This window comes from Neisseria shayeganii 871, assembly GCF_000226875.1.
Lineage (GTDB): Bacteria > Pseudomonadota > Gammaproteobacteria > Burkholderiales > Neisseriaceae > Eikenella > Eikenella shayeganii.
The window spans coordinates 15,173-69,908 of sequence record NZ_JH164926.1; the positions used below are offsets into that span (position 1 = coordinate 15,173).

Consider the following 54,736-nt stretch of genomic DNA (forward strand, 5'->3'; position numbering starts at 1 on the left):
AATCAGCTGGGTGTGTAATGAATTAAATCGAAATTGCTCTAAGCTGGCGGTTATCTCAATATTTTGCATCAGAAAACCGCACCTGATTCGATTGGGCGGAGTGTCCAACTCAATCAGGTGCGGTGCGGTTTTGGCTGATGAATTAAATAGCTATTGGATAGAAAGAAAGTTTACAGATTAGGTGGCTTAAGGCTGCCGCATCCGGTTGTGGTTGGGGCTTAAATCTCTAAAGCCAGTTCGGTGCCGGCGCGGATGGCGCGTTTGGCATCCAACTCGCCGGCTTTATCCGCGCCGCCGATGATGTGTAGCGGCTTGCCCAAGGCGCGCAGGGATTGTTCCAGCTCGCGTTGCGGTTCTTGGCCGGCGCAGATCACCACATGGTCTACCGGCAGCACGCTGTCTTCGCCGTCGCGCGTGATGTGTAGGCCTTCGTCGTCGATTTTGCGGTATTGCACGCCGCCCCACAAATGCACGCCTTGGCTGGCGAGGCTGAGGCGGTGGATCCAGCCGGTGGTTTTGCCGAGGTTTTTGCCCGGGGTGCCGTCTTTGCGTTGCAGCAGCCAGATTTCGCGGGCGGCTTGGGGCAGGGCGGGGCGGGACGAGAGCAGGGCGCCGCGTTGCTCGAGGCTGGTGTCGATTTGCCAGTCGCGGTGGAACTGCACGGTGTGGAGTGCGCTGTCTTCGCCGCTGTGGGCGAGGAATTCGGCGGTGTCGAAACCGATGCCGCCGGCGCCGATGATGGCCACTTTTTTGCCCACCGGCAGGCGGTCGCGCAACACGTTCAGGTAGCCCAACACTTTGGGGTGGTCGATGCCTTCAATCGGCGGGCGGCGCGGCACGATGCCGCTGGCGAGCACGATTTCGTCGAAGCCCGCCAGGTCTTGTGCTTGTACTTCGGTGTTCAGGCGCAGGGTAATGCCGTCGCGCTTGAGGGCGTGGCGGAAGTAGCGGATGGTTTCGTGGAACTCGGGTTTGCCGGGAATGGTTTTGGCGATGTTGAGCTGGCCGCCGATGCTGTCTTGGCGGTCGAACAGGGTCACGCGGTGGCCGCGCTTGGCCGCGGTTTCCGCAAAGGCCATGCCGGCGGGGCCGGCACCGATGACGGCGATGTTTTTCGGCTGCCCGGCGGGGGTGAGCGGCATCTGCAATTCGTGGCAGGCAAAGGGGTTGACCAAGCAGGAGGTGAGCTTGCCGGCGAAGATGTGGTCGAGGCAGGCTTGGTTGCAGGCGATGCAGGTGTTGATGGCTTCGTCTTGGCCGGCGGCGGCTTTGTTCACCCAATCGGCATCGGCCAGGAAGGGGCGGGCGAGGCAGACGGCGTCGGCCAGCCCTTGGCCCAGAATCTCTTCGGCGGTTTGCGGCATATTGATGCGGTTGGTGGCGATCACGGGGATGTTGGCCACGGCTTTCAGTTTGCCGGTGAATTCGGCGAAGGCGGCGCGGGGCACGCAGGTGGCGATGGTGGGAATGCGCGCTTCGTGCCAGCCGATGCCGGTGTTGAAGAGATCGGCGCCGGCGGTCTCCAGCTTGGCGGCCAAGACTTGGTTTTCTTCCCAAGTGCTGCCGTCGCGCACCAAATCGAGCAGGGAGAGGCGGAAGATGATCAGGAAGTCTTCGCCGCAGGCCCGGCGGATGCCTTCGACGATTTCGACGGCGAAGCGGTGGCGGTTGTCGAGGCTGCCGCCGTATTCGTCGCTGCGCTGGTTGGTGGCGGGGGCGATGAATTGATTGATCAGGTAGCCTTCGCTGCCCATCACTTCCACACCGTCGTAACCGGCCTGCTTGGCCAGCTCGGCGCAGCGGATGTAGTCGCGCACGGTTTGGCGCACTTCTTCGGTGCTCAGGGCGCGCGGCTTGGCCGGGTTGATGGGGGTGGGCAGGGCGCTGGGGGCAACGGGCTGGCGGCTGACGGCGTAACGGCCGGTGTGCAGAATCTGCATGCAGATTTTGGCGCCGTGGCGGTGCACGGCATCGGTAACCGTGCGGTGCCAGGCCACTTCGCTCTCGTCGCTGAGTTTGGCGCCGCCTTCGAATACCGCACCTTCGGCATTCGGGCCGATGCCGCCGGTGATGATGAGGGCGGCGCCGCCTTTGGCGCGTTCGGCATAAAAGGCGGCCAAGTGTTCGGCGCCTTCGGCGTGTTCTTCAAAACCGGTGTGCATGGAACCCATGATGACGCGGTTGCGCAGGGTGTGGTGGGCGTTGACGCGCAGCGGGGTGGCGAGAGAGCGTGGGCTCATGTGGGTGCTCCTTTGGTAGGGGTGGGATCGGGCTACCTGAAACCCTTGGCCGCGCGGCTGGCTCAATGGCGACACAACCCAGGCCGTTTGATGCCGGCTCTTCAATCAGGGCTTAGTGTTCAGGTGGCCTGTTATGGTCTGCTTTGGCTGCCAGGGTCCGCAGAGCTTCGGCCAAGTCGGGATGCTGCTGCGACAGGCGTTCGGCGGCGGCCAGGCAATGTCCGGCGGCGGCGGGGCTCAGGCGGGCCTGTTTGGTTTTCTCCGCCACCGTTTCCGGGGGGCGGATTTTAACGTGAACGCTTTGGATAGCGGAATCAATACTTTGGAGCTTCGGCACCAATGCCGGGGCAATCATGCGCAGGCGGGAGGCCGCCAGATTGTCGGCCGCGTGCAGCACCAGGGTGCCGTCGTCGCGGATGCGCACGGCGCGGCAGCGCTGTTGTAGATTGAGCGGCAAGACGGCCAGCAGACGCGGCTCGATGCGCTGCCAGCGGCGGGCTTGGTCAATCAGGTTGTGGAGCAGGTGGTTTTCGCGACTGAGGCGGTCGAGGTCGGTCATGGGGCTACCTGAAAAGGGCAGGTGGGAAAACGGCTTGAGGCTACCTGAAAGCAGCGGCTTGAAAAGGCGGCGTGCGGCACCATATTGGCGCGCATTGTACCCGCGAAACGGCGCTTCTATGCTAAAATCGCGCGTTGATTTTTTGACTGCCGCCACCACGCAGCACAGGCGGCGGCCGCTCCCCAAGATTGGATTTTTCTATGATTACTGCACTGGCCAAGAAAGTATTCGGCAGCCGCAACGACCGCCTGTTGAAACAATACCGCAAAGCGGTGAAACGCATCGGCGATATGGAGCCCGCCCTGCAGGCGCTCAGCGATGCCGAACTGCAAGCCAAAACCGCCGAATTCAAACAAAAGCTGGCCGAAGGCGCCTCGCTCGACCACATTCTCGAAGAAGCGTTTGCCGTCTGCCGCGAAGCTTCGCGCCGCGTATTGAATATGCGCCATTTCGATGTGCAGCTCATCGGCGGCATGGTGCTGCATCAGGGCAAAATCGCCGAAATGCGCACCGGCGAAGGCAAAACCTTGGTGGCTACCTTGGCGGTGTACCTCAATGCCCTGGCCGGTAAAGGCGTGCACGTGGTCACCGTCAACGATTATCTGGCCGCCCGCGACGCGGCGATTATGGAGCCGCTGTACAACTTCCTCGGCTTGAGCGTGGGCGTGGTGGTGGCCGATATGGACCATGCCGCCAAACAGGCCGCCTATCAGGCCGACATCACTTACGGTACCAACAACGAATTCGGGTTCGACTACCTGCGCGACAATATGGTGCACCATGTGCAGGAGCGTGTGCAGCGCGAGCTGAACTTCGCCGTGGTGGACGAAGTGGATTCCATTCTGATCGACGAAGCGCGTACGCCGCTGATTATTTCCGGTCAGGCCGACGACAACACCGACCTCTATCTGGTGATGAACAAAGTGCCCGGCCAGCTGGTGCGCCAGCAGGAAGAAGAGGGCGAAGGCGATTACTGGGTGGACGAGAAAAACAACACCGTGCTGCTCAGCGAAGCCGGCCACGAACACGCCGAAGAAATCCTCACCGGCATGGGCTTGCTGCAGGAAGGCGATTCGCTCTATTCGGTGGGCAACATCACCCTTATGCACCACTTGATGGCCGCTTTGCGCGCCCACAGCCTGTTTCACCTCGACCAGCATTATGTGGTGCAAAACGGCGAAATCGTGATTGTGGACGAATTCACCGGCCGTTTGATGTCGGGCCGCCGTTGGTCGGACGGCCTGCATCAGGCGGTGGAAGCCAAAGAAGGCGTGGAAATCCGCCGCGAAAACCAAACCCTGGCTTCCATTACCTTCCAAAACTATTTCCGCCTCTACCACAAGCTGTCCGGCATGACCGGCACTGCCGACACCGAGGCTTACGAGTTCCAAAGCATTTATGGCTTGGAGACCGTAATCATCCCCACCAACCGCCCAATGGTGCGCAAAGACCACAACGACCAAGTGTTCCGCACCGCCGAAGAAAAATACGAAGCCGTGGTGGCCGATATCCGTGCGCGCCACGAAAAAGGCCAGCCGATTTTGGTGGGCACCACCAGCATCGAAAACTCCGAGTTGGTGTCCGAACTGCTTAACCGCGCCGGCTTGCGCCACAGCGTGCTCAATGCCAAAGAGCACGCCCGCGAGGCCGATATTGTGGCGCAGGCGGGCAAACCGGGCATGATTACCGTGGCCACCAATATGGCCGGCCGCGGTACCGACATCGTGCTGGGCGGCAACGTGAAGCACCAAAGCCAAATCATCCAGGCCGATCCTTCCTTGGACGAAGCCGAAAAAGCCCGCCGCATCGCCGCTTTGGAAGCCGAATGGCCGGCCGAACACGAAAAAGTGCTGGCTGCCGGCGGCCTGCACATTGTGGGCACCGAGCGCCACGAAAGCCGCCGCATCGACAACCAGCTGCGCGGCCGTGCCGGCCGTCAGGGCGATGCCGGCTCCAGCCGTTTTTATCTGTCGTTCGAAGACCCGCTGCTGCGCTTGTTCGCTCTCGACCGCCATGCCGCCCTGCTCGACAAACTGGCGCCCGAGCGCGGCATCCCGATTGAGGCCGGCCTGCTCACCCGCCAAATCGAAGGCGCGCAACGCAAAGTGGAAGGCCGCAACTTCGATATGCGCAAACAGGTATTGGAATATGACGACGTGGCCAACGACCAGCGCAAAGTCATCTACCAACACCGCAACGACGTGCTGGAAAGCCAGGATACCGGCGAGATGATGCGCGAAATCCGCCAGGAAGCCATCGACGGCGTGATCGATGTCTATATGCCGGCAGACAGCCTGGAAGAGCAATGGGACCTGCCGGCAATGGAAATGCAGCTCTTGTCCGATTACGGCATCCACGCGCCGGTGTCCGAATGGCTGAAAGCCGACGCTCAGTTGGACAACGCCGATGTCAAAGAGCGCGTGTGGGCGCTGGCCGAAACCGATTATGCCGCCAAAACCGATTTGGTCGGCCGCGAGACCATGACCCAGTTCGAGCGTAACATCTTCCTGCAAATGATGGACAACCAATGGCGCGAACACTTGGCCGCCATGGATTATCTGCGCCAAGGCATCCACCTGCGCGGCTATGCGCAGAAAAATCCCAAACAGGAATACAAGCGCGAGTCGTTCGAAATGTTCCAACACCTGTGGCAGAACATCCGCACCGAGACCGCCAAGCTCTTGTCGCGCATTCAATTCCAGCTCAACGAGCCGGTGGCCGAAGAAACCGAGGCCGCGCCTTTGAGCCAATACCGCGAAAGCCATTCCCCCGCGCCCGCGATGGCGGACTTGGCCCAAGGCTCCAGCCAGAGCGCCGCATTGGCGGCCATGAGCCCGGAAGACCTCAGCCCCGATGCCTTGGCCGCCCGCGGCATTGCCATCCACCGCAACGATCCCTGCCCGTGCGGCAGCGGTTTGAAATACAAACAATGCCACGGCAAGCTGGCCTGAGCTTTCAGGTAGCCAGAACCTGCCTGCCATACGCCGGTGCAAATGCGCCGGCGTATTTCTTTGCCGGCCGATTCGCCCTACAATGCCTGCTCTGTTTTGTTTTCAGGTAGCCCGATGACCGCCACCACCTTAGTTTGGTTCCGTCGCGATTTGCGCTTGGATGATCACAGCGCGCTGATGGCCGCCGTGCGTGCCGGCCGGCCGCTGGTGGGCGTGTTTGTGTTCGACCGCCGCATTCTCGACCCGCTGCCGCCTGACGACCGCCGCCTCACCTTTATCTGCCAGTGCCTCGACGATTTGGCCGCGCAGCTGGCCGAACTGGGTATGCCGCTGCACACCGTGCACGGCCTGCCGGAGGAAGTGCTGCCCGAGTTGGCCGCCCGCTGCGGAGCGGCGGAAGTGGTGTGTGCCGAAGATTACGAGCCGGCGGCGATCGATCGCGACAACCGCGTCGGCGCCCGTCTGATGGCGCAAAACTGCCGTCTGCTCAGCGTGTGTGACCAAGTGTTGCTGCCCAAAAGCACGGTGATGAACAAACAGGGCCGCCCCTATACCGTGTTCACGCCGTATAAAAAAGCCTGGCTGGCGCTGTATGCCGATATTTATGCCGGCTGGCAGCCCGTGGATATCCACGCTGATGTGGCCGCCCTGCAGCGCGGGCTACCTGAACACCTGCGCCAAGCCGCCGCACCCCTGCGGCCGGCCGATTTGGGTTTTGCCGACAGCGTGCTGATTCAAGCGGGCGGCGAACGGGCCGCCCAAGCCGCTTGGCAGCGCTTTTTGCCGCGTTTGGGCGATTATGCGGTGTTGCGCGATTTCCCCGCGCGCAAGGGCACCTCCGGGCTGTCGCCGCATTTGCGTTTCGGCACGCTTTCCGTGCGGCGGCTGGCGGCTGCTGCGTATGCGGACGGCAGCGAAGGAGCATCGGTTTGGTTGAGCGAATTGATTTGGCGCGAATTTTTCCAGCAGTTTCTGTATCACCACCCCGAAGCGGCGGAGCAGGGCTTCCGGCCGGAATACCGCGCACTGGCTTGGGAAAACCGTGCCGATGACATCGAAGCCTGGCAGGCCGGTCAAACCGGCTATCCGCTGATTGATGCCGCCATGCGCCATCTGCGGCGCAGCGGGCAGATGCACAACCGCCTGCGCATGGTGTGCGCTTCGTTTTTCTGCAAAGACCTGCTGTGCGACTGGCGCATCGGCGAAGCCTGGTTTGCCCGCCAGCTGCTGGATTTCGACCTCGCGGCCAACAACGGAGGCTGGCAGTGGGCGGCCGGCACCGGTTGCGATGCCCAGCCGTATTTCCGCCATTTCAACCCGCTCACCCAATCGCAGAAATTCGACCCCCAAGGCCAGTTTATCCGCCGCCATGTGCCCGAATTGGCCCATCTCGACGCCCGCAGCATCCACGCCCCTTGGCTGTGGGCCGACAACATCGACACCCACGGCTATCCGCCGCCGATTGTGCAGCATGCCCGCCAGCGCGAACGGGCTTTGGCGCTGTATGCCCGCGCGCAGGAAGCATGGAAAAAAGGGGCGGGAAAAGATTGAGGCGCCGGTAGGAAGGCCGTTTGGCAACCGGCAAAACAGAGGCGGGTACGGGGGCAGGCTGAGACCTTTGCAAAACCCCCATCTGCGGCGCATTTCTGCGTTGTGCGCTGCTCGCTCGCTTGCCTATCTATATGATATGTCTTCGCTCGCTGCGCTGCTACGCCTTGAACTGCATCCACATCTGGGGGTTTTGCAAAGGTCTCAGGCTACCTGAAACAAAAAGCCGAGGGCCGTTTCGCAAACCAAGAAAAAAAGCAGGTTGGGCAACCTGCTTTTTTTGTTTGCCGGGCGGGCTCAGCGTTCGGCCAGCCAGCGGCGGATGCGCTCCACGCCTTCCTGCATATGGGCGGTTTCGCGGGTGTAGGCGAAGCGCAGGTAGTGGCCGGTGCGGTGGCGGCCGAAGTCGATGCCGGGGGTGCAGGCTACCTGAATGTCGGCCAGCATTTGTTTGGCGAAGGCGTAGCTGTCGTCGGTGTAGCGGGAAACGTCGGCCCACAGGTAAAACGCGCCCTGCGGTTTGGCGTCGATGGGAAATAGGGGGTTGAGCGCCTGATAGAGGAAGTCGCGGCGGGCTTTGAACTGCTCGCGGATGCTGTTCAGGTAGCCTGCATCGAAGGCGGCCAGGGCGCCGTATTGGCTGAGGGTGGGCGCGCAGATAAACAGGTTTTGCGCTACGATTTCGGCGGCGCGCACTTTGTGCTCGGGCACGATGACCCAGCCCAAGCGGGCGCCGGGCATGCAGAAGTATTTGGAAAAGCCGTTGATGACATAGGCGTCGGGGTTGAACTGCAGGGCGGTGGCGGCTTGGCCGTCGTACACCAGGCCGTGGTAGAGCTCGTCGGAAATAAAGGCGGTGCCGTGCGTGCGGCAGTGTTCGTTTAGGGCCTGCAGCCGTTTGGGGGTGTAGAGGTTGCCGGTGGGGTTGGCGGGCGAGGAAATCTGCAGGGCGGCCAGTTGGCGGCCGTGCAGTTGGTCGGGATGGAGTTGGTAGTTGTCTTCGGCGCCGACGGGGAAAAATTCGGGTGTCACGTCGAGCAGGTGGGCGAAGTTTTTGTAGCAGGGGTAGGAGGGGTCGGTGAGGCCGAGGCGGCTGCCGGGCGGCAGGGTGAGGGCGTAGGCGATAAGGAAGGCGCCGCTGGTGCCGGGAGTGAGCAGGATGCGCTCGGGGGCAACGTGTACGCCGTATTCGTTTTGGTAGTGGGCGCTGATTGTTTCGCGCAGCTCGGGTAGGCCGAGGCTTTCGGTGTAGCTGAAGCGGTTGTCGGCCACGGCCTGCTGCAGGGCGGCTTTGATGGCGGGGGCGGGCGGCAGGTCGGGCTGGCCGATTTCGAAGTGGACGGCGTGGGGATAACGTGCGGCTTCGCGCACGATGTCCATCACGATAAAGGCGTTCATTTTTTGGTCGCGCATAGGGGGCTTTCGGACGGGGTAATCATATTGGAGGCTACCTGAAAAGCGGCAGGGCTTTTCAGGTAGCCTGAATTGGGGATTTATTTCTGCCAGTAGCTTTTTACGTTCACAAATTCGTAGAGGCCGAATTCGGAGAGTTCGCGGCCGTAGCCGGAGTCTTTCACGCCGCCGAAGGGCAGACGCAAATCGCTGCTGGTGTGGCGGTTGATGAACACGCTGCCGGCTTCGATTTGCTGCGCCAGCGCCCAGGCCTGTTCGTGGTCGGCGGAATAGATGCTGGCGCCGAGGCCGAAGCGGTTGTCGTTGGCGATGCGCACGGCATCGGCGGCATCGCGGGCACGGAAAATGCCTACCGCGGGGCCGAACACTTCTTCACGGTACATGCGGCAGGCGGGCGTGATGCCGCTGAGCACGGTGGCGGGATAGAAGGTGCTGCCGTCGTCGGGCAGTTTGCCGCCGAGTAAGAGTTCGGCGCCGTGGGCCACGGCATCCTGCACTTGGGCGTGGACCTTGAGCTGGAGGTCACGGCGGTGCAGCGGGGCGAGGGTGGTGTCGGCGTGCATGGGGTCGCCGCGTTTCAGGTAGCCGCATTCGTGCAGAAACAGGCGGGTGAATTCATCGGCGGCGTTTTCGGTCACGATGATGCGTTTGGCGGCATTGCAGGATTGGCCGGCGTCGCGGAAGCGCGAATAGCAGGCGTCGGCGGCGGCTTGGGTCAGGTCGGCGTCGTCGAGCACGATGAAGGCGTTGCTGCCGCCCAGTTCGAGCACCGATTTTTTCAGGCTGGCGCCGGCCAGGGCGGCCAGTTTGGCGCCGGTGTCGGTGGAGCCGGTGAAGGCCAGGGCGTCGCAACGGGCGATGGCCTCGGCCACATCGGCTTCGGCCAGCCACAGCGGGCGGAAAGGCAACTCGCTGCCGGCCAAGTCGAACAGCGCTTGGGTAACCCGCAGCACGCTGGGCGCGGGTTTGACCACGCAGGCATTGCCGGAGCAAAGCGCGGGCACAGCGAAACGGATGATTTGCCACACGGGGTAGTTCCACGGCATCACGGCCAGTACCACGCCCAAAGGCTCGAAGCGCACTTGGCTGAGGCTGGCTTGGGTGGCGATGGTTTGGTGCTGCAAGAGCTGCGGAGCCAAACGGGCGTAGTAGCGCACCAGTTCCACCGATTTGTCGAGTTCGGCTTCGCATTCGCGCAGGCAGCGGCCCACTTCTTCGCACACCATGCGCGCCAGTTCGTGTTTGGCATCGGCGAGGCGTTCGGCAAAACGGAGCAGGGCGGCAATCCGCGCCTGCACGCCGGCGGCCGCCCAATCGGGCTGGCGGGCACGGACGGCATCCAGTGCGGCGATCCAAACAGGGGTTTCTTCGGGCGGGCGCTGTTCGAGCAGGCGGCCGGAGGCAACGTGGCGGCTGTAAAACATGGTGCTTTTTCTTTATGGTGGCGGTTTTCAGGTAGCCTTTTGGGCGTGTTCAGGCAGCCTTTTCGGCCACGGCAAACGCCATGATCAGCTTGCCTTCGTCGCTCAGACTGAGATGGACTTTGCGGATGCCGCGTTCGTCCAGCCATGCCTGCAGCGGCGGCTCCACAATAAACTCCGGCCGGCCGAGCGAGTCGTGGCCGACCGAAATGTGGTGGAGGGTGACCGGAGAGCGCAGGCCGGTGTGCACCGCTTTGGCAAACGCTTCTTTGGCGGCGAAGCGCTTGGCCAGATAGTTCACCGGATTGCCCGCCGAGGGCAGCTCCAACAGCTCGATGCGGCTGAGGATTTTTTCCGCCAGCGCCTGGCCGAATTTGGCGTGCATCCGCTCGATGCGCGTGCTGTCGAGCATGTCTGTGCCGATACCGTAAATCATGGCCGCAGCCTTTCTCTTGCGTGAAACCGAAGCGGGCATTGTACCCGAACGGCGGGGGATTTAGGCTATAATCCGGCCTTTTGATATTCTGTGGCACACCCCACCATGACCCAACGCAAAATTCTCGTTACCTCCGCTCTGCCGTATGCCAACGGCAGCATCCATTTAGGCCACATGGTCGAGCACATCCAAACCGACATCTGGGTGCGCTTCCAAAAACTGCGCGGCCACGAATGCCATTACTGCTGCGCCGACGACACCCACGGCACGCCCGTGATGCTGGCCGCCCAAAAACAAGGCATCAAGCCCGAAGACATGATTGCCAAAGTGCGCGAAGAGCATTTGGCCGACTTTACCGGCTTCCACATCGGCTACGACAATTATTACAGCACCCATTCGCCTGAAAACAAACAGCTTTCCGAGCAAATCTACCTTGCCCTAAAAGCCAACGGCAAAATCGAAAGCCGCGTTATCGAGCAGCTGTTCGACCCCGAAAAAAACATGTTCCTGCCCGACCGCTTCGTGAAAGGCGAATGCCCCAAATGCCACGCCAAAGACCAATACGGCGACAACTGCGAATCGTGCGGCACCACCTACTCGCCCACCGAGCTGATCAACCCCTATTCCGCCGTATCCGGTGCCACCCCCGTGCTGAAAGAATCCGAACACTTCTTCTTCAAGCTGGGCGAGTGCGCCGACTACCTGAAAGAATGGACTTCCGGCAGCACCACGCTTTCAGACGGCCGCATCCAGCCGCACCTGCAAGCCGAAGCCCTCAACAAAATGAACGAATGGCTGGGCGGCGGAGAAAACGGCGAAACCACCCTTTCCGATTGGGACATCAGCCGTGACGCACCTTATTTCGGCTTCGAAATCCCCGGCGCACCCGGCAAATATTTCTACGTTTGGCTCGACGCGCCCGTCGGCTACATGGCCTCGTTCAAAAACCTGTGCGACCGCACCGGCCTGAATTACGACGAATATTTCCAAGCAGGCAGCCAAACCGAGATGTACCACTTCATCGGCAAAGACATTCTCTACTTCCACGCCCTGTTTTGGCCCGCCATGCTCAAATTCAGCGGCCACCGCGCCCCCACCGGCGTGTTCGCCCACGGCTTTTTAACCGTCGACGGCCAAAAAATGTCCAAATCGCGCGGCACCTTCATCACCGCCAAATCCTACCTCGACGGCGGCCTCAATCCCGAATGGATGCGCTACTACATCGCCGCCAAACTCAACAGCAAAATCGAAGACATCGACTTAAACCTGAACGACTTCATCGCCCGCGTCAACAGCGATTTGGTCGGCAAATACGTCAACATCGCCGCCCGCGCCTCAGGCTTTATCGCCAAACGCTTTGAAGGCCGTCTGAAAGACGTTTCAGGTAGCCCTTTGCTGCAAAAACTCGCCGCCGAGCGCGACAGCATCGCCGCCGATTTCGAACAGCGCGAATACGCCAAAGCCCTACGCGAAATCATGGCGCTGGCCGACGCAGTAAACGAATACGTCGATGCCAACAAACCGTGGGAATTGGCCAAACAAGAAGGCCAAGACGCGCGCCTGCACGAAGTATGCAGCGAGCTGATCAACGCCTTCAAAATCCTCAGCATCTACCTCGCGCCCGTACTGCCCAAAGTCGCCGAGCGCGCGGCCGCCTTCCTCAATCTCGACGGCCTGCGCTGGGCCGATGCCGCAACCGTGCTGCCCGAAGGCCACACCATCAACCCATACTCACATTTAATGCAACGAGTGGAGCAAAAACAAGTGGACGATTTAATCGAAGCCAACAAACAAAGCATTCAGAGTACGCAGCCTGCCAGTGGTACGGCCTCAACCGAAGCCGCCCCCGCTGAGAAATCCCCATACACGCCCGTCGCCGAACAAGCGAGCTTCGACGACTTCATGAAAATCGACATGCGCGTCGCCAAAGTGCTGAACTGCGAAGCCGTCGAAGGCAGCACCAAACTGCTCAAATTCGACCTTGATTTCGGCTTTGAACAACGCATCATCTTCTCAGGCATCGCCGCCAGCTACCCCAACCCCGCCGAACTCAACGGCCGCATGGTCATCGCCGTCGCCAATTTCGCCCCGCGCAAAATGGCCAAATTCGGCGTATCCGAAGGCATGATTCTTTCTGCCGCCACGGCGGACGGCAAATTGAAGCTGCTGGACGTGGATGCAGGCGCACAGCCGGGGGATAAGGTGGGTTGATGCTTGTTTAAAAGCCCAACATTCAAGGAAAAAAAGGCTGCCTGAAATACTTTCAGGCAGCCTGCTTAATTAACTATGGCGATATCACACATCAAATCCATGTAGGAAATAAGTTTGGGCACCATTCCATTTAACCAAGTGATCACCCTTGCCCAGCAGTTTTTCCGCACCAGTTTCATCCAGAATAATTTTGGATTCGGTAGATTTCTGCACACTAAGGGCAATGCGAGAAGGCAGGTTACTCCGCAATTTGCCGTCCAGAATTTTGGCATCAGGACGCTGGGTACTGACAATTAGATAAATACCCGATGCTCGGGCTTTTTCTGCCAATTTGTTCAGTGGTTCGCTAATATCCGGGCAATTGCTGATCAGGTTGGCGAGCTCATCAATAACAATCACGCGGTAATGCGGGCGCACGTCTGTGGGCAATTGCCCCAGTTTCTGTACACCATGTTGTTTCATTAAGTTATAACGCCGCTCAGACTCATCCACGCAATCTAGCAGGAAATGGTGCATTTCGTCGTAATCTTCCAAGATGCGCTCTTCCCATAAATCTTCTTCGTTTTCAAATACCAGATAATCGACTTTCTTGGGATCGAGAATGGCCACTTCCAGCTTATCTTGTCCGTTACACAAATCAAACAGGCTACGCAAAACAGTGCGCACAAATACAGATTTCCCCGAACCAGTTGTGCCGCCAATCAGCAAATGCGGTGCTGTTGCTAAATCTTCAAAATGGGCCTGGCCGTATTCATCCACACCCACACATAAAGGCAACACAAAATCCTGTTGGTAACTTTGTAGAGCTTGGGTGAATTTCTGCGCCCCCAATTTGTGCCACTGCTTTTCGTCACGCAGCAGTTTGACATCATAGGCATGGCTCTCACCGTTATGGCAGGGCACCATGTGCAGCGCCACTTCTTTAATGCCCAATTCCGAACATAAACTCTGATGCTCACGTTCTAAATCGACAAATTTTTCCAGACGCAATCGGTAAATATCGTAACGTGCACCTTGATTGAAAAACTTAAGCTCGCGCACGGGAATCTTGGACTGGTGAAATGCATGCAACAAGCGCTGTTCCTGATTTTCAGAAACTTCGATGGCTTCACCTTGGGTATCTGTGCCGGAAATACCTGGCAAAATGCCTATACCTGCATTTTTCACGGCCAAGTCTGCCAACTCATTGAGAAATGCCTGTCGGGCAGCCAAATCTGAATCGGGTTTGAAGCGTTTGCAGCCTTCCCAAAACTGATCCAACTCCACTGCGCCTGTGTGCCAAAGGCTTTGAATCAGTGTATACAAATCATCTTTACTCACAGCTTTGCCGGGGTTTAGATGAAACAGCGTATCGCTTAACAGTACCAGCCATAAGCGTGAATAGTCTTGAAAACACGTTTGAAAAGACGGAATTTCCGTCCCCTTGGCATTGGGTGCAGCAATCAGCTTTTTCGGGCTATCCGCAAATCCCTTGACAAAACAATAGCCGATACAAAGCATAGCCCAGTCAAAATGATTGTCCAGATACGGCAAGGCGCCTGCATGAGAAAGCTTTTCACGAATGTCTTTGGCTTCTTTACTGGAAATAATCCGCTTTTCACTCATCAGAGTATGAAAAAAATCGGTATCCCACAGTGCTTGATTATCCAGTTGGTACATGATGATTTCCCCATCAATCAGTTTGTCAGACAGCCTTATTCAAAATAAAAATCAGCAGTCACACGGGAGCATGCGCCGGCACTATCTAACGAATCGGCCTCGACCAGATAGGTGCGGCTGATATGCGGCTCCAGCTGATTGCGGACTTGGGGCGTGATTTCGGTATCTTGCGACAATAGAATCACTTGTTGCTGCAAACTGCTCCAGTGCCTGAACAAGCCTTGACGATGCGCTTCGTCTAAGCGTGCTAGTGGCGTATCGATCACAAAAGGAGCGTTATAGCGCGTGACTTCGGCCAAAGCAGACACCAACGACATGATCAGAATCTGCATCTGCCCGGCAGACAAATCCACCCGAGTTTCACAACCGTCTCGACCAAACAAAGCCATTCTGCCGCCCGCATCGATGCGGATTTTATCGATACGCTCGTCATGAGCTATAGCACGGTTGATCCGTGTTGCTACCTCACCTACCTCACCGACCTTTTGTTTCATTAACGCTTCGGTCAAATGTATAATCACTTTGTCCACTTCTCCTGCCCGGCGTGATTTCAGCAGTCGCGGATTACTGTCGCTGATACTGTCTTGCAGCCGGGTCACTTCGGTTCTGTATTTTTGACGATTTCTTTCTTGGTGCATCAACTGGTTTTTAACAAGTCCTTTCGTACCGGACAATCTTTCTACCTCGGCATTGGCTTCTTTCAATTGTTCAACTAGACCGTCTTTATTGGTACCTTTGAGTTTGTCGATTTCTTCCTGTACCTGTTTGCGTTCTTGCTCGCGCCGATCCGCTTCTTCCAACAAGCCACCGATTTTGTCCTGCGGCATACTCCCTAGCCTGCCGATTTCATTCTGAATTTCGGCATGCGCATTAACCGATAGATAATTGTGTTGAATGTCTTGCGCACACTCTTCCGGTAGCGGATAAAACAGTTTTTCCCAGCAGTCCTTAACTGCAGCTTTCATCATAGGGTCGTCCAAAATGATACTGGCCGAACGCCCCAAAACCTCTTTCACTTTGTCGTTGGAAACGAATGCACTCCAAAAATCATCTACTTTTTCGGCAATCTGGTCTTTGCCCGCTTCGTGATTCAAGCGGTTTTTTTCCTGATTAAGCTGGATTTGTAGCATTTTGAGGCGGTTTCTTGGTAAGAACGCCAAGGGCATCGATTTTACGGCGGCTTTTACCTTGGCATTGAATTCGTCGATTTCTTGGTCCAGCTTTATTTTTTGCTGTAGAAAATCATCGGATGTGCGGATATCCGCACCACCACCCAATTGCTGGGTCAGGCTGTCGCGCGTGGCTATCCACCCTTCAAGCTCGGTTTGCAGTTTGTCGTATTCTTCTTGGCATACTCCAAATTGAATCTCTGCCGTTTGCAGGGCATGTTCAGCCTTATCTAAGTCTTCCTGCATTTTCTGTGAAGCATTTTCGGAAATACACTTTTTGCGATAGTCACTCAAACTGTTACGCAGACGATCAAGCAATGTGACGCCCAGTAGGCCTTTCAAAGCAATATTGAGCCAATTGCCTGCGCCACTGTGCTGGGCGGCCTGAACAATTTTTTCACCGTCAAAAAAGAAAAACGGCGCATAATCAAACGGCAAAGCATAGGTATGCAAATAGTGGCCGACCTTGTCTTCATCTACGGGTTGATAGCTGCCATTTTTGTAGGTTTCGACAAAAACTTCATTGTCGCCAACCTGCAACCGCTTATTGTCATCAAAATGCCAAGAGCGCTTGATTTTCAAACCGTGTACTTCGTTACGCCGGTTTTGCCGCATTTCGATTTCCAAGCTCATGGGGTATCGACCGTAATTTGGTTCGGCCTGGTGGTGCAAGGCCGCCCTGAGAAAGTCGGGATAATTGGTGTTGTTGCTATTCAGTCCTGCCCGTGTCAAATGGCTGATGGCATCTTTATCGTATAAACACAGATAAATGGCTTCCAGCAAAGTGGTTTTGCCATGGCCGTTTTGCGCACCAATCAGTACGATGTTTCGCTCGTCTTTGGGTTCGGGAAAGCTGAAACAAGCATTGTCGTAAGATTTGAAATTCCGCAACCGGATAGAATGAATCCACATGACTTATTTCTTCCAATAAGTTTTATTATCAAAAACTGCATCAAATACATCGGTCATGCGACGGCGGCGGATACGCTCTTGCTGTTCGCGCTCCCATGCCACCAAATCGGCCAATGCTTCCAAGGAAACACCGTGCTTGGCTGCCGCTTTTTCCATAATTTCTTTAGCGGCGCTGTCGGCCCACAAGAGTAAATCACTGATCTGTTCTTCTGTTTCAGAGTTCATGTATTTTTCCTTTCGTGGGTCTGAATCAAATCTTCCGCCCAAATCTGTTTGATTAAATCAATTTCTTGTTGTGACACCAATTCACTTCCGTAAGCCGTTTGTACCTTTAGCAGATTGTGCAAAATCATTTGCCTTGCCTCCACCGTAAACGGACCGGGAATATGTTTGCCATCTTTGATGGTCAGCGTACCGTTGCGGCGCGTTACTTGGCGGTATTCCGGTTTATTGCGAATATCCATCAACCAATCCCGGAACTCAATCAATGGCTGGAATTCGGTTTTCCCTACATCCACAAAACCTTGTAGGCTGCGGTCTTTATTCACCACGGTACAGGTCCAACAACCGAAACGGCTGGAATTGGTACCGCAACCGGGTGCATCTTCCTGCGACAACACAATCGGACATTCTCCACCCGCAGCCTCGCGGTAGAGTTTGACCAGGGCATCATGGGAACCACCCCACGGCGGGTTGTGAGCAACGAGAAATTCCCATACATCATCGGTGCTCAAGTCCACAATCGGACGGTAAACCAAGGCATTTTTCAAATCACTGTGCGGGGTTAAGTTTGAATTAGCCAGATTTTGATGGCTGTCAATACTAGCCTTGCGCATAGACGATTCGTCTTTACGCACCCCCAAAACAATGATTGCTTTACCGTTCTCATTCACCTTGTTTAGGATATAACCGCTTGTAGGCTGAATTTTCAGACGGTCGGTACACCAGCGCATAGAGCGGTTGGGAGTGGGATAGCCTTTGCCAATCAATAGTGTCCAAAAGGTATCTTGCAATTTGGGTTTGGTGATTTCACCGCTGACCGGCAGCTTGAAAATCTGTGCAGCACGCAGAATCTGCGCCAGAGTATCGCGCATGTGCTTCACCACCAAAGGGCTTTCAACCAAGGTGTCGTTAGAGACAAAATCAATACGCCGCTTTCTCAAACTGGGCGGTAGCGATAGCAATGCCTCAAACACTAAATGGGCCACTAAGGTGCTGTCCTTACCACCAGAGAAAGTCACTATCCACGGATAGTTTTGTTCAGTGCTGAGATATTCGGCACGAATGTTGTTGATAATGTCTGGAAAACCAGCGAGTACGTTATTTTCAATGGGAATAACAGCTGTCATGGTGTCTGGGTACGCAATACAAATGCACCTAAAACAGGTGCAAATAGGATTGTACCTAAAATCGGTGCAATGACAAACCTGCGACTTTCCGTCCACTCTTCTGAACATGTATATTTACGACAAATCCTGATCCGGCGGCGGTTGGAGTTAGGTTTGTCGCAGCGTGCATTAGCAGATCGTTTGGGTGTAATCTATTCTTTTGTAGGCAAAGTAGAAACGGGTGATCGCAGGTTGGATGTGTTTGAATTTATTCAGTACTGTAAAAGCTTAGAATGGGATCCGTTGGATGTTCTACGCCATGTAGTAGCACAGAGTGACAATTAAGTTCCGTTGGTAGTAGGGCAAGGTAGATTGGAAGGTTGCTTTTTCTTCTGTTAACTAGTTGGCACAGTGGCCGCAACGGTTACCATGCCGTTGCGGCCGCTTTTTTCGGCTTGCCGTCGCTATGCCCGGAATGTTTTCAGGTAGCCTTATACCGCCGTTTTCTGCTGTTTGGCCGGGGCGGCGGATTGTCCGAAGCGGGCAAATAATGCGATAATCCGCGCCGTTTTTCCACACTCAAAAAGGCTTCACCACCATGCCGACACCCACCGCCAATGCCATCCGTTTCCTCTCCATGGACGCCGTCCAGCAAGCCAATTCCGGCCACCCCGGTGCGCCGATGGGCATGGCCGAGATGGCCGATGTGCTGTGGCGCGAGTTTCTCAAGCACAATCCGGCCAACCCGCGTTTTGTCAACCGCGACCGCTTTGTGCTCTCCAACGGCCACGCCTCCATGCTGCTCTACAGCCTGCTGCATCTGAGCGGCTACGATGTTTCCATCGACGACTTGAAAAACTTCCGCCAGCTGCACAGCAAAACCCCCGGCCACCCGGAATACGGCTATACCGACGGCGTGGAAACCACCACCGGCCCCTTGGGTCAGGGCATTGCCAATGCGGTGGGCATGGCGCTGGCGGAAAAAATCCTTGCCGAAGAGTTCAACCAGGGCGGCCTGAATATTGTCGATCATCATACTTATGTGTTTTTGGGCGACGGCTGTTTGATGGAAGGTGTGTCGCACGAGGCCTGTTCGCTGGCCGGCACCTTGGGCTTGGGCAAGCTGGTGGTGCTCTACGACGACAACAATATTTCCATCGACGGCAAGGTGGACGGCTGGTTTACCGAAAACATTCCGCAGCGCTTCGAGAGCTACGGCTGGCATGTGGTGCCGAATGTGGACGGCCATAATCCCGAAGCGGTGCGCGCGGCGATTGCCGCGGCCAAGGCCGAAACCGCCAAGCCCTCCATCATCTGCTGCAAAACCCTGATCGGCAAAGGCGCGGCCAATAAGGAAGGCAGCCACAAAACCCACGGCGCACCCTTGGGCGCCGACGAAATCGCAGCCACCCGCGCGCATTTGGGTTGGGCGCATGGCCCGTTTGAAGTGCCGCAGGCGGTGTACGACGCTTGGGATGCCAAAGACAAAGGAGCGGCGCTGGAAGCCGAATGGCAGCGTTTATTTGCCGAATACCAAAGCCGTTTCCCGGCCAAGGCCGCCGAATTTTTGCGCCGCAGCGAAGGCAGGCTACCTGAAAACTTCGATGCCCATATTGACGCCGCGCTGGCGACGGTGTGTGACAAAGGCGAAAAAATCGCCACCCGCAAAGCCAGCCAAAACAGCATCGAAGTATTGGCGCAGGTGTTGCCCGAATTGGTGGGCGGCTCGGCCGACCTCACTCCGTCCAACCTCACCGACTGGTCGAACAGCCGCGCGGTGAGCGCCGAAGCCGGCGGCAATTATTTGCACTACGGTGTGCGCGAATTCGGCATGGCCGCCATCATGAACGGCATGGCGCTGCACGGCGGTGTGAAACCCTTTGGCGCCACCTTCTTGATGTTCAGCGAATACGCCCGCAACGCCTTGCGCATGGCGGCGCTGATGAAGATCAACCCGGTGTTTGTGTTCACCCACGATTCCATCGGCTTGGGCGAAGACGGCCCCACCCACCAGCCGGTGGAGCAAACCGCCACCCTGCGCCTGATTCCGAACATGACGGTTTGGCGCCCCTGCGACAGCGCCGAAAGCCTGGTGGCCTGGGCCGAAGCGGCCAAAGCCGCCGACCATCCCAGCTGCCTGGTGTTTAGCCGCCAAAACCTGCCTTTCGTGCCGCGCAGTGCCGCGCAGTTGGCCGACATCCGCCGCGGGGCCTATGTGTTGAGCGAGGCCGACGGCGCCCAAGCGGTGATCATCGCCACCGGCTCCGAAGTGGAGCTGGCGTTGCAAGCGCAACAGGCTTTGGCCGAACAAGGCGTGGCGGTGAACGTGGTATCGATGCCGTCCACCAATGTGTTCGACCGCCAAGATGCCGCCTACCGCCACAGCGTGTTGCCGCCGCAATTGCCCAAAGTGGCGGTGGAAGCCGGTGTCAGCGACGGCTGGTATAAATACGTGGGCCTGGACGGCAAAGTGGTGGGCCTGGACCGCTTCGGCGAATCCGCCCCGGCCGAGCAGCTGTTTGCCGAATTCGGTTTCACGGTGGACAAGGTGGTGGCCGCGGTGAAAGCGGTGCTGTAAAACATTACCCCAAACATAAAGGCTGCCCTGAACGGGCAGCTTTTTTATGCTGGTGTGGCCGGCGCGATGTGTTTGCTCGGGTCCGACTCCGCCGGCAAAGGAATCATTCGGATGGTTGCCTGCGCGGAAAAATGCCCGTTTTTCTCTTGTATGCGCAGCCGGATTCGGGCAGGCGGGGCAAATTCGGTTATACTGCGCACTTTTTGGCGGCGCCCTTGCGCCGCCGGCATGCTGGATGATTTTGAACGCAATATGTTGAAAAAGTGGCTACATAAAGTATTTCCCGCCAAATCTGCGGCCGTGCGTCCTCGGAAAACCGTGTTGCCTTTTGCCGAGCACGGCATCGAAGCGGGCAGCATCAGTTTCGCGGCCGAGAAAGTGGTGTCGCGCCTGCATCAGGCCGGTTTTGAAGCCTATGTGGTGGGCGGTGCGGTGCGCGATTTGCTGCTGGGCATCGAGCCCAAGGATTTCGATGTGGCCACCAATGCGCGGCCGGAAGAGGTGCGCAAAATTTTCCGCCGCAGCCGCATCATCGGGCGGCGCTTTCAGATTGTGCATGTGATGGTGGGGCCGGAAACCATTGAGGTGACCACTTTCCGCGGCGGCGGTCGGCCGGCCCGCCAAAACGAACACGGCCGCATCATGCAGGACAACAGCTACGGCACCCTGGCCCAAGATGCGGAACGGCGCGACTTCACTTGCAATGCGCTCTACTACAACCCGCAACGCCAAGAAATCACCGATTTTCACCACGGTGTGGACGACATCCGCGCCAAACGGCTGGTGATGATCGGCGATGCCCGCGAACGCTATCAGGAAGACCCGGTGCGTATGCTGCGGGCGGCGCGTTTGTCGGGCAAACTGGGTTTTCAGGTAGCCGAAGACACTGCTGAGCCGATTGCAGCGCAACTGCATCTGTTGCCGAAAGAGCCCTTGGCGCGTCTGTTTGACGAGGTGATGAAAATCCTGTTTTCCGGTTCGGCCGAAGACTGCCTGCGCCAGCTCAAACAGCTGCAGATGGATGCCCGCCCGCTGCATCCTCTGCTGGATGCCGCCCTGCACGGCCTGCCGCCGGCGGGGGAGCATAATATGGTGTCGCTGGCGCTGGCCAATACCGACCGCCGCCTGAAGGCAGACCAATCGGTGTCGGTGGGCTTTGTGTTGGCGGCGGTGCTGTGGCCGCAGGTGCAGCACTACTGGCAGCAACAGCGCCGGCAGGGCAAAAAAGACGATGCGGCTTTATCGGCTGCGATTGCGCAGATGCGCGAAGAAATGGAAAAAGGTTGGGGCGTGCCGCAGCGCTATGCGGCCACCATGCGCGAAATTTGGATTTTGCAGCCGCGCTTCGACCACCGCCGCGGCGCCCGTCCGTTCCGCCTGTTGGCGCAGCAGCGTTTCCGCGCCGCTTACGATTTTCTGCTCTTGCGCGCGCAAACCGGCGAAACCGAACAGCAAACCGCCGATTGGTGGACTGCCTTCCAAGAGGCGGACCAAGAGCAGCGGGTGGCGATGGTGCAGGCGCAGCAGCCCTGCCGCTTGGACGACGAACCGGCGGCGCCGAAAAAACGCCGTCGCCGTCGCAAAAAGCCGGCGGCCAAGCGTGAGGAAACGTCGGCATGAATCCGGTTTACATCGCTTTGGGCAGCAATCTGGCGCAGCCCGTTCGCCAGCTGCAATCCGCCTTGGCTGCTTTGGCCGCCCACCCCTCGGTTCAGGTAGCCGCCTGCTCGTCTTTTTACCGCACCGCGCCGGTGGGCTATGATGAGCAGCCCGATTTCATCAATGCGGTGGCCCTGCTGCAAACCGATCTGCCGCCGCCCGAGCTGCTGCGCGTCTTGCAGGCCGCCGAAGAAGCGGCCGGCCGCGTACGCAGCTTCCGCAACGCCCCGCGCACACTGGATTTGGACATCATCGATTATGGCGGCCAAGTGTGGGACACGCCGGATTTGCAGCTGCCCCATCCCCGTGCCGCCGAACGAGGTTTTGTGATGGTGCCGCTGGCCGAAATCGCGCCGCAGCACCGCCTGCCTAGCCAGCAGCAGACCGCCGCCGAGTTGGCCGCGGCCTTGGCCGGCCAAAGGGTGGTCAAACTGGATGCAACGCTTTTCAGGTAGCCCGGAAGGGACGGCTTTTATGCAAAACAAAAACCGCTATATTGTTGTCGAAGGCGCCATCGGCAGCGGCAAGTCCGCCCTCAGCCGCCGTTTGGCCGAGCATTACGGCTGCCCTTTGCTGAGCGAGGCGGCGGCGCAGAATCCGTTTCTGGAGCAGTTTTACCTCAATGCCGCCAACCACGGCCTGGCCGCCGAGTTGCACTTTCTGCTGCGCCGCGCCGAAATGCTCGGCATCATCGCGGCGGTGGACGAAATCCACGATGCGCATGCCGGCATGCAGCAGCGGGTGGTGAGCGATTTTCTGCTGGAAAAAGACCAGATTTACGTGCCGGCGATTTTGAATGAGGCCGAGCAGACGCTGTATTGGGAAATCAAGCAGAAAATCATGCCCGAATTTCCGGTGCCCGATTTGGTGATTTACCTGCAAACTTCGGCGGAAACCGACGAGCGCCGCCTGCGCAAACGCGGCGAGGCGGCGCTCAATCTGTTCCCGCCCGGCTATTTGCGCCAGATACACGAAGAATACCACCGCTATTTCTACCTCTACGACCGCGCGCCCTTGCTGATTGCCAATGCCGACGAGTTGGATTTGTGCGGCAACGACGAGCATTTCGCCCTCTTGCTGCAGGCGGTGGACAATATGCAGGGCAGCCGTTTCTACCTCAATCTGCACGAATAAATGGCAATAAGGTCTGATGGCTTTCAGGTAACCTGAAGCCCAAGCCGGCTGGTGTAGGTGTGTTCAGGTAGCCTGCGGCAAAGCAGATACCCTTAAAGAAACTTCAGGCTGCCTGAGTTTATTCTGCGGCGGCTGCTCCAAACCGTTCGCGGAACGCCGGCGGGGTTTTGGCCACGCGCTGATCGGCATAATCGAAAAACACCAAGCCGTTTTTGACACGGGCGATTTCCACGCCGTCGCTGCGGCGGCAAAAACGAGTGTAAAGCGCAAAGCCCGCGCTGCCGATGTGGCCGACGGCTACCTGAACCTGCAGCACATCGCCGTGAAACGCTTGGGCACAATATTGAACGGCTGCATCGGCCATAATCAGGCCGGCGCCGAAAACATCCAGTTCGGTGCAGCCGTGGGCCGCCAGAAAGCGGATGCGTGCTTCGTGGGCCAGCCGCAACACCGCATCGTTGGCGAGGTGGTTGCCGTAGTTGATGTCGCCGATGCAGACGGTGAGCTCGGTTTCAAACGCTACGTTGTCGGGCATCGGCACTTGGATGCGTTGCAGGGCGCTCATGCGTTTCTCCTTTGTGTGGTTGGCTGATTGGCCGCCGTATTGTGCAGAATTGACAAGCCGTTGGCAAACCGTGGCACGGGCATCAAAAAGGCCGCGGGGCGCTTTTCAGGTAGCCTCTCGGCGGATAAATGGAATAGGCGGGAAGGAATTTTTTCAAGCAGGCAAAGCAGATAGGTTTGCGGCGTGCCTCAGCGGCAGAAATTTTGCCGCAGGGCACTTGAATTCGTGCCGCCCAGCCTTATTTTGCCTGCACACTTGGCGCGCCGCCGTTTGGAGCGGGCGCTTTCTTAACGGGCCCATCGGGCCGGAAATTTTTCAAACAATTGAATATCGGAGAGAAAATTATGGCCATCCGTCCTTTGCACGACCGTGTAGTAGTGAAGCGTTTGGAAGCGGAAGAAAAAACCGCTTCCGGCATTGTGTTGCCGGGCGCTGCGGCAGAAAAACCCGATATGGGTGAAGTGGTTGCCGTTGGCGAAGGCAAGCTGAACAAAAACGGCGAGCGCCGTCCGCTGGATGTGAAAGTGGGCGACAAGGTGATTTTCGGCAAATACAGCGGCCAGTCTGTAAAAGTGGACGGCGACGAATTGCTGGTGATGCGCGAAGAAGATATTTTCGGTATCGTAGAATAATCCTTCAGGTAGCCTAAGGTTTCGCAAGGGCTACCTGAAAAACTTAAATCATTGATTTTGGAGTAAATAATTATGGCAGCTAAAGACGTACAATTCGGCAATGACGTCCGTCAGAAAATGGTCAACGGCGTAAACGTGTTGGCCAACGCAGTAAAAGTGACCCTGGGCCCGAAAGGCCGCAATGTGGTGCTCGACCGCGCCTTCGGCGGCCCGCACATCACCAAAGACGGCGTGTCTGTGGCCAAAGAAATCGAACTGAAAGACAAGTTTGAAAACATGGGCGCGCAAATGGTGAAAGAAGTGGCGTCCAAAACTTCCGACGTGGCCGGCGACGGCACCACCACCGCCACCGTATTGGCGCAAGCCATCGTGGCCGAAGGCATGAAATACGTGGCCGCCGGCATGAACCCGACCGACCTGAAACGCGGCATCGACAAAGCGGTGACCGCTTTGGTGGACGAGTTGAAAAACATCGCCAAGCCGGTGCCGGAGAAATCTAAAGAAATCGCCCAAGTGGCTTCGATTTCCGCCAACTCCGACGAATCCATCGGCGACATCATCGCCCAAGCCATGAACGAAGTGGGCAAAGAAGGCGTGATCACCGTGGAAGACGGTAAATCGCTGGAAAACGAAGTGGAAGTGGTGAAAGGCATGCAGTTTGACCGCGGCTACCTGTCTCCCTACTTCGTTACCGACATGGAAAAACAGATTGCCGGTTTGGACAGCCCGTTTGTTTTGCTGTTCGACAAGAAAATCAGCAACATCCGCGACCTGTTGCCGGTGTTGGAGCAAGTGGCCAAAACCAGCCGTCCGCTGCTGATCATCGCCGAAGACGTAGAAGGCGAAGCCTTGGCCACTTTGGTGGTGAACAACATCCGCGGCATTCTGAAAACCGTGGCCGTGAAAGCGCCGGGCTTCGGCGACCGCCGCAAAGCCATGCTGCAAGACATCGCCATCCTCACCGGCGGTACCGTGATTGCCGAAGAAGTGGGCCTGTCTTTGGAAAAAGCCACTTTGGAAGATTTGGGTCAAGCCAAACGCATCGAGGTGGGCAAAGAGAACACCACCATCATCGACGGCTTGGGCGACAAAGCTGCCGTTGAGGCCCGCGTGAAAGAAATCCGCACCCAAATCGAAACCGCCACCAGCGATTACGATAAAGAGAAGCTGCAAGAGCGCGTGGCCAAACTGGCCGGCGGCGTGGCCGTGATCAAAGTGGGTGCCGCCACCGAAGTGGAAATGAAAGAGAAGAAAGACCGCGTGGACGACGCCCTGCACGCCACCCGCGCGGCGGTGGAAGAAGGCGTGGTCGCCGGCGGCGGCGTGGCCCTGCTGCGTGCCCGTGCTGCTTTGAGCAAAGTGGAAACCGCCAATGCAGACCAAGAAGCCGGCGTACAAATCGTGCTGCGCGCGGTGGAATCTCCGCTGCGTCAGATTGTGGCCAATGCCGGCGGCGAACCCAGCGTGGTGGTGAACAAAGTGTTGGAAGGCCAAGGCAACTTCGGCTACAACGCCGGCACCGACAGCTACGGCGACATGATTGAAATGGGCGTATTGGATCCGGCCAAAGTGACCCGCTCCGCCCTGCAACACGCCGCCTCCATCGCCGGTCTGATGCTGACCACCGACTGCATGATTGCCGAAATCCCGGAAGACAAACCTGCAGCGCCCGATATGGGCGGCATGGGTGGTATGGGCGGCATGGGCATGATGTAATCCCCACCCGACTGCTTGGAGCCAACCAACCCCGCGTTTCACGCGGGGTTTTTTCTGTCTGCCGTTTTCGGCTGGGGGTCGGCCGCTGAACGGTACCGCGATTTGGCGGGGTGGTGCACGATTGCCATCCGGCCAATAATCTCCTGAGACCTTTGCAAAACCCCCATCTGCGGCGCATTTCTGCGTTGTGCGTTTATGCCCTATGGGTACTGCTCACTCGCTTGCCTATCGTGTGATATGTCTTTCCCACAGGGATTCCTGGCGTTCACGCTCGCTGCGCTGCTACGCCTTGAACTGCATCCGCATCTGGAGGTTTTGCAAAGGTCTCGACCTAGGAGACGGCTCACGCGTTCAGTTTGGTGTTTGATCGGACTGGCCTATAGAACACTTTGATCTTCAAGTTTGTTGCGCTGCTAGGCTTTGCACGGCATCCACACCTGATCAGATTTGGATTGCCGTTTTTCTGGCTTCAGGCTACCTGAAAGCGTTTACAGCGGCGGATACTGTTTGAATGTCGGAAAGCGTTCCGGTGTTTGCGGGCCGCGCCAGCAGGCGAGCCAGACATCGATAAAGCGCGGGCCGGGCGTGGCGTAACGGGGCAGGTGAATCCACGGCACATCGGGGTGCTGGTGGTGGGCCAAGTGCAGGTGGTAATTGAGAAAGACGGCACGCAGCCAGGCGGGTACGCGCAGATTCCACGCGCCGTTGCGGCTGTCGAAGGGGGAAAAAGCGTGGTCGGTGTATTGCAGCGAGCTCCACAAAAAGCCGAAGGCGGCATAGCAGGCCAGCCACGCGCCCCAGGCCCCACCCAAGCCCCACAGCAGCAGAAGCTGAAACAGCAGGGCGGCCCACACTTCGAGGCGGGCGGAGAAGGGCAGCGAATCGAGAATGCCGATGTAGTGCTCGGCACTGGTTTGTGCGCTGCCCTGCCGCCCGAAAGCCCGGTTCAGCAGGCGGCGCAAAAAGGGCGGCGTGAAGGCGTAGAGCAGTACGCCGAACACGCTGACCGGCCAATAGAGTCCGCTAAAAATGGCATACCATTGCGCGTATTTGAGCCAGCGGATGTCTTCGGGGTGCTGGGTGTCGAACTGCTCGGCCGGCGAACGGTTGTGGCGGTGGTGGAGCAGGTGGAAGGCGCGCTGCACGGAAAAGCCGGTGGGAAACCACAGCGCCGCCCAACGGCCGGCCCAGCGGTTGACGGCGGGATGGGGCGAGAAAACGCCGTGCACGCACTCGTGCAGCAGGGCGAAAACAGTGTTGTTACTGAGGCCGAACAGCAGCACGGCAGGCACGGCCACTGGCCACGGGGCATAGGCGGCCAGCGCCAGCAGGGCAAAGTTGAGCAGGCTGGCGGCGGCGAGAATCAGCAGATTGCGTTGGGCGGGAATGGGGTGGGGTGGGGTCATAGTCGGATGGGTTTCAGGTAGCCTAAGGCTGAGAACAGGCTACCTGAAAGCAAAAAAGCGGCAGGGTGGGCCGTTTGTGGATGGTTGGGTGGATCGGGCGGCCGCATCAGCTCAGCGGTGGCTCGGTTTCGGTTTCCATGGCGGCCAGCGTGGCCTGATAAGCGCTGATGGCGCAGACGCCGGGGTCGGTGATGCCGGCCAGTTTCAGGCGCATGCGTTCCACCACCACAAAATCTTTTTTCAGAAACGCCAGATACAGGCTGCGGGCCAGCCACAGCTGCACGCGGCCGAAGCGCGCGCCGCGCGGGATGCCGACGGCGGCAAAGGCCAGTGTTTGGCGCGCCTCGGGCGGGGTGTCGGGCAGGTCTTGCGGATACAGGGCGAAAATGCCGGTGGTGCGGAAAGGCCCGACGCGGCTTTCCACCCTGATGGCGGTGCCCGCACAGGTGTGGACGAGGTCGATACAGCCGCCGGAGAGCTTCTGCATCAGCCAGCTGGATAGCCCGCCACGCGGCAGCACGCGGGTGCGGTAAGTCATTTTCAGGGTGCGGTCGGGCAGGGCGTCGAACACCGGCTCGCCCACCACTTCGCGCTGGTGCACGGCCACCATGTGGCCGAGGTCGTAGCCGTTGCAGATCATGGCGCGCCAGTCGGCCGCAATGCGCTCGGGGCCGGCGGTTTGCCAATGGTGGGCGGCTTCGGCCTCGGCAAACGGCGGGGGCGGCGGCTGTTCGGCGGGCGGATGCAGCCACACCAGGCCGCAGTATTCGCGGCAGGGCCAAGAGCGGGCGGCCAGCCGGCAGCCGGCCTGAATGGAAGTATTAGCCGGTGTGGGTTCTGCCTCGGGCGTGATGCGGCAGGCATGCAGACCGCAGAGCAAGTCGTTGCCGGCCACGCGGCTGTGCTGCAGGTGGGCGCCCATGTGCGGGCAGAAAGCATCGGTGGCGCGCAACGCGCCGTCTTCGCCGCGGTAGAGCACCCATGGCCGTCCGCCTAAGTAGCCGCTGATGACGCCGCCGCAGCGGATGCGGTCGGAGCGGGCCACCACATACCAGCAGTGCGGCCAGTGTTTCCATTGTTCGGCGGGGTCGGGCGGGGCGGAGAGAGGGGCAGTCATCAAACAGTCGGTTTCAGGTAGCCTTGAGGGTGGTGGGGCAGCGTTGGCCAACATCAGCGGCGTGGGCGGCGGCCCAGCCAGAAGCCCAGCCCGCCCAGCAGCAAGGCTGCGCCGATGCCGCCGCCCAGCAGCCAGTTGCGTTGGGCGGTGAGCACCGGATTGTCGAACATATTCACCGAATAATGGAAGTTGGCAATCAACCAGCGGCCGTCTTGGCGCACCATGGTGGCGCTCCATTGCGGGGTGACCGTCCACGTTTCGCCGTTGTTCAGCTCGTAGCGGTCGCGGCTGCGGCCGAAGGCAACGGCGGTGTCGCCGCCGTAGAGGTGGGAGAGGGCTTCCACTTCAAATTCGGCGGTGACGTTTTTCACCACCGCACGGTCTCCTTCCATCATCTGTTGGAAGTATTGACGGATGCCGTCTTTGCCGATGATGCGGTCGCCGTTCATGGTGGAAAACACCACATTGTCGGTGACGTTATTGAGCAGGGTATCGAGTCGGCGAGCGTTAAGCGCGTCTTGCATGGTGTCGCGCAGGGCGCGCAGTTCGTTGTGCAGCTGTTCGTCGGCGGCCGCTGTTATGGCGGCGGCAGGTGCGGAAGCGGCGGTTTCGGCCCGGGCGGTGGCGGACAGCGGCAGCAGCGGGGCGCACAATAAGAGGCCGGTCAGCCAGCGGGCGGATAAACGGTTCATGATATATACCTTATTATAAACATTTAAATACTCCTCTTTTCATCATTAAATAATAAGTAGCTTTTTCTTTCTTTTGATTCGCAATCTGTTTTCCATAACCCGTGAAAATTATGTTTGTAAACATTATTTTGATGAAAAGAGTCTATTTTATATTTCCAGTTATTTTATTAATACGGAAATTATATTGATTTGAAAATTCTATCTTATCGGTTTTTGTATCATAGTATTTTTCTGTTAATATCAGAACCAATATAGAATCTTGATCATTTTTAAATTTAATAAAATCCTGAATTTCAATGTTATCTTCAGGTGATATGGATAAATATTCTTTTCTCACATACCTTTCATTAACAAAGTAGTATAATAGATAACCATGAATTCCTTCTTCATCCTCTTCTTGAATAAGAAGTATTTTTTCGGTATCGCTAATAAATAAAAAAGGTGTTAAAACATAAGCATCTGTAACGATCAAGTCAATTTCTTTATTATTAGCATATAGTTTTTTTCCTCCTACATTTTCTTTCTCATCTAAATAACTTTTTAGTTCTACCGAAAATTGAGAAAATTCATAAATTCCATTGGGATCAACAGAACTCCATTTTTCATATGTAAAAAAAGAGCCTATTTTATTATTTATGTGGGATATTGATTGCTTTTCGGTTAATCTAATTTTATCTGCTTCATATGGCGTAAAATTTTCTTTATGGTTACAAGAAGAACAAAAAAGAAGAAGTAAAATAAATTGTATAATAAACATCTCTCTCATTGTTTAGTGTTGTTTTCTTGTTTCTCTTTATCGGGAGGTGCTAATCTAACATAAAATGCTGAGCTCTCTTTTTGTGCTGTCCCTCTTCTTGGGTCTTTAATATTTGCAATACCCAAATGCAAATGTCTAGCTATTAAGCTTATTATAGTTTTATAGTTATAGGCTGGTTTACAGCATTTGCAGCGCTTCCGCTCAACCGAATTATATCTCCTGATTTAATAATTTGTCCTATAGATACTGGCGTTTTATTCAAATGAACGTAACGCAAAAATCTTTTAGTTGAAACGCTGTAATTCGCCTTTTCCAATCCCTATTGCTATTCATGTTCCCCAATTTCCGTCATTTTGATTAACTGTAACAACAGTTTCATTCAGACAAGCTTGAATATGGGTTCCCGTTGGAGCAGATATATCTAAATCGTGATGATTTTTCGTTACTCCATTTCGAACTCTACCAAAAGATAAGCCTTTGGGATTATGTGTACCAGAATAATGATATAAAGTGATCTCTGGTCTATGGAGTCGGCAGTGTTCAGGTAGCCTGTCGGCACCCAATCAGGCTACCTGAAAACATAAACAGGCCGCTAAACGCCGGCCAATACCTTCACATGCTCGGCCACGCTGCGGGCCAGCGGCGACAGGGTGTAGCCGCCTTCGAGTGAGGAGACGATTTTGCCGTTGCAATAGAGCTGGGCGATCAGCATGATTTGCTGGGTGACCCATTTGTAGTCGGCCTCCACCAGGCCGAAATTGCCCATTTCGTCTTCCAAGTGGGCGTCGAAGCCGGCGCAGATAAACACCAGTTGCGGCTCGAAGGCGTGCAGCTTGGGCAGCCAGACTTCGCTCACCATGTCGCGGAATTCGGCGCCGCGGGTGCCCGATTTCATCGGCGTGTTGATGATGTTGGGGTTGCTGCCGATGGGTTTGTCGCCGCAATAGGGGAAGAAGGGATGCTGGAAGCAGGAGAGCAGCATCACGCGGTCTTCGTCTTTGAAGATTTCTTCGGTGCCGTTGCCGTGGTGGACGTCGAAATCGATGATGGCGACGCGCTCCAAACGATATTCGGCAATCGCGTGCATGGCGCCGACGGCGACGTTGTTGAAAAAGCAGAAGCCCATGGCTTTTTCGGTTTCGGCGTGGTGGCCGGGTGGGCGCACGGCGCAGAAGGCGTTGGGCACTTCTTCGTTCATCACCATGTCCACCGCCTTCACCACCGCGCCGGCGGCATAACGGGCGGCTTTGAGGGTGCCGCTGTTCATGGCGGTGTCGGTATCCACGCGGTAGGTGCCGGTGTCGGGCTGCACCGATTCCAGATAGTTGAGATAGCGTGTGGGGTGCACCCGCGCCAGCTGGATGTCGCTCACCAAGGGCGCTTCCACTTCCTGAAGAAAATCGAACAGCTGCGCGCTCATCAGGCGGTCGCGGATGGCAGACAGGCGGGCGGGCGCTTCGGGATGGCCTTCGCCCATATTGTGACCGAAGCAGGCCGGGTGGGTGATGTAGGCCGTCATGCCCATGCTGCTGGAAAAATGGCTCAACCATTCGAACATGGCGCGTTCTCCTGTTGTTGTTTTTGTTCGGCGGGCCGCCTGCCAAGGGCGGCTTCCGCCCGCATCATAAGCCTGTGCCGCTGTGCGGGCAAGGGCGGCGGCGCAAAAAGCCGTCTTTTGTCAAACGGCTCCGGCAAACGGCAGGAAAGCGTTTCAGGTAGCCTGTTCCGCCTTTATAATGCGGCCTTTTCCTATTCTGCTTTTTTGTGCCATGACCGACTCCATCCGCCTGCCTGCCGCCGAATTGAAACCTTCCACCGTGCCGCTGCCCGGCTCGAAAAGCATCAGCAACCGCACCTTGCTGTTGGCCGCTTTGTCGGACAATGCCTGCCGCATCGAGTCGTTGCTGCAGTCCGACGACACCCGACATATGCTGAATGCGCTGGACGCGCTCGGCGTGCGCCTGGAGCGGCACAGCGACACCTGCGTGACCGTACACGGCTGCGGCGGCCGCTTCCCGGCCACTCAGGCGGATTTGTTTCTCGGCAATGCCGGCACCGCCTTCCGCCCGCTGACGGCGGCGCTGGCCCTGCAGGGCGGCGATTACCGCCTGCACGGCGTGCCGCGCATGCACGAGCGGCCGATCGGCGATTTGGTGGAAGCTTTGCAGGTGGCCGGTGCGCAGATCGACTATCTCGGCACGGACGGCTATCCACCGCTGCACATCGGCCCGCGCCGCGCCGACGGCAGCCGCCGCATTCCGATTAAGGGCAATGTGTCCAGCCAGTTTCTCACCGCGCTGCTGATGGCTTTGCCGCTGGGCGGCGGGGCGGCCGAAATCGAAGTGGTGGGCGAGCTGATTTCCAAGCCCTATATCGATATCACGCTGAATCTGATGGCGCGTTTCGGCGTTCAGGTAGCCCATGAGGATTACCGGCTGTTCAGGCTACCTGAAAACGCGCGCTATCGGGCGCCGGCGGTGGTGCAGGTGGAAGGCGACGCCTCCAGCGCGTCCTACTTCTTGGCGGCCGGTTTTCTGGCGGGCACGCCGGTGCGGGTAAGTGGCATTGATGCGAACAGCATCCAAGGCGATGTGGCTTTTGCCCGCGAGTTGGAAAAAATCGGTGCCGACGTGGTGTGGGGCGAGCATTTTATCGAAGTCAGCCGCCGCCCCGGCCAGGCCGTGCAGCCGTTTGATCTGGACGCCAACCACATTCCCGATGCGGCGATGACGCTGGCGGTGGTGGCGCTGGCCAGCGGTGCGCCCTGCACCTTGTGCAACATCGGTTCTTGGCGGGTGAAGGAAACCGACCGCATCAGCGCGATGGCTACCGAGTTGCGCAAACTGGGCGCGGAAGTGCGCGAAGAAGCGGAAGCGCTGCACATTGTGCCGCCCGCACAGCTGACGGCCGACGCCCGTATCGACACTTACGACGACCACCGCATGGCGATGTGTTTTTCTTTGGTGTCGCTGCTGGGCGTGCCGGTGGTGATCAACGATCCGCAATGTGTGAACAAAACCTTTCCCGAGTATTTTTCGCTGTTTGCCGGCTTGAGGGCGTAAAGACGGGCGTAAGGTCTCAGCTCAGTAATGCCTTTGCAGTCAAGTGGCCGTGCCCGCCTCGTGCGGGAACGTGTGTTGAAATTGAGCCAGCTGTGCTTGGGTCAAGCCAAAGTGCATAGCCCCGGGCTTTAATGGTTCCATTTTCTCCCCCGAATGAAAGGGAGCACTATGGGACAAGTCCTTCATGAAAGATGTTCCGGTTGTTTGTTGGCGCGAGGTTTTGCAAAGGTCTCAGGCTACCTGAAAGCGGGTTTCAGGTAGCCTGAGTGCATTGCCATTATTGGCCGGCCTGCTTGGCCGCCACCCTGCGGCGGCGGTTTTCTTTGGGGTCGATGAGCAGCGGGCGGTACACTTCCACCCGGTCGTGCTGCCGCAACGGTGTGTCGTCGGCCACTTTTTTGCCGAAGATGCCGATGGGGGCGGCGGCAAAATCGACATCGGGAAACTCCGCCGCCAGCGCAGACAGCAACACGGCTTGGCGGGCGGTGGTGCCGCAGGCTACCTGAAACGCCAGCAGGCGCTGTTTGTCGGGCGAGGCATAGGCCACTTCGATGTCAAGCATAGCGTTTGTCGGCTTCTTTGATGAAGGCGTCCACCAGCGTGCCGCTGATGTGGCTGAACACGGGGCTGATCAGGGCGGAGAGCACGCTGCTGGAAAATTCGTATTGCAGGCGGAATTCGATTTTGCAGGCATCGTCGCCCAGTGGGATGAATGTCCAAGTGCCGCGCAGGGTTTTGAACGGGCCTTCGAGCAGGTTCATGCGGATTTCGCGGCCGGGGATGTTGTGGTTGTGGGTGGCGAAAGACTGGCGCACTTTCATGTAGTCCATAAACAGTCGCGCCTGCAGCTCGTTTCCACTTCGCGAGATGATTTCGGTTTTGCTGTACCACGGCAGAAACTGCGGGTAATCCTCCACCCGGTCCACCAGCTCGAACATTTGCTCGGCGGTGTACAGCACCAGCACGTTTTTTTCTATGGTTTTGAGCGACATCACGCAATTCCGGCAACAGAAAAGGCGGCATTATATCGCCCGTCCGGTAAGGAATCCACCGCCGCCGACTAAGGCTTTCAGGTAGCCTGAGACCTTTGCAAAACCCTCATCTGCGGCGCATTTCTGCGTTGTGCGCTGCTCGCTCGCTTGCCTATCTAGATGATATGTCTACGCTCGCTGTGCTGCTGCGCCTTGAACTGCATCCACATCTGAGGGTTTTGCAAAGGTCTCAGCCTGAAAGGCGGCCGGGCTTGGCGTGGGCCGGCTTTTAACAAAACTTAATCTGTCTTTGCTCGGCAGAATGGCAGGGGTGGCGGTTTTTCCCTATAATCCGAAACCTTTCGTTTGTTTCGCCGCCAGTTTCCCCGCCATGACTTCCCCTTTCATTGAGATGCAAGACGTCGCTTTCGCTTACGGCGAGCGGCCGATTCTGAAAAATGTGAATTTTCAGATTGCACGTGGCGCGTTTGCCGCCGTGATGGGCGGCTCGGGCAGCGGCAAAACCACTTTGCTGCGCCTGATCACCGGCCAAGTGGCGCCGACGGAAGGCCGGGTGTTGGTAAACGGGCGCGATTTGGCCGCTTTTTCGGCGGATGAGTTGTTTCAGCACCGCAAAAACATGGGCGTGCTGTTTCAGTTTGGTGCGCTGTTTACCGATTTGACGGTGTTCGACAATGTGGCTTTCCCTTTGCGCGAGCAAACGCGCCTGCCGGAAGAAGTGATCCGCGATTTGGTGTTGCTCAAACTTAATGCGGTGGGCCTGCACGGCACGGCCGAGCTGATGCCCAGTGAATTGTCGGGCGGCATGGCGCGGCGGGTGGCCTTGGCGCGCACCATTGCGCTCGACCCGGCGCTGTTGCTGTATGACGAGCCGTTTACCGGCCTGGACCCGATCTCGCTGGGCGTGATTGCCGAGTTGGTGAGCAAAATCAACCGTGCCCTGCAGTCCACCAGCGTGATGGTGACCCACGACATCCGCCAATCTTTGGATATTGTGGATCAGGTGATTTTCGTGGCGCACGGCGAGGTGGTGTTTTCAGGTAGCCCTCAAGAAATGCGGCACATGGATTCGCCCTGGGTACACCAGTTTGTCAACGGTTTGCCCAACGGCCCGGTGGCGTTTCGTTATCCGGCGGAAAACAGTTTGCAACACACATTGCTGAAACGGTAGGCCATGGATTTCTTTCGCACAATCGGCCGCAAGGTCTTGGCTTTTCTACAGGAGTTGGGCAGCACCACGCTGTTTCTGTTCTCGGTGCTGGCCCGCTCCGGCACCTTGTTGCCGCGCTTGCGCTTGGGCATCCGCCAAATGTATTTCTCCGGCGTGCTCTCCATCGTCATTATTGCGGTGTCCGGCCTGTTTGTGGGCATGGTGCTCGGTTTGCAGGGCTATACCCAGCTGGCCAAATTCAAATCGGCCGACGTGCTCGGCTATATGGTGGCGGCTTCGCTGCTGCGCGAATTGGGGCCGGTGTTGGCGGCGATTCTGTTTGCCAGCTCGGCCGGCGGCGCGATGACTAGTGAAATCGGTTTGATGAAAACCACCGAGCAGCTGGAAGCGATGAAGGTGATGGCGGTGGATCCGGTGGCGCGGGTGGTGGTGCCGCGTTTTTGGGCCGGGGTATTGTCGATGCCGCTGTTGGCCTCCATCTTCAATGTGGCCGGGATTTACGGCGCCTATCTGATCGGCGTGAAATATTTGGGCCTGGATGCCGGGATTTTCTGGTCGCAGATGCAGGGCAATATCGATTGGACGTATGACGTGGTCAACGGCTTGATCAAATCGTTGGTGTTCGGCACGGCGGTGGCGCTGATTGCGGTGTATCAGGGCTTTCATTGCCAAAGTACGCCGGAAGGTATTTTACGTGCCAGCACGCGCACCGTGGTCAGTTCCGCGCTGACGGTGTTGGCGCTCGACTTTGTTTTAACTGCCGTTATGTTTACCGGATAAACTGAAATGAAAAGAAGCACATTGGAATTGTGGGTGGGGTTGTTTGTGGCGCTGGGCATTGCGGCCGTGGTGTTTCTGTCTTTCCGCGTAGCCGGTGGGCAGGCTTTCGGCGGCAGCCGCTCGGCCTACACGGTTTCCGCCTATTTTTCCGACATCGGCGGCTTGAAAGTGAAAGCGCCGGTGAAGGCTTCCGGCGTGGTGGTCGGCCGGGTGTCCGGCATCCGTTTGGATCCGCAAAGCTATCAGGCGCAAGTGATGCTGGAACTGAACAGCGAATACCGTTTCAGCAGCGATGTTTCGGCTGAAATCCTCACTTCCGGCCTGTTGGGCGAGCAGTATATCGGCCTGCAGCAGGGTGCTGACGAGGTGGAATTGAAAGACGGCGATACCATTGAAATCACCAGTTCCGCTTTGGTGCTGGAGCAATTAATCGGCAAACTGATGACCAGTTTCGCCGAAAAAAATGCGGCGCCGAATCCGCCAGCCGCCGCCGAACAACCTTAAGGCATCACAAGCCACGGCTGAGAATCGGCCCGCGCACATCCAAGAAGATCTGAGAAAAAAGAAGAAAGGACACCAAATGAAAAAATCCGCTTTTGTTTCCGCCCTGAGTATGGGCATTTTGAGCATCGGCTTAGCCTTTGCCACCCCGCAGCAGGCGGTGGACCAACTGAAGGAAAACAGCACCCAGGTGTTGAACATCCTCAGCCGCGCCAACGGCGGGAATGCCAACCAAGTACGCCGCCAGGCAGAAAATTACGCCATTCCTTATTTTGATTTTGCCCGCATGACCGAACTGGCGGTGGGCAGCCCGTGGCGCAATGCCAGCGCGGCACAGAAAACGGCCTTGACCGAGCAATTCAAAACCCTGCTGATCCGTACCTACTCCGGCACCATGTTGGAATACCGGAATGCGCGCGTGAACATCCGCCCCAATGCGGTGGTACGCGGCCGCAGCGTGATTGTGACGGCCGACATCACCCCTTCCGCCGGCGGGAAAGCAGTGGTGATGGATTACACCATGTACCAAAGCGGCAACAAATACCGTGTTTATAATGTGGCCGTGGACGGCGCCAGTTTGGTGACGGTGTACCGCCAGCAGTTCAACAACACCATCCGCCAAAAAGGCATCGATGGTTTGATTGAAGAATTGCGCAGCAAAAACGGCGCTTAAACCGATGCAGACGGAATGTCGTGAGCACACGGTTTATGTGGGCGGCGAGGTAACGGTGAATACCGTGACCGCGCCGCTTTACCGCAATTACTGTCGCCAGCTGGCGGCGCTCGGCAACGAGGTCCGTGTGGATTTTTCCGGCGTCGTCAAAGCGGATTCGGCCTGCTTGTCGCTGTTGGCGGTTGCTTTGCGCTGTGGGGAGAAGAATGGCGCCGCCGTTTCGTTTCACCGGTTGCCGGCCGCGGTGACCCTGCTGGCGGAACTGTACGAAGTGGATGATTGGATAAGAACATGATGAACAGGACTTTGACGCTGGCCGTGTTGTGCGGCAGTTTGTCTGCGTCGCCGGTGGTTTGGGCCGAAGGGGTGGCTTACGATCCGTATGAGGGCTATAACCGTTTTATGTTCGGCGTGAACGATGCGGTGGACCGCGCCGTGCTCTCGCCGGTGGCGCGCGGCTACCGTGCGGTGACGCCACAGCCTGTGCGCAGCGGCATCGGCAATTTTTTCAATAATCTGCGTGATTTGGTGAGTGCGGGCAACAATCTGTTGCGCCTCGATATCGCCAAAGCCGGCACCGATTTGGTGCGCTTCGGTCTGAACAGTACGCTCGGTTTCGGCGGTTTGATCGACATTGCCGGAGCGGCGCAGATGCCGAACCACAAAACCACCCTCGGCGACACTTTTGCCTCTTGGGGTTGGAAAAATAGCAATTATTTTGTTTACCCGCTGTTGGGGCCGAGCACGGTACGCGATGCGGTCGGCACCACCATCAGCAATTTGTATCCGATCGAAGGCGTCGTGTTTACCCACGCGCCCACCCGCTGGACCGCCGTCGGCCTCAAAACCGTGGACACGCGCGCCAAGTTGTTGGAGCTGACGGATGGCGTGGAGCAGGCCGCCATCGACCGTTACGCTTATGTGCGTGATGCGTTCATGGCCGCCCGCGCCCGCCAAGTGGGCAGCGAATTGCCGGGCAGCGACGATTACGTACCGACCTTTGAAGAGGAAGGGGCGGCCGACTCTCAGCCTGTTGATTCCTCTGCTGCCGGCGCGGTCCAAAGCGAGGCGTTGCCGCAGGCTCAGGCCGGAGATGCCCCCTCTGTCGAAGCTCAGGCAGCAGAGTCCGCCGCCCCCGCCGAACCGGCAGACGGGCGGGACAGCATCGTGATCCGCGATTTGCCGCCGAACACCATACACATCACCGTTTTGTCTGCAGAGTGAGTTTTCAGGTAGCCTGAGGCCGTTGCCAAACCTCCAGATGCGGATGCAGTTCAAGGCGTAGCAGCGCAGCGAGTGTGAACGTCAGGAATCCCTGTGGGACAGACATATCACACGATAGGCAAGCGAGCGAGCAGTACCCATAGGGCATAAACGCACAACGCAGAAATGCGCCGCAGATGGGGGTTTGGCGAAGGTCTCAGTCTGTACGGCTGCATCCGCCCCTTGGCCCACATTTTGTTGAGGAGAACCTTCTATGTACGAAATCAACCGCAGTGTCTTCCTGCTGGTGCCCCAAGTTCCGTTTTGGAATTGGCTGACCAGCATTCCCGGCATCGATTTGGCTGATTTTACCTTGGAAGATTTGCAGGCCGATGCCAATGCCTATCTGGTGGACCCCTGCGACGATTTCGAGGAAGTGTGGGCCGAAATCGAGCCGCAGTTGGAAACCATTTTTGCGGCCGAGTTGGCCGACTGGTGTGAAGACGAAAGCCTGTGGCCGGATTTGCACCCCGATATTTTTACCGAATGGTTCGATATCCAGCTTTCCTCCATCGTGACCGACCTTTCCAGCCAAGCGCTGGAGCGCGAAGCGTTCGTTCCGCTGCAAGTTCAATAAGCGAACAGCCGCTCTTCCCTCTGCTGCCGCCTGCCCATCTGCAGCGGCAGCATTTGAATCTCAGGCTACCTGAAACCGATTAAATCAAGGAATCCCATGCCCCATCATCTCTCTGTCAAAGTGCGCGGCTACCATCTCGATGTGTTTCAACACGTCAACAATGCCCGCTATCTCGAATTTCTCGAAGAGGCCCGCTGGTCTTATTTCGAGGATCGCGGCCTGACACCGTTGTTCTTTGAAAACGGCTATGCCATGGCGGTGGTCAACATCAACATCCATTACCGCCGCGCCGCCCTATTGAATGACGTATTGGACATTGAAACCGCTTTTGCCGCCGTCAACCAGCGCAACGCCGTCATCCGCCAAACCGTGCGCAAGAGCAGCAGCCAAAACGTGGTGGCCGAGGCGGAAGTGGTATTCGTGGCGGTGGACACCGAAACCAATAAGGCCATCGAATTCCCGCCCCAATTGCGCGAACGCTTGGAATCTCTGATTGTTGCGAAAGAAACCGCATGAAAAAATGGCTTCCTTTCATTCTGTTGGCCGCTTTGGCCGCCGCTGCGGCCTTTATTCTGTTTGCCCCCAAAGGCAAGCCGGCACCGGATTTTGCTTTGCAAAACCTGAGCGGCCAAACCGTTACCCAGGCACAGCTGAAAGGCAAAGTCAGCCTGGTGAATTTCTGGTTTCCTTCCTGCCCGGGCTGCGTCAGTGAAATGCCCAAGTTGATTCAAATGTCGCACGATTACCAAAGCCGTTCGCCGGATTTTCAAATCATCGGCATTTCTATGCAGGTAAGGAGCGATCCGCTGCCGGTGGTCAAGCAATATGTGCAAACCCACCAAGTGCCCTTTACCGTGCTTTACGACGCCGAAGGCCGTGCCGGCCAAGCCTACAATATTGTGGCCGCGCCGACTTCGTTTCTGGTAGACAAAAACGGCCACATCGTAAAAACCTTTGTCGGCGAACCGGACTTTCCGAGTCTGTACCGGCAGGTGGATGGATTGCTGGCCGAGTAAAGACAATACGGCTAACGGGCTGAAAGCTTTGCCAAAGCCTAGCTGTGGATGCTGTTCTAGGCTTAGTGCGTGTCAAGGTCAGGAATTCTTGCGGGGCAGACACATCAGATATAAGGCTAAGCGGGCGAGCCGTATCCCGGGGGCATCAACGTACAACGCGGAAATGCGCCGCAGATGGGGAATTGGCAAAGGTTTCAGGCTACCTGAAAACAGAAATTCATCTGTTCGCTAAAGCCAGTTGTTGGCAGCGCATTGGTATGCGGCGGTTTTGCTCAGCTTTCTGATGATCACGACAAATAAAAACCGTGTCATGGCTGACACGGTTTTTATTAGATGCCAAATCTCATATTCATATATAGAAAAGGCGGTTGCCGATTAGTTTTTGCTGAACCAATCATCCAGTTCTTTTTCGGCTTGCTCTTTGGTGTAGCCGTAGCGTTCTTGAATTCGGCCGGCCAATTGGTCGCGTTTACCTTCTACGACTGTCCAGTCATCATCGGTCAGCTTGCCCCATTGTTCTTTGGCCTTGCCTTTTAATTGTTCCCATTTTCCTTCGATTTGATCCCAATTCATGGTGAATCCTTTCTTGATTGATGGTTATTGGTACTGCTAAATAAATCACATGAAAACACCGCTGGCGATTTCATGTCCCTTAGTTGGCGATAAAGGCGGATATTTAAAGCTTTATTCTGTTGTATTTACAAATGCAAGCAAATAATTTCCTTAATATGAGCAGGTTGGGATTTTATTTTTACGGAAGGCAACAAAAAAGCTTTTTCATGCCATTTTGTGAATTTTTTTAAATGTAGGAATATTGGGTTATATTCAGCTTAAGTTGGATGAAAAATAAGGGAATCATGTTAGTATGCGCTGCATACGGGATGAATTCATTAAGAGTTTAATTGTTGGTTTTAACTCTGGTATGCATCAAACATTCTAAATTTTATACACCGCATTACATCGCATAAGGAGCGAAAATCATGTTGCGTTATTCAGTTATCTTTTTTGTGATTGCCATTATTGCTGCCGTATTGGGTTTTGGCGGTATTGCCGGCAGCGCGGCCGGTATTGCCAAAATTCTGTTTATCGGCTTTTTGATTTTGGCGGTTTTGTCTTTTATTTTCGGCCGCAAGCGCTAAATCATTGAGTCGGCTTTAAGGCCTAAAAGGCTACCTGAAAGTTTTCAGGTAGCCTTTTGTTTTGCCGGCTGTTGAATCAGGCGGTTTCCGCCATTTGCAGGGCTTGTTTGATGTCGACGGCCACGATGCGGGAAACGCCTTTTTCCTGCATGGTGACGCCGATTAACTGTTCGGCCATTTCCATGGTCAGGCGGTTGTGGGAGATGTAGAGGAATTGGGTGTGCGCCGACATTTCTTTGACCAGATTGCAGAAGCGTGCGGTATTGGCGTCGTCCAGCGGAGCGTCCACTTCGTCCAAGAGGCAGAAGGGGGCGGGGTTGAGGCTGAACAGGGCGAATACCAGGCTCATGGCGGTGAGGGCTTTTTCGCCGCCGGAGAGCAGGTGGATGGTGCTGTTTTTCTTGCCGGGCGGGCGGGCCATGATGGAGACGCCGGCCGACAGCAGGTCGTCGCCCACCATGTGCAGGGTGGCTTCGCCGCCGCCAAACAGGGTGGGGAAGAAGGTTTGTACTTTTTCGTTGACGGCGTCGAAGGTGTCTTTAAAGCGGGCCTTGGTTTCGTCGTCGATTTGGGCGATGGCTTCTTCGAGCAGGGCGATGGCGGCTTGCACGTCTTCGCTTTGACTGCGGTAGTAGCCGTCGCGTTCGCGGGCTTCGGCCAGCTCTTCCAAGGCCGCTAGATTGACGGCGCCCAGCGCTTGGATTTTTTGCGCCAGTCGGCCGATGTCTTGGTTGAGTTCGCTCAGGCTGCCCGAGGCTTCGGCCAAAGCGGCGAGGGCATCGAAATTGGCTTGGCGGCCCACCAGGTTTTCGTGGAAGCGTTTGGCGTTGAGCAGGGCTTCCTGTTGGCGCAGGAGGGCGTTTTGGGTGGCGTTTTGCAGGCGGGGCAGCGCTTGGGCGATTTCCTGCTGTTTCAGGTAGCTTGCGCGGCCCTGCTCTTGGGTGTGTTGCAGCCGTTCTTGGGCGGCATGGATTTGTTCTTGCAGGTTGAGGCTTTGTTCGCCGAGGATGTCGAGCTGTTCCTGCTGGCCGTTGTCGTTTTGTTCGGTTTCAAAGGCCAGCGCCAACTCGGTTTGCCGCTCCTGCCAGTCTAGGGCTTGCTGTTCGAGTGCGCTGATTTGGTGTTGCAGGGTTTGGCGGCGCTGCTGCTGTTTGTGCAGGGCGACTTCCACCAAGCCGTATTGGCGGTTGGCCTCGAGCAGGGCCAACTGGGCTTGTTTGAGCGCGTATTGGCCTTGCTGGCGTTGGGCGCCGAGGTTTTGCTGTTGGCCGGCGAGGTCGGCAAGGGCGGCCTCCAGCGCGGCAATGTCGTCGTGCAGGCCGTCGCTGCCGTGTTCGAGCACCAACTGCTCTTCTTCCAGCAGGGCCAATTCCTGCTCGATGTGCTGGCGGCGCAGCTGGCCCTGGTTGGTGCGGGCCAAGAGTTCGTTGGCTTGGGCTTGTGCGGTTTGCAGTTGGGCGGCGTGGTGGCGCTGCTGGTTTTGCTGGTGTTTGTATTGCTGTTCCTGCTGTTGCAGGGCGGCCTGCAGGCGGCTGCGTTCGGCGGCGGCGGCGGCCAGGCGGGGGGCGAGGGCGTCGAGTTCGGCGCTCAGTTGGTCGTGGCGGGCTTTTTGGCGGATCAGGTTTTGGCTGCTGTGGCGGTCGTAGAGGACGACGCCGATGCGGTCGATGCGGTGGCCTTCGGGGGTGAGCCAGAGGTGGCCGAGCGGCAGTTCTTGTTGGCGTTCCAGTGCGTAATCGAGGTTGGGGGCGCACAGCACGCCGTCGAGCCAGTGTTGTAAGGCTACCTGAAAAGCGGGTTCGGCACGGATTTGGTGGATGAAGGCTTGGGCCGGCAGGGTTTTTTTGGCCGCTTGGCCGCCGGCGGTAAACCAGGCGGCGCGGCCTTCGGGCAGGGGCTGAGGCGGACGGAAGCCGGCCGGTACGGCACGGGCGTGCAGACGTTCGGCCAGAATAACGGAGAGGGCGTGCTGCCAGTCGTCAGGCGCGGAGAGGTGCTGCCAGAGCTCGCCGCCGGCATCGGTGTCGGTGGCGGCCCAGAAGTCGCCGTCGCTTTGGCTGCTGTGCAGCAGTTGGGCCAGCGCCTGTTGTTGGGCTTGGGCGGTGAGGTGTTGCTGGTGCAGGTTTTGGTGGTGCTCGGCGGCTACCTGAAACTGTTGCCGGCCGGCTTCCAAGGCGGCTTCGGCGTCTTGCAGGGCGGCTTCGCCGGCTTCGTAAAGGTTTTGCCAGTATTCGGCCTGCTCGCGGGCGGTTTCGGTGTCGGCCTCGGGCGGCAGATTGAGGGCTTGGTTTTCCTGCAGCAGGCGGTCTCGGCGGTCTTGATGCTGGCGCCGGCTATGGGCGGCGTGGGCGAGTTGCTGCTGTTTGAGCGCCAATTCGCGTTTGAGGCGGTTGCTTTCGTCTTGCTGGCTTTGGAAGGCGCTGTCTAAATCGTGTTGGGCGGTTTCCCGCTCGGGCAGGCCGTTTTCGTGTTCGGCTACCTGAAGCGCCCATTCTTCAAGTTCGGCTTGGGTGTCTTCGATTTCGCCGGCGAGGGCGGCCAGCTCGTGATGCAGGGTTTGCTGTTCTTGGTCGATTTTTTGCAGGGCGGCTTGGGCGGCCAGGCGTTCGCGTTCGCTGCGCTGAAGCAGGTTTTGGCGGGCGCGCAGCTGTTCTTCCAAACGGGCGGTTTGTTCGCGCAACACGGCGTGCTGTTTGTTGAGCTGGTGGACGTACTGTTGTTGTTCCTGTTCGGCTTCGCGCAGTTGGCGCACGGTGTCGGCTGCGGCTTCGCTTTCGGCGGCCAGCGCGTCTTGTTCGGCTTGGGCGGCCTGTTGCTGCTCGGTGGCGGCATCGGCTTGGGTCAAGGCTTCCTGCCACTGCACGTAGTCGAGCAGGTCTTGCTGTTGGGCGAGTTGGGCGCTGAGGGTTTGGTAGCGTTCGGCTTGGGCGGCCTGCTTTTCCAGCTTTTCCACTTGGCGGCCGAGTTCACTTTGCAAGTCGGCCAGCCTCTGCAGGTGTTCGCGGGTGTCTTTGAGGCGGTTTTCGGTTTCGCGGCGGCGTTCTTTATATTTGGAGACGCCGGCGGCTTCTTCGATGTAGGCGCGCAACTCTTCCGGCCGCGCTTCGATGATGCGCGAAATCATGCCTTGTTCGATGACGGCGTAACCGCGCGCGCCCACGCCGGTGCCGAGGAAGAGGTCGGTGATGTCGCGGCGGCGCACCACTTGGTTGTTGATGTAGTAGCTGGATTCCCCTTGGCGCGTGAGCTGGCGTTTGATGCTGACTTCGGCATACTGGCCCCACGGGCCTTGCAGGCTGTGGTCGGCATTGCTGAACACCAGTTCCACCGAAGCGCGGGGTGCGGGGCGGCGGGTGGCGGCGCCGTTGAAGATGACGTCTTGCATGCTTTCGCCGCGCAGCTGTTTGGCCGAGGCTTCGCCCAATACCCAGCGCACGGCGTCGATTACATTGGATTTGCCGCAACCGTTGGGGCCGATTACGGCCACCAGCTGGCCCGGCACGTGGATGGTGGTCGGGTCGGTAAACGATTTGAAGCCGGCGAGTTTGATGTGGGTGAGGCGCATGGGGAACGGGCGGGGCGGAAAAAGGGGTGTATTTTACCCGAATCGGGGCAGGCGGACATCGGCCGGCGGTTTTCAGGTAGCCTGTGCGGCTTGGCGGAATGCGGGATGGGGGTGTTGCAATCTTTCCAGTTTCCGCCGCGTGGGGGCGTTTTGTTTTGTCAGCCGGGGAGGTTTTATACTAAAATCGCAAGCTTTTGAATCCAATCACGAAGCGAATGAGTAAGCAGAAAAAAACCGTGACGGTGATGGTGCTGGACGCGCAGCGCACCGAAACTTTTGTGATGAGTGCCGGCCGTTTGAAGGCCATCAAGCCCGCTTTGGTGGGCTTGTCGTTTGTTTCCGGCATCTTGTTTACCGGGCTGTTGGCCTTGGGCTGGCAGCATTATCAAAGTTATGACCGCCTCGCCGTACACGAGCGGGAAAACGTGCGCCTGAGCCGCCAAATCGAGGACTTGAAGCAGGCGCGTTCCGAAGAAATCACCGCCAGACTCGCCCAGTTGGCCCAATCCGAACAGGCGGTGCAGTATCTGCAGCAGTATCTGCAGCAACGCGGCGTGAAAGTGGAGTTGCCCGACATTCCGGTTGCCCAGCCGGGTAAAGGTACGGCCCAGGCCGGCGGCCCGGAAATCGTGCTGCCCTCGGCCGATACGCCCGAATTCAAACAAGCGTTGGACCGGCTGTTGCAAGCGGCTGAAACCGTGCCGCTGGGCCGCCCGGCCGCCGGCTCGATTTCTTCGGGCTTCGGCCCGCGGCCCAATCCGTTCAGCGGCCGCGGCAGCGAATTTCACAACGGTCTCGATTTCCGCGGCAGCATCGGCGATCCGATTATCGCCACGGCTAACGGCAAGGTGGAGTTTGCCGGCACCATGAACGGCTACGGCCAAGTGGTGCGCCTGCGCCACGGCCACGGCTACAGCACGGTGTACGGCCATCTTTCGGCGATTGACGTGCGCGTGGGCCAGCAAATAGAAGCCGGCGATTTGGTGGGCAAACTCGGCTCTACCGGCCGCTCCACCGGCCCGCACCTGCATTACGAAGTGCGTCTGAACGACGAGCCGCTTGATCCGGCCGGTTTTTTGAGCCTGGCCGCGCGTTAAAGACATGATTCGGAGAATATGATGTTTCACAGCAAAGGAAAAAAAGAGCTGCCGGCGGCGGTGGACGCCATCGACACCATTATCGGCGCCCAATGCCGGATTCAGGGCGATGTGCTCAGCCAGCAGTCGGTGAAGATTGACGGTGCGGTAGCGGGCAATGTGCAGGCCGGCGGCATGGTGATCATCGGCGAGAGCGGCGCGGTATGCGGCGACATCCGCTGCGGCGAGCTGATGGTATTCGGCCGGGTGGAAGGCTTGGTGGAGGTAAACAAACTGCAGCTGAAAGCCACCGCCCATGTGGCGGGCAACATCCGCACCCAAACGCTGCTGGTGGAAGAAGGCGCGGTGTATGCCGGCGACATCCGCATGGAGCAGGCCGCCCCGGGCGCGCCGCTGCCGCTGGAAAATAAATCGGACGCGGAAAGAGGAGCCGATCCGGTTTCTGCCTGAGAACCTGCTCACAGTCTCTGCTGACAAAATAAGGCTACCTGAAAACCAGCGACGCAGAAACGCGCGTGGCTGGTTTTCAGGTAGCCTTTTTGCCGGTTTGGCGCGGCGGATTAGCGTTTAGAGAAGTCAAGCAATTTGCCGTTTTGGTCGAAATCCAGGCTGTATTCGGCGCGGTCGGTTTCGATGTTGCTGGTTTCCCAAGAGCGTTTTTGGAGGTGTACGGTCAGAGAGAAGTAAATGTGGTCGGCCTCGGTTTCTTTGGCCTGCACCTCTACGGCTTTTTCATGCCACACTTTGGCGATCTCGGCCACGGTGGCGAACTTGATTTGATCCAAGGGGGTGACGTTTGCCGACATATCGCCGTCGCCGGAAAGTTTTACCGGCTGCGGTTCGCTCCACTGGCCGTTTTTATAGATGTAGTGGTCGATGTTTTCCGGATTGTTCGGGTCTTGGATGTTGATTTTGATTTTCGAATCATAACTGCCGCCGTAGAAATGAACATTTTGGAACACATTCAGCGGTTTGCCGCCGAATTGGGGCAGGGCCTTGAGTGCGTCCTCCGCAGCCTGCAGGGCTTGGGCGTCCCGTAGCAGATTGACGGCCGGGGCTTGGGCGGACGCTTCGCTTGGTGCTGCTGCTTCGTTGCCGGATGTGCTTTGTGCAGGAGTTTGGGCATCGTTTTGGCCGCCGCAGGCAGCCAGGCCCAAAGCGGCAGAGATGCACAGCAACCACAGTTTTTGATTCATTTTCATCTTGTTGTCCTTTTCTTTTCTCGGTTGAGCGGCCGCGTGATGCTGCCGCGGGCGGTATTGTAAAGAAAAATAGAGCGTTTATCAAAAAGCAGTATGCCGCGGTTTAAACGGCCACTTCCACGGTTTGCGGCTGCAGGCTGTGCAGGGCGGCGGCGGGAATGGCCACCAGAAAGCCGCGTTTGCCGCCGTTGATGTAAATGGTGTCGAGCGCCCAAATGCTGTGTTCCACATACACGGGCAGGGCGGTTTTGCTGCCGAAGGGGCTGGTGCCGCCCACCAGATAGCCCGTCCATTTGTTGGCCTGCTGGGGTGTGGCGGGCTCGATGTGTTTGGCACCGGTTTGGCGGGCCAGGTTGCGGGTGGAAATCTGGCGGTCGCCGTGCATCAGGGCAAACAGGCCGCGGCCGTTTTCGTCTTGCAGCACGATGGTTTTGATGACCTGGTGTTCGGCTACGCCGAGTGCGGCGGCCGAATGTGCGGTGCCGCCGTGTTCTTGGTAGTCGTAAAGATGGGGTGTGAATCCGATGCCGTGTTTGCGCAAAAAGCGGATGGCGGGGGTAACGGGGTATTTGCTGTTTTTCGACATGGGCGGTCTCAGCCTTTGGCTAGGCGCAAAAGCGGCATTATAGCGGCGCGGCTTTTCAGGCGGGGGCAAATCCGCTACGATGCGCGGCCGATTGATGTTGATTTAAGAAGGAGAAAAGCCATGACTGTGCAGCATTATCAGCCGACGCCGCGTTTGTCGGACGCCGTGGTGGCCAACGGTTTTGTGTTTCTGGCCGGCCAGGTGCCGACCAATCCCGAAGCGGATGTGACGGCGCAGACGGAAAACGTCTTGGCGCAGATCGACCAGATTTTGGCCGACTGCGGTTCCGACAAAGCCCATATCTGCGAGGCGGTGATCTACCTGCCCGATTTGGCCGACTACGACGGCATGAACCGGGCGTGGGATGCCTGGGTGACGCCCGGCAAAACGCCGGCCCGCGCTTGTGTGCAGGCCAAATTGGCGAATCCGGATTGGAAGGTGGAAATCAAGCTGACGGCGGTGCAGAAGTAAGCCGCGTTGTTTGAACAATGCCGAAAGGCTACCTGAAAGCCGCTGCCGTGTGGCGGAGTGTTCAGGTAGCCTTTTTTATTTTTGCGAGATGGGGTTCTTGGAGGCTTTAGTCTCTGTCTGTGTGTGCTATGCGGATGGCGGAGTTCCGCTTGGCCAATCAGAGTTTGGGCAGCAGGGAGCAGTCGAAAGGGTGGGCGAAAAAGGGGCGCAGCAGGCGTTGGTAATGGGGCAGTTGGCTGAGGTGCTGCGGGTCGCGGCAGTGGAAGGCGAGGTAGAAGCCGCTCAAGACTTCGGCCTGCTGTTCCATATTCAGGCTGCCGAAATCGGGCACGCCGGCCAAGGGCGGCAGAAGGTAGGCGCGGCGTTTCAGGTAGCCGCCGCTCAGGGCGATTTTGAGGCCGCCGAGCCAGACGGGAAAGCCGTTTTGGTATTGCCAGACGTGGGCCAGTTCGTGTATCAGCCAGCCGCGCAGGGCGGGTGTTTGGGCCGTAAAGTCGGGGCAGCGGCAACGGGCGGGAAAGTGGATGTGCCCGGCGGGGGCCATGGCGGTGTGTCGGTCGGGCAGCCACCAGCTGCCGAAATGCAGGCGGATGCGGGCGTAGTCAAGGCCGTCGCCGTAAATCAGGCGGGCGGTGGCGGTTTCGGCAGCGGTCAGCGGGCGGGAACAGGCGGGCATGGCGCGGTGGTCAATGGTTTCAGGTAGCTTGATGGGCGGGGTAAAAAGAGCGTGGGCGGTGTGGGGGTTGCTGCTCGGTCTTTAATTGTTTCAGGGTTTCAGTAGGTGTTAAGGGCGTGTTTTTCTGTTGCTTACAGGCTGAGACCTTTGCAAAAACCCCATCTGCGGCGCATTTCTGCGTTGCGCGTTTATGCCCTATGGGTACTGCTCGCTCACTTGCCTATCCGCATGATATGTCTGTCCCACAGGGATTCCTAGCGTTCACGTTCGCTGCGCTGCTACGCCTTGAACTGCATCCACATCTGAGGGTTTTGCAAAGGTCTCAGGCTACCTGAAAAGGTTTCAGGTAGCCTGTTTCCTGCGCTGCCAGCGGCGGACGGTGCGGTAGCGCCACAGCAGGCGCACGGCGGTGTAGCCGATGGCGGCCAGGCTGAGGCCGAGCACGGGCACGCCCACCAGCAGGGGTTTGCCGTATTCGGCCAGCCATTTGCCGATTTTGTGCCAATAGCCGGCCTGTTCCCAATCGGGCAGCGGCGGCAGGCCGGCGGCGGGCTGGCCGGTGAGCAGCAGGCTGCCGATCTGGTAGCCGGCGTAGTAGAGGGGCAGGTAGGTAAAGGGGTTGGAGTAGAGGGTGGTGACCATGGCCAGGGGCAGGTGGGTGCGCAGCAGCCAGGCGATGACGAAGGCGGTGGCCATTTGGGTGGGGCCGGGCATCAGGCCGCCGAACAGGCCGATGGCCACGGAGAGGGCGGCGCGGCGGCGGTTGAGCGTCCAGAAGCAGGGGTGGTCGAACAGCGGGGCGAAGGGTTTGGCCCAGCGCGAGGCGAAGATTTCTTCGCGCTTGGGCAGCTTCCAGCCGAAAGGCAGTTTCATGCGTGTTTACCGCAGCAGGCTTTGTATTTTTTGCCGCTGTTGCAGGGGCAGGGGTCGTTGCGGCCGGTTTTGTGGGCGCGGCGGGCGGGTTGCGGTTTGTTGATGACGGCCTGCCAATAGCGGTAGGCGGCGGTGAAAACGTCGGGCAGCTCTTGGCGCAGCTCGGCCAGGTCTTGTTCGCTCAGCACCACTTCGCCTTCTTCGTAAACGTCGCTGAAGGCCATCACGGGAAAGAGCAGGTCTTCGAAGTTTTCGTCGTTGAGGGTGGCGAACCAGTCGGTGGGCAGGCAGTCGAGGGCGTAGAGGTAGGCGGCGCAGACGGGACTCCAGTCGGGCTGGCCGTTTTCGTCGGTAAAGAGCGTCAGCCGCGGCGATTTGTTTTGCTGCATGTCGCGGCGCATCTGGGTGGCGCAGGCATCCAAGAGGGCGGCGATTTCTTCGCGCTCTTGGGTGGTGAAGTCGTCGTCGCCCAAGATTTGGGGCAGCCAGAAAGCGGAGCCGCTTGGATCGGGGCCGCTGATGCAGGCGAGCAGGAAGCCTTGAGCTTCGTCTATCGGCATGGCTTCGCCGTGGTTGCCGTGTTTGTCGAGCAGGGCGCTCAGGCGTTCGGCTTGTTGCGGGGTGAAGAGGGACATGGCGGTACCTGTTATGGCGGTAGTAAGGAAAGGGGGATTGTCTGCCCAAATGGTGGCGGCTGGCGGAAAATCACGCGGCGGCCGTGTAATATTGTGTTCAGGCCGCAGTGTTGAGCAGGCGTAGGGCTTTCAGGTAGCCTGATTGCGCCTGAATCAGGCCGATAAAGCGGCCGCCGGGGGCGTAGGCGCGCAGGGGCGTGTGTTCGGGCGTGCCCTCGGCGGCGGGCGGGGTTTGGCCGTGGCACAGTCTTTGGGCGGCGGTGTCGTCCAGCGCTACGGCGGGCAGGTGTTGCACCAAGACGTCGCAGGGCAGCAGCAGGGTGTCGCGGGCGGCATCGTCGAGTTCGGCCAGTTGCGGCAGGGTGTGGCTGTCGGCGATGTTGAAGCCGGCGGTGGCGGTGCGGCGCAGGGCGGTGAGGTGGGCGAAGCTGCCCAGGTGTTTGGCCAGGTCTTCGGCCAGGGTGCGGATGTAGGTGCCTTTGCTGCAGCGCACGTCGATGACGGCGCGCGGCGGGTCGAATTCTCGGATGTCGATGGCGTAGAGGGTAACGTGGCGGGCGGGGCGCTCGATTTCGATGCCGCGGCGGGCGTATTCGTAGAGCGGGCGGCCTTCGTGTTTGAGGGCGGAAAACATCGGCGGCACCTGGCGGATGGGGCCGGTAAAGTGGGCGCAGGCGGCTTGGAATTCGGGCAGGGAAACGGCCCGCTCGGTGTGAGCGACGATGTCGCCTTCGGCGTCGCCCGTGGTGGTGGCTTCGCCCAGTTTGAGGGTGGCGGTATAGGCTTTGTCGGCGTCGAGCAGGTATTGGGCGAACTTGGTGGCCTCGCCGAAGCAGACGGGCAACAGGCCGGTGGCCAACGGGTCGAGCACGCCGGTGTGGCCGGCTTTGGCGGCGCGGTAGAGGCGGCGGGCCTGTTGCAGGGCGGTGTTGCTGGACACGCCTTGCGGTTTGTCGAGCAGCAACACGCCGTTGAGCGGACGTTTGGCGGAAGACATGGGCAGAAACCGTTGTGGGAAAAGGGGGCGATTCTATTACATTTCCCCCGTCGGGGCGGGGAAATATCGGCGCCGGTTGCGGCGGGCCGGGCAGCCGCCTTTGGCGCGTTGATTTATTTCGGCCGTCCGACTAAACTGCGCGTTTTTCGTCTGCCGGCGGTATCATGCCCGAATTGCCAGAAGTTGAAACCACCCGTTGCGGCATTGCGCCGCACATCGAAGGCAAAACCCTGCGTGCGGTGGCGGTGCGCCAGCCCAAGCTGCGCTGGCCGGTGCCGGACGATTTGGCGCGGCAGTTGGCGGGCAGCCGCATTCTGCGCATCCGCCGCCGCGCCAAATACCTGCTGTTTGAGTTTGCGCACGGCGTGATGTTGGTGCATTTGGGCATGTCGGGCAGTTTGCGCATTTACGCGCCCGAGCACGCGCCGCCGCCGGGCAAGCACGACCATGCCGATTTCACCGCAGAAGACGGCACCGTGCTGCGTTTCCGCGACCCGCGCCGCTTCGGCGCGATTTTATGGTTTGCCGGCGCGGCTGAGCATCATCCGCTGTTGCAGAATCTGGGCCCCGAGCCGTTGGAGGAAGCGTTTGACGCAGGCTACCTGAAAGCCGCGCTCGAGCGCCGCAAAAGCCCGATTAAAACCGCCTTGATGGACAATGCCGTGGTGGTGGGCGTGGGCAATATTTATGCCAACGAGGCTTTGTTTGCCGCCGGCATTTCGCCCTTCCGGGCGGCCTGCAGCCTCAGCCAAGCCGATTGCCGCCGCCTGTGCGAAGAGGTGCGCGCCGTGCTGCGCCGGGCCTTGGCCGCCGGCGGCAGCACGCTGCGCGACTTTGTGAACAGCGACGGCGAAAGCGGCTATTTCCAACAGCAATACCAAGTGTACGGCCGGGCGGGCGAAGCCTGCCGTGTGTGCGGCACGCCGGTGGCCAAAGCGGTTTTGGGCCAGCGCAGCAGTTTCTATTGCCCGGTTTGCCAGCATTGACTTTTGTCTTTATCTTCCCCTGATTGATGAACGACTATTCCACTTCCCTGCCCGTGCGCTTTTGGCGCATTTTTCGTGTGTTGCTGTGGTTTTTTGCCGCATCGCTGCGCCTGTTTTTTTTGCCCGCCGACTACAGCGAAAGAAGCCGGGCCATATTGCAGCACACCGCCCGCCGCCTGTTGGTGATTCTGCGCATCGAAGTGGACGGGCCGTCGCAGTTGTCGCTGCCGCCGGTGTTTCTGGGGGTGGCCAACCATGTGTCTTGGCTGGACGTATTCGCCATGATGGCGCTGTATCCCACCGTTTTCATCGGCAAGCGCCAAATCCGCTCTTGGCCGCTGATCGGCTCGGTGGCGGCGCGGGCCGGCACGGTGTTCATCAACCGCGACAGCCGCAACGATGTGCGTCCGATCAACGAAGCCATCCGCCGGGCGCTGGCCGAAGGGCGCACCGTGTCTTTTTTCCCCGAAGCCAAAACCAGCCACGGCCTGAGCACCCTGCCGTTTAAGGCCGCACTGTTCCAGCCGGCGGCGGAAAGCGGCACGCCGGTGATGGCGCTGAGCCTGCGTTATTACGACCAGCTGGGCAACCGCAGCACCAAGCCCGCTTATGTGGGCGACATGAATTTGTTGGTATCGCTGTGGCGCATCGTGTCGGTGCCGGCCATCACCGTCCGCGCCGATTTTTCCGAGCCGCTGCTGCTGGACGACGAAGACCGGATGGCGGAAAACGGCCGTTTCCTGCTGAAAGACCGGGCGGAAAGCTTTATCCGCGATACCGTGGCACAGCATTGACCGTCATCAAACAAACGGGCCGTCACTCTTTCAGGTAGCCTGTTCGGGTTTACAATTTCCCATAGAACATTTGAATATCCACCACCGCGAGGTTGTTATGAACCGCAACGAGCAGCTTTTCGAACGCGCCAAAGCCGTAATTCCCGGCGGCGTCAATTCTCCCGTCCGCGCCTTCGGCAGCGTGGGCGGCGTGCCGCGCTTTATCCGCAAAGCCGAAGGGGCGTATGTGTGGGACGAAGCCGATACCCGTTATATCGATTATGTCGGTTCGTGGGGGCCGGCCATTGTCGGCCATGCCCATCCCGAAGTAATCGACGCGGTGCGCGAAGCGGCGCTGGGCGGCTTGTCGTTCGGCGCGCCCACCGAAGGCGAAATCGTCATCGCCGAAACCATTGCCGAGCTGCTGCCCAGCGTGGAGCAGGTGCGGCTGGTGAGTTCCGGCACCGAAGCCACCATGTCGGCCATCCGCTTGGCGCGCGGCTTTACCGGCCGTGACGCCATCATCAAATTCGAAGGCTGCTACCACGGCCATTCCGACAGCCTGCTGGTGAAGGCCGGCAGCGGCCTGCTCACTTTCGGCAACCCCAGTTCCGCCGGCGTGCCCGCCGATTTTACCCGCCACACCTTGGTGCTACCTTATAACGACGTGGCCGCCCTGCAGCAAACCTTTGCCGAGCTGGGCGACAGCATCGCCTGCGTGATTTTGGAGCCGATTGCCGGCAATATGAATCTGGTGCGCGCCACGCCCGAATTTGTGCGCGAACTGCGCCGCTTAACCACCGAGCACGGCAGCGTGCTGATTTACGACGAAGTGATGACCGGTTTCCGCGTGGCCTTGGGCGGCGCCCAATCGCTGCACGGCATCACGCCCGACCTCACCACCATGGGCAAGGTCATTGGCGGCGGCATGCCGCTGGCGGCGTTTGGCGGCCGCAAAGACATCATGGCCTGCATCTCGCCCTTGGGCGGCGTGTATCAGGCCGGCACGCTGTCGGGCAATCCGGTGGCGGTGGCGGCCGGGTTGAAAACGCTGGAAATCATCCGCCGCGACGGTTTTTACGAACAACTCGCCGAGAATACCCGCCGCCTGACGGCAGGCTTCCAAGCCGCCGCCGATGCGGCCAGCGTGCCTTTTCAAACCGACTGCGAAGGCGGCATGTTCGGCCTCTATTTCGCCGACTTCCTGCCCAATAACTACAACGACATGGCGCGCACCGACACCGATGCCTTCAAGCGTTTCTTCCACGGCATGCTGGCGCGGCAGGTGGCCTTCGGCCCGTCCGCTTTCGAGGCCTGCTTTATGTCGGCCGCCCACACGCCCGAGCTGATTGACGAAACCGTGGCCGCGGCGCAGGCGGTGTTTGCCGATATGGCCGCTTAAACCGCATTGTCCGACAGGCTACCTGAACCGCCCGGCAGGCGTTCAGGTAGCCTGATACCTTTGCAAAACCCCATCTGCGGTGCATTCCTGCGTTGTGCGTTTATGCCCACGGATACTGCTCGCTCGCTTGCTTATCGTCTGATATGTCTGTCCCACGGGGATTCCCGGCGTTCACACTCGCTGCGCTGTTACGTCT

53 protein-coding genes and 2 pseudogenes are annotated in these 54,736 nt (G+C 58.3%); 30 read left to right on the forward strand and 25 right to left on the reverse strand.

The genetic code is table 11. The annotated features are described in order from the left end of the window. Nucleotides 1-218 precede the first annotated feature (218 nt). Together HMPREF9371_RS00050 and HMPREF9371_RS00055 are read right to left on the reverse strand one after the other, a co-directional pair. Nucleotides 219-2,240 (reverse strand): oxidoreductase, encoded by a 2,022-nt coding sequence (locus HMPREF9371_RS00050; protein ID WP_009117710.1) that lies wholly within the window; start codon nt 2,238-2,240, stop codon nt 219-221. A 112-nt stretch (nt 2,241-2,352) separates the two neighbouring features. Next, nucleotides 2,353-2,985, reverse strand: coding sequence for a DciA family protein (locus HMPREF9371_RS00055; RefSeq protein WP_156786953.1), 633 nt, complete (start codon nt 2,983-2,985; stop codon nt 2,353-2,355). Between the two features lie 14 nt (nt 2,986-2,999). Between HMPREF9371_RS00055 and secA the strand changes: the two genes are divergently transcribed. From secA to HMPREF9371_RS12855, 3 genes are all read left to right on the forward strand, one after another. Then, complete coding sequence (gene secA / locus HMPREF9371_RS00060) at nt 3,000-5,750, forward strand: preprotein translocase subunit SecA (RefSeq protein WP_009117712.1); 2,751 nt, start codon at nt 3,000-3,002, stop codon at nt 5,748-5,750. A gap of 42 nt (nt 5,751-5,792) precedes the next feature. Then, nucleotides 5,793-7,301: a cryptochrome/photolyase family protein gene (locus HMPREF9371_RS00065; protein ID WP_332247797.1), complete on the forward strand. Its 1,509-nt coding sequence runs from the start codon at nt 5,793-5,795 to the stop codon at nt 7,299-7,301. A 67-nt stretch (nt 7,302-7,368) separates the two neighbouring features. Then, entirely contained in the window at nt 7,369-7,515 is a 147-nt protein-coding gene (locus tag HMPREF9371_RS12855; RefSeq protein WP_009117714.1) for a hypothetical protein, read from the forward strand. Between the two features lie 80 nt (nt 7,516-7,595). Here the strand turns inward: HMPREF9371_RS12855 and HMPREF9371_RS00070 are convergent, their stop codons facing one another. The 3 genes from HMPREF9371_RS00070 to acpS form a co-directional block, all read right to left on the reverse strand. Next, nucleotides 7,596-8,711: an aminotransferase class I/II-fold pyridoxal phosphate-dependent enzyme gene (locus HMPREF9371_RS00070; protein ID WP_009117715.1), complete on the reverse strand. Its 1,116-nt coding sequence runs from the start codon at nt 8,709-8,711 to the stop codon at nt 7,596-7,598. 80 nt (nt 8,712-8,791) lie between these two features. Then, on the reverse strand, nt 8,792-10,135 hold the full coding sequence (locus tag HMPREF9371_RS00075; RefSeq protein WP_009117716.1) for an aldehyde dehydrogenase family protein: 1,344 nt from the start codon (nt 10,133-10,135) through the stop codon (nt 8,792-8,794). 49 nt (nt 10,136-10,184) lie between these two features. After that, on the reverse strand, nt 10,185-10,568 hold the full coding sequence (gene acpS / locus HMPREF9371_RS00080) for a holo-ACP synthase (RefSeq protein ID WP_040659868.1): 384 nt from the start codon (nt 10,566-10,568) through the stop codon (nt 10,185-10,187). A gap of 105 nt (nt 10,569-10,673) precedes the next feature. Between acpS and metG the strand changes: the two genes are divergently transcribed. Beyond that, nucleotides 10,674-12,779 carry a methionine--tRNA ligase gene (metG, locus tag HMPREF9371_RS00085; protein WP_009117718.1) on the forward strand — a complete coding sequence of 702 codons (2,106 nt, stop codon included), beginning with the start codon at nt 10,674-10,676 and terminating at the stop codon, nt 12,777-12,779. Between the two features lie 84 nt (nt 12,780-12,863). Here metG and HMPREF9371_RS00090 read toward each other — a convergent pair whose 3' ends face one another. The 4 genes from HMPREF9371_RS00090 to dndC are packed head-to-tail and all read right to left on the reverse strand — an operon-like array spanning nt 12,864 to nt 17,868. Further along, the gene (locus HMPREF9371_RS00090) at nt 12,864-14,438 is read right to left on the reverse strand and encodes an FtsK/SpoIIIE domain-containing protein (protein ID WP_009117719.1); all 1,575 of its coding nucleotides are present in this window, start codon (nt 14,436-14,438) and stop codon (nt 12,864-12,866) included. 35 nt (nt 14,439-14,473) lie between these two features. Next, complete coding sequence (dndD, locus tag HMPREF9371_RS00095; protein WP_009117720.1) at nt 14,474-16,519, reverse strand: DNA sulfur modification protein DndD; 2,046 nt, start codon at nt 16,517-16,519, stop codon at nt 14,474-14,476. 3 nt (nt 16,520-16,522) lie between these two features. Further along, the gene (locus HMPREF9371_RS00100; protein WP_009117721.1) at nt 16,523-16,744 is read right to left on the reverse strand and encodes a DNA modification system-associated small protein; all 222 of its coding nucleotides are present in this window, start codon (nt 16,742-16,744) and stop codon (nt 16,523-16,525) included. Continuing rightward, nucleotides 16,741-17,868: a DNA phosphorothioation system sulfurtransferase DndC gene (gene dndC / locus HMPREF9371_RS00105; protein WP_009117722.1), complete on the reverse strand. Its 1,128-nt coding sequence runs from the start codon at nt 17,866-17,868 to the stop codon at nt 16,741-16,743. Before dndC ends, HMPREF9371_RS00100 begins: the two co-directional genes overlap by 4 nt. Nucleotides 17,869-17,937: 69 nt before the next feature. Here dndC and HMPREF9371_RS11125 point away from each other — a divergent pair, with 69 nt between their 5' ends. The 5 genes from HMPREF9371_RS11125 (at nt 17,938) to HMPREF9371_RS00125 (ending at nt 23,218) form a co-directional block, all read left to right on the forward strand. Continuing rightward, nucleotides 17,938-18,192 (forward strand): helix-turn-helix domain-containing protein, encoded by a 255-nt coding sequence (locus tag HMPREF9371_RS11125; protein WP_009117723.1) that lies wholly within the window; start codon nt 17,938-17,940, stop codon nt 18,190-18,192. A gap of 253 nt (nt 18,193-18,445) precedes the next feature. Beyond that, nucleotides 18,446-20,425 carry a transketolase gene (tkt, locus tag HMPREF9371_RS00110; protein WP_009117725.1) on the forward strand — a complete coding sequence of 660 codons (1,980 nt, stop codon included), beginning with the start codon at nt 18,446-18,448 and terminating at the stop codon, nt 20,423-20,425. 252 nt (nt 20,426-20,677) lie between these two features. Continuing rightward, nucleotides 20,678-22,045: a polynucleotide adenylyltransferase PcnB gene (gene pcnB / locus HMPREF9371_RS00115; RefSeq protein WP_040660533.1), complete on the forward strand. Its 1,368-nt coding sequence runs from the start codon at nt 20,678-20,680 to the stop codon at nt 22,043-22,045. Further along, nucleotides 22,042-22,539, forward strand: coding sequence for a 2-amino-4-hydroxy-6-hydroxymethyldihydropteridine diphosphokinase (gene folK / locus HMPREF9371_RS00120; RefSeq protein ID WP_009117727.1), 498 nt, complete (start codon nt 22,042-22,044; stop codon nt 22,537-22,539). Before pcnB ends, folK begins: the two co-directional genes overlap by 4 nt. Nucleotides 22,540-22,558: 19 nt before the next feature. Continuing rightward, nucleotides 22,559-23,218 carry a deoxynucleoside kinase gene (locus HMPREF9371_RS00125; protein ID WP_009117728.1) on the forward strand — a complete coding sequence of 220 codons (660 nt, stop codon included), beginning with the start codon at nt 22,559-22,561 and terminating at the stop codon, nt 23,216-23,218. A 118-nt stretch (nt 23,219-23,336) separates the two neighbouring features. Here HMPREF9371_RS00125 and HMPREF9371_RS00130 read toward each other — a convergent pair whose 3' ends face one another. Then, the gene (locus HMPREF9371_RS00130; RefSeq protein ID WP_009117729.1) at nt 23,337-23,783 is read right to left on the reverse strand and encodes an acyl-CoA thioesterase; all 447 of its coding nucleotides are present in this window, start codon (nt 23,781-23,783) and stop codon (nt 23,337-23,339) included. Nucleotides 23,784-24,127: 344 nt separating this feature from the next. Here HMPREF9371_RS00130 and groES point away from each other — a divergent pair, with 344 nt between their 5' ends. From groES to HMPREF9371_RS12860, 3 genes and pseudogenes are all read left to right on the forward strand, one after another. Next, nucleotides 24,128-24,415, forward strand: a complete 288-nt coding sequence (gene groES, locus HMPREF9371_RS00135) for a co-chaperone GroES (protein WP_009117731.1) — start codon at nt 24,128-24,130, stop codon at nt 24,413-24,415. A gap of 72 nt (nt 24,416-24,487) precedes the next feature. Next, the gene (groL, locus tag HMPREF9371_RS00140) at nt 24,488-26,131 is read left to right on the forward strand and encodes a chaperonin GroEL (RefSeq protein WP_009117732.1); all 1,644 of its coding nucleotides are present in this window, start codon (nt 24,488-24,490) and stop codon (nt 26,129-26,131) included. A gap of 152 nt (nt 26,132-26,283) precedes the next feature. Continuing rightward, nucleotides 26,284-26,524, forward strand: a pseudogene (locus tag HMPREF9371_RS12860) (ATP-dependent exonuclease). A gap of 95 nt (nt 26,525-26,619) precedes the next feature. On the opposite strand, the gene HMPREF9371_RS00145 reads toward HMPREF9371_RS12860, so the two are convergent. The 5 genes from HMPREF9371_RS00145 to HMPREF9371_RS00165 form a co-directional block, all read right to left on the reverse strand. Continuing rightward, nucleotides 26,620-27,537: a fatty acid desaturase gene (locus tag HMPREF9371_RS00145; RefSeq protein ID WP_009117734.1), complete on the reverse strand. Its 918-nt coding sequence runs from the start codon at nt 27,535-27,537 to the stop codon at nt 26,620-26,622. Between the two features lie 106 nt (nt 27,538-27,643). Then, nucleotides 27,644-28,654: a Rieske 2Fe-2S domain-containing protein gene (locus HMPREF9371_RS00150; protein ID WP_009117735.1), complete on the reverse strand. Its 1,011-nt coding sequence runs from the start codon at nt 28,652-28,654 to the stop codon at nt 27,644-27,646. A 53-nt stretch (nt 28,655-28,707) separates the two neighbouring features. After that, a complete protein-coding gene (locus HMPREF9371_RS00155; protein ID WP_009117736.1) occupies nt 28,708-29,346 on the reverse strand; it encodes an SgcJ/EcaC family oxidoreductase in 639 nt (212 codons plus the stop codon). A 142-nt stretch (nt 29,347-29,488) separates the two neighbouring features. Further along, entirely contained in the window at nt 29,489-30,103 is a 615-nt protein-coding gene (locus HMPREF9371_RS00160; protein ID WP_156786954.1) for a hypothetical protein, read from the reverse strand. Nucleotides 30,104-30,695: 592 nt separating this feature from the next. Then, a complete protein-coding gene (locus HMPREF9371_RS00165) occupies nt 30,696-31,661 on the reverse strand; it encodes a histone deacetylase family protein (protein ID WP_009117739.1) in 966 nt (321 codons plus the stop codon). 211 nt (nt 31,662-31,872) lie between these two features. Here HMPREF9371_RS00165 and aroA point away from each other — a divergent pair, with 211 nt between their 5' ends. Continuing rightward, entirely contained in the window at nt 31,873-33,165 is a 1,293-nt protein-coding gene (aroA, locus tag HMPREF9371_RS00170; protein ID WP_009117741.1) for a 3-phosphoshikimate 1-carboxyvinyltransferase, read from the forward strand. Between the two features lie 277 nt (nt 33,166-33,442). Here aroA and HMPREF9371_RS00175 read toward each other — a convergent pair whose 3' ends face one another. Next, complete coding sequence (locus tag HMPREF9371_RS00175) at nt 33,443-33,727, reverse strand: RnfH family protein (RefSeq protein WP_009117743.1); 285 nt, start codon at nt 33,725-33,727, stop codon at nt 33,443-33,445. Beyond that, nucleotides 33,720-34,157, reverse strand: coding sequence for a type II toxin-antitoxin system RatA family toxin (locus tag HMPREF9371_RS00180; protein ID WP_009117744.1), 438 nt, complete (start codon nt 34,155-34,157; stop codon nt 33,720-33,722). Before HMPREF9371_RS00180 ends, HMPREF9371_RS00175 begins: the two co-directional genes overlap by 8 nt. A gap of 370 nt (nt 34,158-34,527) precedes the next feature. On the opposite strand from HMPREF9371_RS00180, the gene HMPREF9371_RS00185 reads away from it, so the two are divergent. The 9 genes from HMPREF9371_RS00185 to HMPREF9371_RS00225 all read left to right on the forward strand — a co-directional run bounded on the left by HMPREF9371_RS00185 (nt 34,528) and on the right by HMPREF9371_RS00225 (nt 40,138). Further along, a complete protein-coding gene (locus tag HMPREF9371_RS00185; protein ID WP_040660536.1) occupies nt 34,528-35,328 on the forward strand; it encodes an ABC transporter ATP-binding protein in 801 nt (266 codons plus the stop codon). 3 nt (nt 35,329-35,331) lie between these two features. Then, nucleotides 35,332-36,108, forward strand: a complete 777-nt coding sequence (mlaE, locus tag HMPREF9371_RS00190; RefSeq protein WP_009117747.1) for a lipid asymmetry maintenance ABC transporter permease subunit MlaE — start codon at nt 35,332-35,334, stop codon at nt 36,106-36,108. Between the two features lie 6 nt (nt 36,109-36,114). After that, a complete protein-coding gene (mlaD, locus tag HMPREF9371_RS00195; RefSeq protein WP_009117748.1) occupies nt 36,115-36,612 on the forward strand; it encodes an outer membrane lipid asymmetry maintenance protein MlaD in 498 nt (165 codons plus the stop codon). A 76-nt stretch (nt 36,613-36,688) separates the two neighbouring features. Next, on the forward strand, nt 36,689-37,282 hold the full coding sequence (locus HMPREF9371_RS00200) for an MlaC/ttg2D family ABC transporter substrate-binding protein (RefSeq protein ID WP_040659871.1): 594 nt from the start codon (nt 36,689-36,691) through the stop codon (nt 37,280-37,282). Nucleotides 37,283-37,286: 4 nt separating this feature from the next. Further along, nucleotides 37,287-37,577 carry an STAS domain-containing protein gene (locus HMPREF9371_RS00205; protein WP_009117750.1) on the forward strand — a complete coding sequence of 97 codons (291 nt, stop codon included), beginning with the start codon at nt 37,287-37,289 and terminating at the stop codon, nt 37,575-37,577. Continuing rightward, a complete protein-coding gene (locus tag HMPREF9371_RS00210; RefSeq protein ID WP_009117751.1) occupies nt 37,574-38,506 on the forward strand; it encodes an MlaA family lipoprotein in 933 nt (310 codons plus the stop codon). The genes HMPREF9371_RS00205 and HMPREF9371_RS00210 overlap by 4 nt, the downstream gene beginning before the upstream one ends. Nucleotides 38,507-38,759: 253 nt before the next feature. Next, nucleotides 38,760-39,122: a hypothetical protein gene (locus HMPREF9371_RS00215; RefSeq protein WP_009117752.1), complete on the forward strand. Its 363-nt coding sequence runs from the start codon at nt 38,760-38,762 to the stop codon at nt 39,120-39,122. A gap of 96 nt (nt 39,123-39,218) precedes the next feature. Then, on the forward strand, nt 39,219-39,638 hold the full coding sequence (locus HMPREF9371_RS00220) for an acyl-CoA thioesterase (protein WP_009117753.1): 420 nt from the start codon (nt 39,219-39,221) through the stop codon (nt 39,636-39,638). Then, on the forward strand, nt 39,635-40,138 hold the full coding sequence (locus tag HMPREF9371_RS00225; protein WP_009117754.1) for a TlpA family protein disulfide reductase: 504 nt from the start codon (nt 39,635-39,637) through the stop codon (nt 40,136-40,138). Before HMPREF9371_RS00220 ends, HMPREF9371_RS00225 begins: the two co-directional genes overlap by 4 nt. A 375-nt stretch (nt 40,139-40,513) precedes the next feature. On the opposite strand, the gene HMPREF9371_RS00230 is transcribed toward HMPREF9371_RS00225, so the two are convergent. Beyond that, nucleotides 40,514-40,711 (reverse strand): CsbD family protein, encoded by a 198-nt coding sequence (locus tag HMPREF9371_RS00230; RefSeq protein ID WP_009117755.1) that lies wholly within the window; start codon nt 40,709-40,711, stop codon nt 40,514-40,516. Between the two features lie 407 nt (nt 40,712-41,118). Here HMPREF9371_RS00230 and HMPREF9371_RS11135 point away from each other — a divergent pair, with 407 nt between their 5' ends. Then, nucleotides 41,119-41,277 (forward strand): DUF1328 domain-containing protein, encoded by a 159-nt coding sequence (locus HMPREF9371_RS11135; RefSeq protein ID WP_009117756.1) that lies wholly within the window; start codon nt 41,119-41,121, stop codon nt 41,275-41,277. Nucleotides 41,278-41,353: 76 nt separating this feature from the next. On the opposite strand, the gene smc is transcribed toward HMPREF9371_RS11135, so the two are convergent. After that, nucleotides 41,354-44,842, reverse strand: coding sequence for a chromosome segregation protein SMC (smc, locus tag HMPREF9371_RS00240; RefSeq protein WP_009117757.1), 3,489 nt, complete (start codon nt 44,840-44,842; stop codon nt 41,354-41,356). Between the two features lie 215 nt (nt 44,843-45,057). Here smc and HMPREF9371_RS00245 point away from each other — a divergent pair, with 215 nt between their 5' ends. Further along, the gene (locus HMPREF9371_RS00245; protein ID WP_009117758.1) at nt 45,058-45,939 is read left to right on the forward strand and encodes a M23 family metallopeptidase; all 882 of its coding nucleotides are present in this window, start codon (nt 45,058-45,060) and stop codon (nt 45,937-45,939) included. A gap of 18 nt (nt 45,940-45,957) precedes the next feature. Further along, entirely contained in the window at nt 45,958-46,389 is a 432-nt protein-coding gene (locus HMPREF9371_RS00250) for a bactofilin family protein (RefSeq protein ID WP_009117759.1), read from the forward strand. A gap of 110 nt (nt 46,390-46,499) precedes the next feature. Here the strand turns inward: HMPREF9371_RS00250 and HMPREF9371_RS00255 are convergent, their stop codons facing one another. Continuing rightward, nucleotides 46,500-47,141: a hypothetical protein gene (locus HMPREF9371_RS00255; RefSeq protein WP_009117760.1), complete on the reverse strand. Its 642-nt coding sequence runs from the start codon at nt 47,139-47,141 to the stop codon at nt 46,500-46,502. 103 nt (nt 47,142-47,244) lie between these two features. After that, entirely contained in the window at nt 47,245-47,727 is a 483-nt protein-coding gene (gene ybaK / locus HMPREF9371_RS00260; RefSeq protein ID WP_009117761.1) for a Cys-tRNA(Pro) deacylase, read from the reverse strand. Between the two features lie 120 nt (nt 47,728-47,847). On the opposite strand from ybaK, the gene HMPREF9371_RS00265 reads away from it, so the two are divergent. Further along, the gene (locus HMPREF9371_RS00265) at nt 47,848-48,198 is read left to right on the forward strand and encodes a RidA family protein (protein ID WP_040659873.1); all 351 of its coding nucleotides are present in this window, start codon (nt 47,848-47,850) and stop codon (nt 48,196-48,198) included. A gap of 157 nt (nt 48,199-48,355) precedes the next feature. On the opposite strand, the gene HMPREF9371_RS00270 is transcribed toward HMPREF9371_RS00265, so the two are convergent. After that, nucleotides 48,356-48,874, reverse strand: coding sequence for a hypothetical protein (locus HMPREF9371_RS00270; RefSeq protein ID WP_009117762.1), 519 nt, complete (start codon nt 48,872-48,874; stop codon nt 48,356-48,358). A gap of 147 nt (nt 48,875-49,021) precedes the next feature. Between HMPREF9371_RS00270 and HMPREF9371_RS12870 the strand changes: the two are divergent. Continuing rightward, a pseudogene (locus HMPREF9371_RS12870) lies at nt 49,022-49,209 on the forward strand (ATP-dependent exonuclease). Nucleotides 49,210-49,216: 7 nt separating this feature from the next. On the opposite strand, the gene HMPREF9371_RS00275 reads toward HMPREF9371_RS12870, so the two are convergent. The 3 genes from HMPREF9371_RS00275 to truB all read right to left on the reverse strand — a co-directional run bounded on the left by HMPREF9371_RS00275 (nt 49,217) and on the right by truB (nt 51,379). Next, entirely contained in the window at nt 49,217-49,747 is a 531-nt protein-coding gene (locus tag HMPREF9371_RS00275; RefSeq protein WP_009117763.1) for a DUF2062 domain-containing protein, read from the reverse strand. Next, entirely contained in the window at nt 49,744-50,382 is a 639-nt protein-coding gene (locus HMPREF9371_RS00280; protein ID WP_009117764.1) for a YecA/YgfB family protein, read from the reverse strand. Before HMPREF9371_RS00280 ends, HMPREF9371_RS00275 begins: the two co-directional genes overlap by 4 nt. A 97-nt stretch (nt 50,383-50,479) precedes the next feature. After that, on the reverse strand, nt 50,480-51,379 hold the full coding sequence (gene truB / locus HMPREF9371_RS00285; protein WP_009117765.1) for a tRNA pseudouridine(55) synthase TruB: 900 nt from the start codon (nt 51,377-51,379) through the stop codon (nt 50,480-50,482). Between the two features lie 164 nt (nt 51,380-51,543). Between truB and mutM the strand changes: the two genes are divergently transcribed. From mutM to hemL, 3 genes are all read left to right on the forward strand, one after another. Further along, entirely contained in the window at nt 51,544-52,365 is an 822-nt protein-coding gene (mutM, locus tag HMPREF9371_RS00290) for a bifunctional DNA-formamidopyrimidine glycosylase/DNA-(apurinic or apyrimidinic site) lyase (RefSeq protein WP_009117766.1), read from the forward strand. A gap of 26 nt (nt 52,366-52,391) precedes the next feature. Continuing rightward, nucleotides 52,392-53,159 (forward strand): 1-acyl-sn-glycerol-3-phosphate acyltransferase, encoded by a 768-nt coding sequence (locus tag HMPREF9371_RS00295; RefSeq protein WP_009117767.1) that lies wholly within the window; start codon nt 52,392-52,394, stop codon nt 53,157-53,159. Between the two features lie 97 nt (nt 53,160-53,256). Then, the gene (gene hemL / locus HMPREF9371_RS00300; protein ID WP_009117768.1) at nt 53,257-54,540 is read left to right on the forward strand and encodes a glutamate-1-semialdehyde 2,1-aminomutase; all 1,284 of its coding nucleotides are present in this window, start codon (nt 53,257-53,259) and stop codon (nt 54,538-54,540) included. Nucleotides 54,541-54,736 lie beyond the last annotated feature (196 nt).

Excerpts from the sequence above, each read along its gene's own strand:
- HMPREF9371_RS00180 (WP_009117744.1), bottom strand. The coding sequence starts at position 34,157 with ATGTCGCTCAAAACCATAGAAAAAAACGTGCTGGTGCTGTACACCGCC.
- HMPREF9371_RS00145 (WP_009117734.1), bottom strand. The coding sequence starts at position 27,537 with ATGACCCCACCCCACCCCATTCCCGCCCAACGCAATCTGCTGATTCTC.
- HMPREF9371_RS00225 (WP_009117754.1), top strand. The coding sequence starts at position 39,635 with ATGAAAAAATGGCTTCCTTTCATTCTGTTGGCCGCTTTGGCCGCCGCT.
- HMPREF9371_RS00185 (WP_040660536.1), top strand. The coding sequence starts at position 34,528 with ATGACTTCCCCTTTCATTGAGATGCAAGACGTCGCTTTCGCTTACGGC.
- HMPREF9371_RS00125 (WP_009117728.1), top strand. The coding sequence starts at position 22,559 with ATGCAAAACAAAAACCGCTATATTGTTGTCGAAGGCGCCATCGGCAGC.
- secA (WP_009117712.1), top strand. The coding sequence starts at position 3,000 with ATGATTACTGCACTGGCCAAGAAAGTATTCGGCAGCCGCAACGACCGC.
- mutM (WP_009117766.1), top strand. The coding sequence starts at position 51,544 with ATGCCCGAATTGCCAGAAGTTGAAACCACCCGTTGCGGCATTGCGCCG.
- HMPREF9371_RS00165 (WP_009117739.1), bottom strand. The coding sequence starts at position 31,661 with ATGTTCGAATGGTTGAGCCATTTTTCCAGCAGCATGGGCATGACGGCC.
- HMPREF9371_RS00155 (WP_009117736.1), bottom strand. The coding sequence starts at position 29,346 with ATGAACCGTTTATCCGCCCGCTGGCTGACCGGCCTCTTATTGTGCGCC.
- mlaE (WP_009117747.1), top strand. The coding sequence starts at position 35,332 with ATGGATTTCTTTCGCACAATCGGCCGCAAGGTCTTGGCTTTTCTACAG.
- ybaK (WP_009117761.1), bottom strand. The coding sequence starts at position 47,727 with ATGTCGAAAAACAGCAAATACCCCGTTACCCCCGCCATCCGCTTTTTG.
- HMPREF9371_RS00215 (WP_009117752.1), top strand. The coding sequence starts at position 38,760 with ATGTACGAAATCAACCGCAGTGTCTTCCTGCTGGTGCCCCAAGTTCCG.
- folK (WP_009117727.1), top strand. The coding sequence starts at position 22,042 with ATGAATCCGGTTTACATCGCTTTGGGCAGCAATCTGGCGCAGCCCGTT.
- HMPREF9371_RS00200 (WP_040659871.1), top strand. The coding sequence starts at position 36,689 with ATGAAAAAATCCGCTTTTGTTTCCGCCCTGAGTATGGGCATTTTGAGC.
- dndD (WP_009117720.1), bottom strand. The coding sequence starts at position 16,519 with ATGTGGATTCATTCTATCCGGTTGCGGAATTTCAAATCTTACGACAAT.
- HMPREF9371_RS00065 (WP_332247797.1), top strand. The coding sequence starts at position 5,793 with ATGCGCCGGCGTATTTCTTTGCCGGCCGATTCGCCCTACAATGCCTGC.
- acpS (WP_040659868.1), bottom strand. The coding sequence starts at position 10,568 with ATGATTTACGGTATCGGCACAGACATGCTCGACAGCACGCGCATCGAG.
- aroA (WP_009117741.1), top strand. The coding sequence starts at position 31,873 with ATGACCGACTCCATCCGCCTGCCTGCCGCCGAATTGAAACCTTCCACC.
- HMPREF9371_RS00160 (WP_156786954.1), bottom strand. The coding sequence starts at position 30,103 with ATGTTTATTATACAATTTATTTTACTTCTTCTTTTTTGTTCTTCTTGT.
- HMPREF9371_RS00210 (WP_009117751.1), top strand. The coding sequence starts at position 37,574 with ATGATGAACAGGACTTTGACGCTGGCCGTGTTGTGCGGCAGTTTGTCT.
- metG (WP_009117718.1), top strand. The coding sequence starts at position 10,674 with ATGACCCAACGCAAAATTCTCGTTACCTCCGCTCTGCCGTATGCCAAC.
- HMPREF9371_RS00255 (WP_009117760.1), bottom strand. The coding sequence starts at position 47,141 with ATGAAAATGAATCAAAAACTGTGGTTGCTGTGCATCTCTGCCGCTTTG.
- groL (WP_009117732.1), top strand. The coding sequence starts at position 24,488 with ATGGCAGCTAAAGACGTACAATTCGGCAATGACGTCCGTCAGAAAATG.
- HMPREF9371_RS00090 (WP_009117719.1), bottom strand. The coding sequence starts at position 14,438 with ATGTACCAACTGGATAATCAAGCACTGTGGGATACCGATTTTTTTCAT.
- hemL (WP_009117768.1), top strand. The coding sequence starts at position 53,257 with ATGAACCGCAACGAGCAGCTTTTCGAACGCGCCAAAGCCGTAATTCCC.
- HMPREF9371_RS00270 (WP_009117762.1), bottom strand. The coding sequence starts at position 48,874 with ATGCCCGCCTGTTCCCGCCCGCTGACCGCTGCCGAAACCGCCACCGCC.
- HMPREF9371_RS00295 (WP_009117767.1), top strand. The coding sequence starts at position 52,392 with ATGAACGACTATTCCACTTCCCTGCCCGTGCGCTTTTGGCGCATTTTT.
- HMPREF9371_RS00075 (WP_009117716.1), bottom strand. The coding sequence starts at position 10,135 with ATGTTTTACAGCCGCCACGTTGCCTCCGGCCGCCTGCTCGAACAGCGC.
- HMPREF9371_RS00280 (WP_009117764.1), bottom strand. The coding sequence starts at position 50,382 with ATGTCCCTCTTCACCCCGCAACAAGCCGAACGCCTGAGCGCCCTGCTC.
- truB (WP_009117765.1), bottom strand. The coding sequence starts at position 51,379 with ATGTCTTCCGCCAAACGTCCGCTCAACGGCGTGTTGCTGCTCGACAAA.
- HMPREF9371_RS00175 (WP_009117743.1), bottom strand. The coding sequence starts at position 33,727 with ATGCTTGACATCGAAGTGGCCTATGCCTCGCCCGACAAACAGCGCCTG.
- HMPREF9371_RS00100 (WP_009117721.1), bottom strand. The coding sequence starts at position 16,744 with ATGAACTCTGAAACAGAAGAACAGATCAGTGATTTACTCTTGTGGGCC.
- dndC (WP_009117722.1), bottom strand. The coding sequence starts at position 17,868 with ATGACAGCTGTTATTCCCATTGAAAATAACGTACTCGCTGGTTTTCCA.
- HMPREF9371_RS00070 (WP_009117715.1), bottom strand. The coding sequence starts at position 8,711 with ATGCGCGACCAAAAAATGAACGCCTTTATCGTGATGGACATCGTGCGC.
- pcnB (WP_040660533.1), top strand. The coding sequence starts at position 20,678 with ATGTTGAAAAAGTGGCTACATAAAGTATTTCCCGCCAAATCTGCGGCC.
- HMPREF9371_RS00250 (WP_009117759.1), top strand. The coding sequence starts at position 45,958 with ATGATGTTTCACAGCAAAGGAAAAAAAGAGCTGCCGGCGGCGGTGGAC.
- HMPREF9371_RS00130 (WP_009117729.1), bottom strand. The coding sequence starts at position 23,783 with ATGAGCGCCCTGCAACGCATCCAAGTGCCGATGCCCGACAACGTAGCG.
- tkt (WP_009117725.1), top strand. The coding sequence starts at position 18,446 with ATGCCGACACCCACCGCCAATGCCATCCGTTTCCTCTCCATGGACGCC.
- HMPREF9371_RS00245 (WP_009117758.1), top strand. The coding sequence starts at position 45,058 with ATGAGTAAGCAGAAAAAAACCGTGACGGTGATGGTGCTGGACGCGCAG.
- HMPREF9371_RS11135 (WP_009117756.1), top strand. The coding sequence starts at position 41,119 with ATGTTGCGTTATTCAGTTATCTTTTTTGTGATTGCCATTATTGCTGCC.
- HMPREF9371_RS00205 (WP_009117750.1), top strand. The coding sequence starts at position 37,287 with ATGCAGACGGAATGTCGTGAGCACACGGTTTATGTGGGCGGCGAGGTA.
- HMPREF9371_RS00050 (WP_009117710.1), bottom strand. The coding sequence starts at position 2,240 with ATGAGCCCACGCTCTCTCGCCACCCCGCTGCGCGTCAACGCCCACCAC.
- mlaD (WP_009117748.1), top strand. The coding sequence starts at position 36,115 with ATGAAAAGAAGCACATTGGAATTGTGGGTGGGGTTGTTTGTGGCGCTG.
- groES (WP_009117731.1), top strand. The coding sequence starts at position 24,128 with ATGGCCATCCGTCCTTTGCACGACCGTGTAGTAGTGAAGCGTTTGGAA.
- HMPREF9371_RS00150 (WP_009117735.1), bottom strand. The coding sequence starts at position 28,654 with ATGACTGCCCCTCTCTCCGCCCCGCCCGACCCCGCCGAACAATGGAAA.
- HMPREF9371_RS00275 (WP_009117763.1), bottom strand. The coding sequence starts at position 49,747 with ATGAAACTGCCTTTCGGCTGGAAGCTGCCCAAGCGCGAAGAAATCTTC.
- HMPREF9371_RS00265 (WP_040659873.1), top strand. The coding sequence starts at position 47,848 with ATGACTGTGCAGCATTATCAGCCGACGCCGCGTTTGTCGGACGCCGTG.
- HMPREF9371_RS00220 (WP_009117753.1), top strand. The coding sequence starts at position 39,219 with ATGCCCCATCATCTCTCTGTCAAAGTGCGCGGCTACCATCTCGATGTG.
- smc (WP_009117757.1), bottom strand. The coding sequence starts at position 44,842 with ATGCGCCTCACCCACATCAAACTCGCCGGCTTCAAATCGTTTACCGAC.
- HMPREF9371_RS11125 (WP_009117723.1), top strand. The coding sequence starts at position 17,938 with ATGACAAACCTGCGACTTTCCGTCCACTCTTCTGAACATGTATATTTA.
- HMPREF9371_RS00230 (WP_009117755.1), bottom strand. The coding sequence starts at position 40,711 with ATGAATTGGGATCAAATCGAAGGAAAATGGGAACAATTAAAAGGCAAG.